56 protein-coding genes, 3 tRNA genes and 1 riboswitch (2 of these 60 running past the window's edge) are annotated in these 57,671 nt (G+C 39.3%); of the genes, 25 read left to right on the plus strand and 34 right to left on the minus strand.

Translation table 11 applies throughout. The features are described from left to right. On the minus strand, window positions 1–81 hold the 5' end (the start) of the coding sequence (gene lipB, locus ND812_RS14085; RefSeq protein ID WP_265376054.1) for a lipoyl(octanoyl) transferase LipB. The gene continues 576 nt to the left of window position 1, outside the view; only the first 81 of its 657 coding nucleotides appear in the window; its start codon is at window positions 79–81; its stop codon lies beyond the left edge, outside the window. Here lipB and ND812_RS14090 point away from each other — a divergent pair. From ND812_RS14090 to ND812_RS14100, 3 genes are all read left to right on the plus strand, one after another. After that, window positions 64–597 carry a type II toxin-antitoxin system antitoxin SocA domain-containing protein gene (locus ND812_RS14090; protein ID WP_135592517.1) on the plus strand — a complete coding sequence of 178 codons (534 nt, stop codon included), beginning with the start codon at window positions 64–66 and terminating at the stop codon, window positions 595–597. The two genes, lipB and ND812_RS14090, sit on opposite strands and share 18 nt — an antisense overlap. Next, window positions 594–950, plus strand: a complete 357-nt coding sequence (gene panD / locus ND812_RS14095; RefSeq protein ID WP_108958766.1) for an aspartate 1-decarboxylase — start codon at window positions 594–596, stop codon at window positions 948–950. Before ND812_RS14090 ends, panD begins: the two co-directional genes overlap by 4 nt. 65 nt (window positions 951–1,015) lie before the next feature. Beyond that, the gene (locus ND812_RS14100; protein WP_265376055.1) at window positions 1,016–1,870 is read left to right on the plus strand and encodes a hypothetical protein; all 855 of its coding nucleotides are present in this window, start codon (window positions 1,016–1,018) and stop codon (window positions 1,868–1,870) included. A 156-nt stretch (window positions 1,871–2,026) separates the two neighbouring features. Here the strand turns inward: ND812_RS14100 and ND812_RS14105 are convergent, their stop codons facing one another. After that, the gene (locus ND812_RS14105) at window positions 2,027–2,239 is read right to left on the minus strand and encodes a hypothetical protein (protein ID WP_100727515.1); all 213 of its coding nucleotides are present in this window, start codon (window positions 2,237–2,239) and stop codon (window positions 2,027–2,029) included. Between the two features lie 85 nt (window positions 2,240–2,324). Here ND812_RS14105 and ND812_RS14110 point away from each other — a divergent pair, with 85 nt between their 5' ends. The 4 genes from ND812_RS14110 to ND812_RS14125 all read left to right on the plus strand — a co-directional run bounded on the left by ND812_RS14110 (window position 2,325) and on the right by ND812_RS14125 (window position 6,872). Beyond that, window positions 2,325–3,134, plus strand: coding sequence for a hypothetical protein (locus tag ND812_RS14110; protein WP_265376214.1), 810 nt, complete (start codon window positions 2,325–2,327; stop codon window positions 3,132–3,134). A 72-nt stretch (window positions 3,135–3,206) separates the two neighbouring features. After that, window positions 3,207–3,518, plus strand: coding sequence for a thioredoxin (trxA, locus tag ND812_RS14115; protein WP_012389260.1), 312 nt, complete (start codon window positions 3,207–3,209; stop codon window positions 3,516–3,518). A gap of 18 nt (window positions 3,519–3,536) precedes the next feature. Beyond that, window positions 3,537–5,690, plus strand: coding sequence for a cAMP/cGMP-dependent 3',5'-cyclic-AMP/GMP phosphodiesterase (locus tag ND812_RS14120; RefSeq protein ID WP_265376056.1), 2,154 nt, complete (start codon window positions 3,537–3,539; stop codon window positions 5,688–5,690). A 51-nt stretch (window positions 5,691–5,741) separates the two neighbouring features. Next, window positions 5,742–6,872, plus strand: coding sequence for an acyl-CoA dehydrogenase family protein (locus ND812_RS14125; RefSeq protein ID WP_265376057.1), 1,131 nt, complete (start codon window positions 5,742–5,744; stop codon window positions 6,870–6,872). Between the two features lie 109 nt (window positions 6,873–6,981). Here the strand turns inward: ND812_RS14125 and thiC are convergent, their stop codons facing one another. The 3 genes from thiC to ND812_RS14140 form a co-directional block, all read right to left on the minus strand. After that, the gene (gene thiC / locus ND812_RS14130) at window positions 6,982–8,490 is read right to left on the minus strand and encodes a phosphomethylpyrimidine synthase ThiC (protein ID WP_265376058.1); all 1,509 of its coding nucleotides are present in this window, start codon (window positions 8,488–8,490) and stop codon (window positions 6,982–6,984) included. A 107-nt stretch (window positions 8,491–8,597) separates the two neighbouring features. Next, a riboswitch (TPP riboswitch) is annotated at window positions 8,598–8,710 on the minus strand. Window positions 8,711–8,761: 51 nt separating this feature from the next. Continuing rightward, window positions 8,762–10,291, minus strand: a complete 1,530-nt coding sequence (locus ND812_RS14135) for a hypothetical protein (RefSeq protein ID WP_265376059.1) — start codon at window positions 10,289–10,291, stop codon at window positions 8,762–8,764. A 207-nt stretch (window positions 10,292–10,498) separates the two neighbouring features. Further along, on the minus strand, window positions 10,499–10,870 hold the full coding sequence (locus ND812_RS14140; protein WP_265376060.1) for a PilZ domain-containing protein: 372 nt from the start codon (window positions 10,868–10,870) through the stop codon (window positions 10,499–10,501). A 109-nt stretch (window positions 10,871–10,979) separates the two neighbouring features. Here ND812_RS14140 and ND812_RS14145 point away from each other — a divergent pair, with 109 nt between their 5' ends. Together ND812_RS14145 and ND812_RS14150 are read left to right on the plus strand one after the other, a co-directional pair. Next, window positions 10,980–12,137, plus strand: a complete 1,158-nt coding sequence (locus tag ND812_RS14145; RefSeq protein WP_265376061.1) for an Lsa36 family surface (lipo)protein — start codon at window positions 10,980–10,982, stop codon at window positions 12,135–12,137. 121 nt (window positions 12,138–12,258) lie between these two features. Then, the gene (locus ND812_RS14150; protein WP_265376062.1) at window positions 12,259–12,882 is read left to right on the plus strand and encodes a hypothetical protein; all 624 of its coding nucleotides are present in this window, start codon (window positions 12,259–12,261) and stop codon (window positions 12,880–12,882) included. Here ND812_RS14150 and ND812_RS14155 read toward each other — a convergent pair. The 5 genes from ND812_RS14155 to ND812_RS14175 all read right to left on the minus strand — a co-directional run bounded on the left by ND812_RS14155 (window position 12,879) and on the right by ND812_RS14175 (window position 16,048). Further along, a complete protein-coding gene (locus ND812_RS14155; RefSeq protein ID WP_265376063.1) occupies window positions 12,879–14,159 on the minus strand; it encodes an MFS transporter in 1,281 nt (426 codons plus the stop codon). The genes ND812_RS14150 and ND812_RS14155 overlap by 4 nt on opposite strands. A gap of 83 nt (window positions 14,160–14,242) precedes the next feature. Then, window positions 14,243–14,608 (minus strand): phasin-related domain-containing protein, encoded by a 366-nt coding sequence (locus tag ND812_RS14160; protein ID WP_265376064.1) that lies wholly within the window; start codon window positions 14,606–14,608, stop codon window positions 14,243–14,245. A 184-nt stretch (window positions 14,609–14,792) separates the two neighbouring features. Beyond that, the gene (locus ND812_RS14165; RefSeq protein ID WP_100727504.1) at window positions 14,793–15,368 is read right to left on the minus strand and encodes a bifunctional nuclease family protein; all 576 of its coding nucleotides are present in this window, start codon (window positions 15,366–15,368) and stop codon (window positions 14,793–14,795) included. Between the two features lie 26 nt (window positions 15,369–15,394). Next, a tRNA-Ile gene (locus tag ND812_RS14170) sits at window positions 15,395–15,468 on the minus strand. A gap of 61 nt (window positions 15,469–15,529) precedes the next feature. Continuing rightward, window positions 15,530–16,048, minus strand: coding sequence for a hypothetical protein (locus ND812_RS14175; protein WP_265376065.1), 519 nt, complete (start codon window positions 16,046–16,048; stop codon window positions 15,530–15,532). Between ND812_RS14175 and hemW the strand changes: the two genes are divergently transcribed. The 4 genes from hemW (at window position 16,016) to ND812_RS14195 (ending at window position 17,932) form a co-directional block, all read left to right on the plus strand. Further along, window positions 16,016–17,188: a radical SAM family heme chaperone HemW gene (hemW, locus tag ND812_RS14180; RefSeq protein ID WP_265376066.1), complete on the plus strand. Its 1,173-nt coding sequence runs from the start codon at window positions 16,016–16,018 to the stop codon at window positions 17,186–17,188. The two genes, ND812_RS14175 and hemW, sit on opposite strands and share 33 nt — an antisense overlap. Window positions 17,189–17,267: 79 nt before the next feature. Next, window positions 17,268–17,341 (plus strand) — tRNA-Ile (locus ND812_RS14185). Window positions 17,342–17,352: 11 nt separating this feature from the next. Beyond that, window positions 17,353–17,425, plus strand: a tRNA-Ala gene (locus ND812_RS14190). Window positions 17,426–17,500: 75 nt separating this feature from the next. After that, complete coding sequence (locus tag ND812_RS14195) at window positions 17,501–17,932, plus strand: CBS domain-containing protein (protein ID WP_265357433.1); 432 nt, start codon at window positions 17,501–17,503, stop codon at window positions 17,930–17,932. On the opposite strand, the gene ND812_RS14200 is transcribed toward ND812_RS14195, so the two are convergent. Both ND812_RS14200 and ND812_RS14205 read right to left on the minus strand, forming a co-directional pair. Next, complete coding sequence (locus tag ND812_RS14200; protein ID WP_265376067.1) at window positions 17,929–18,687, minus strand: ribonuclease H-like domain-containing protein; 759 nt, start codon at window positions 18,685–18,687, stop codon at window positions 17,929–17,931. The genes ND812_RS14195 and ND812_RS14200 overlap by 4 nt on opposite strands. Then, complete coding sequence (locus ND812_RS14205; protein ID WP_265376068.1) at window positions 18,669–19,757, minus strand: pyridoxal phosphate-dependent aminotransferase; 1,089 nt, start codon at window positions 19,755–19,757, stop codon at window positions 18,669–18,671. Before ND812_RS14205 ends, ND812_RS14200 begins: the two co-directional genes overlap by 19 nt. 46 nt (window positions 19,758–19,803) lie before the next feature. Here ND812_RS14205 and ND812_RS14210 point away from each other — a divergent pair, with 46 nt between their 5' ends. The 4 genes from ND812_RS14210 to ND812_RS14225 are packed head-to-tail and all read left to right on the plus strand — an operon-like array spanning window position 19,804 to window position 24,274. After that, window positions 19,804–21,558 (plus strand): phospho-sugar mutase, encoded by a 1,755-nt coding sequence (locus ND812_RS14210; RefSeq protein WP_265376069.1) that lies wholly within the window; start codon window positions 19,804–19,806, stop codon window positions 21,556–21,558. Then, complete coding sequence (locus tag ND812_RS14215) at window positions 21,555–22,772, plus strand: aspartate aminotransferase family protein (RefSeq protein WP_265376070.1); 1,218 nt, start codon at window positions 21,555–21,557, stop codon at window positions 22,770–22,772. Before ND812_RS14210 ends, ND812_RS14215 begins: the two co-directional genes overlap by 4 nt. Next, window positions 22,769–23,848, plus strand: coding sequence for a 3-isopropylmalate dehydrogenase (leuB, locus tag ND812_RS14220; RefSeq protein ID WP_265376071.1), 1,080 nt, complete (start codon window positions 22,769–22,771; stop codon window positions 23,846–23,848). The genes ND812_RS14215 and leuB overlap by 4 nt, the downstream gene beginning before the upstream one ends. Window positions 23,849–23,863: 15 nt before the next feature. Next, window positions 23,864–24,274, plus strand: a complete 411-nt coding sequence (locus tag ND812_RS14225; protein WP_135640473.1) for a response regulator — start codon at window positions 23,864–23,866, stop codon at window positions 24,272–24,274. Here the strand turns inward: ND812_RS14225 and ND812_RS14230 are convergent. From ND812_RS14230 to ND812_RS14245, 4 genes are read right to left on the minus strand one after another with little or no spacing between them, the layout of a single operon-like run. Next, window positions 24,255–24,989, minus strand: a complete 735-nt coding sequence (locus ND812_RS14230; RefSeq protein WP_265376072.1) for a purine nucleoside phosphorylase YfiH/LACC1 family protein — start codon at window positions 24,987–24,989, stop codon at window positions 24,255–24,257. The two genes, ND812_RS14225 and ND812_RS14230, sit on opposite strands and share 20 nt — an antisense overlap. Next, a complete protein-coding gene (locus tag ND812_RS14235) occupies window positions 24,986–26,554 on the minus strand; it encodes a hypothetical protein (protein WP_265376073.1) in 1,569 nt (522 codons plus the stop codon). Before ND812_RS14235 ends, ND812_RS14230 begins: the two co-directional genes overlap by 4 nt. Window positions 26,555–26,557: 3 nt before the next feature. Continuing rightward, complete coding sequence (locus ND812_RS14240; protein ID WP_265376215.1) at window positions 26,558–27,619, minus strand: hypothetical protein; 1,062 nt, start codon at window positions 27,617–27,619, stop codon at window positions 26,558–26,560. A gap of 30 nt (window positions 27,620–27,649) precedes the next feature. Further along, the gene (locus tag ND812_RS14245; RefSeq protein WP_265376074.1) at window positions 27,650–29,497 is read right to left on the minus strand and encodes an extracellular solute-binding protein; all 1,848 of its coding nucleotides are present in this window, start codon (window positions 29,495–29,497) and stop codon (window positions 27,650–27,652) included. A 78-nt stretch (window positions 29,498–29,575) separates the two neighbouring features. Between ND812_RS14245 and ND812_RS14250 the strand changes: the two genes are divergently transcribed. Next, entirely contained in the window at window positions 29,576–30,895 is a 1,320-nt protein-coding gene (locus tag ND812_RS14250) for an alpha-amylase family protein (protein ID WP_322113696.1), read from the plus strand. Here ND812_RS14250 and ND812_RS14255 read toward each other — a convergent pair. From ND812_RS14255 to ND812_RS14285, 7 genes are all read right to left on the minus strand, one after another. After that, window positions 30,885–32,939, minus strand: coding sequence for a RelA/SpoT family protein (locus tag ND812_RS14255; protein ID WP_265376076.1), 2,055 nt, complete (start codon window positions 32,937–32,939; stop codon window positions 30,885–30,887). The genes ND812_RS14250 and ND812_RS14255 overlap by 11 nt on opposite strands. Next, entirely contained in the window at window positions 32,939–33,802 is an 864-nt protein-coding gene (gene nadC, locus ND812_RS14260) for a carboxylating nicotinate-nucleotide diphosphorylase (RefSeq protein ID WP_265376077.1), read from the minus strand. Before nadC ends, ND812_RS14255 begins: the two co-directional genes overlap by 1 nt. Before the next feature lie 71 nt (window positions 33,803–33,873). After that, window positions 33,874–35,274: a lipoprotein LipL71 gene (locus ND812_RS14265; RefSeq protein ID WP_265376078.1), complete on the minus strand. Its 1,401-nt coding sequence runs from the start codon at window positions 35,272–35,274 to the stop codon at window positions 33,874–33,876. A gap of 65 nt (window positions 35,275–35,339) precedes the next feature. Next, window positions 35,340–35,675, minus strand: a complete 336-nt coding sequence (locus ND812_RS14270) for an STAS domain-containing protein (RefSeq protein ID WP_002975418.1) — start codon at window positions 35,673–35,675, stop codon at window positions 35,340–35,342. 93 nt (window positions 35,676–35,768) lie between these two features. Beyond that, window positions 35,769–36,884, minus strand: a complete 1,116-nt coding sequence (gene tgt / locus ND812_RS14275; protein ID WP_265376079.1) for a tRNA guanosine(34) transglycosylase Tgt — start codon at window positions 36,882–36,884, stop codon at window positions 35,769–35,771. Continuing rightward, window positions 36,884–37,321 (minus strand): Fur family transcriptional regulator, encoded by a 438-nt coding sequence (locus ND812_RS14280; RefSeq protein WP_244242780.1) that lies wholly within the window; start codon window positions 37,319–37,321, stop codon window positions 36,884–36,886. The genes tgt and ND812_RS14280 overlap by 1 nt, the downstream gene beginning before the upstream one ends. A 67-nt stretch (window positions 37,322–37,388) precedes the next feature. After that, window positions 37,389–37,940 carry an LPS assembly lipoprotein LptE gene (locus tag ND812_RS14285; protein ID WP_265357420.1) on the minus strand — a complete coding sequence of 184 codons (552 nt, stop codon included), beginning with the start codon at window positions 37,938–37,940 and terminating at the stop codon, window positions 37,389–37,391. A 100-nt stretch (window positions 37,941–38,040) separates the two neighbouring features. Here ND812_RS14285 and ND812_RS14290 point away from each other — a divergent pair, with 100 nt between their 5' ends. Next, complete coding sequence (locus ND812_RS14290) at window positions 38,041–39,876, plus strand: M23 family metallopeptidase (RefSeq protein WP_265376080.1); 1,836 nt, start codon at window positions 38,041–38,043, stop codon at window positions 39,874–39,876. On the opposite strand, the gene greA is transcribed toward ND812_RS14290, so the two are convergent. The 5 genes from greA to ND812_RS14315 all read right to left on the minus strand — a co-directional run bounded on the left by greA (window position 39,849) and on the right by ND812_RS14315 (window position 45,413). Beyond that, window positions 39,849–42,614: a transcription elongation factor GreA gene (gene greA / locus ND812_RS14295; protein ID WP_265376081.1), complete on the minus strand. Its 2,766-nt coding sequence runs from the start codon at window positions 42,612–42,614 to the stop codon at window positions 39,849–39,851. The genes ND812_RS14290 and greA overlap by 28 nt on opposite strands. Before the next feature lie 204 nt (window positions 42,615–42,818). Then, window positions 42,819–43,805 (minus strand): flagellar filament outer layer protein FlaA1, encoded by a 987-nt coding sequence (flaA1, locus tag ND812_RS14300; RefSeq protein ID WP_265376082.1) that lies wholly within the window; start codon window positions 43,803–43,805, stop codon window positions 42,819–42,821. 17 nt (window positions 43,806–43,822) lie between these two features. After that, window positions 43,823–44,539, minus strand: a complete 717-nt coding sequence (gene flaA2, locus ND812_RS14305; RefSeq protein ID WP_100744622.1) for a flagellar filament outer layer protein FlaA2 — start codon at window positions 44,537–44,539, stop codon at window positions 43,823–43,825. Window positions 44,540–44,550: 11 nt separating this feature from the next. After that, window positions 44,551–44,787 (minus strand): PurA ssDNA and RNA-binding domain protein, encoded by a 237-nt coding sequence (locus tag ND812_RS14310; protein ID WP_015678642.1) that lies wholly within the window; start codon window positions 44,785–44,787, stop codon window positions 44,551–44,553. A gap of 155 nt (window positions 44,788–44,942) precedes the next feature. Next, a complete protein-coding gene (locus tag ND812_RS14315) occupies window positions 44,943–45,413 on the minus strand; it encodes a cyclic nucleotide-binding domain-containing protein (RefSeq protein ID WP_100744621.1) in 471 nt (156 codons plus the stop codon). A 190-nt stretch (window positions 45,414–45,603) separates the two neighbouring features. Here ND812_RS14315 and ND812_RS14320 point away from each other — a divergent pair, with 190 nt between their 5' ends. Then, window positions 45,604–46,224: a response regulator transcription factor gene (locus ND812_RS14320; protein ID WP_265376083.1), complete on the plus strand. Its 621-nt coding sequence runs from the start codon at window positions 45,604–45,606 to the stop codon at window positions 46,222–46,224. Between the two features lie 3 nt (window positions 46,225–46,227). Here the strand turns inward: ND812_RS14320 and ND812_RS14325 are convergent, their stop codons facing one another. After that, a complete protein-coding gene (locus tag ND812_RS14325; protein WP_322113701.1) occupies window positions 46,228–48,624 on the minus strand; it encodes a hybrid sensor histidine kinase/response regulator in 2,397 nt (798 codons plus the stop codon). Between the two features lie 178 nt (window positions 48,625–48,802). Between ND812_RS14325 and ND812_RS14330 the strand changes: the two genes are divergently transcribed. The 3 genes from ND812_RS14330 to groL all read left to right on the plus strand — a co-directional run bounded on the left by ND812_RS14330 (window position 48,803) and on the right by groL (window position 52,483). Then, window positions 48,803–50,386: a helicase HerA-like domain-containing protein gene (locus tag ND812_RS14330; protein ID WP_265376085.1), complete on the plus strand. Its 1,584-nt coding sequence runs from the start codon at window positions 48,803–48,805 to the stop codon at window positions 50,384–50,386. Between the two features lie 138 nt (window positions 50,387–50,524). Continuing rightward, the gene (groES, locus tag ND812_RS14335) at window positions 50,525–50,815 is read left to right on the plus strand and encodes a co-chaperone GroES (RefSeq protein WP_265376086.1); all 291 of its coding nucleotides are present in this window, start codon (window positions 50,525–50,527) and stop codon (window positions 50,813–50,815) included. Between the two features lie 18 nt (window positions 50,816–50,833). Continuing rightward, window positions 50,834–52,483 carry a chaperonin GroEL gene (gene groL / locus ND812_RS14340; RefSeq protein ID WP_265376087.1) on the plus strand — a complete coding sequence of 550 codons (1,650 nt, stop codon included), beginning with the start codon at window positions 50,834–50,836 and terminating at the stop codon, window positions 52,481–52,483. Between the two features lie 120 nt (window positions 52,484–52,603). Here the strand turns inward: groL and ND812_RS14345 are convergent, their stop codons facing one another. The 5 genes from ND812_RS14345 to ND812_RS14365 all read right to left on the minus strand — a co-directional run bounded on the left by ND812_RS14345 (window position 52,604) and on the right by ND812_RS14365 (window position 56,056). Continuing rightward, a complete protein-coding gene (locus ND812_RS14345; protein WP_265376088.1) occupies window positions 52,604–52,990 on the minus strand; it encodes a peptide chain release factor family protein in 387 nt (128 codons plus the stop codon). A 156-nt stretch (window positions 52,991–53,146) separates the two neighbouring features. Beyond that, a complete protein-coding gene (locus ND812_RS14350; protein ID WP_265376089.1) occupies window positions 53,147–53,842 on the minus strand; it encodes a hypothetical protein in 696 nt (231 codons plus the stop codon). A gap of 48 nt (window positions 53,843–53,890) precedes the next feature. Next, window positions 53,891–54,943, minus strand: a complete 1,053-nt coding sequence (locus ND812_RS14355; RefSeq protein WP_265376090.1) for an Mrp/NBP35 family ATP-binding protein — start codon at window positions 54,941–54,943, stop codon at window positions 53,891–53,893. 10 nt (window positions 54,944–54,953) lie between these two features. Continuing rightward, window positions 54,954–55,817, minus strand: coding sequence for a metallophosphoesterase family protein (locus ND812_RS14360; RefSeq protein ID WP_265357409.1), 864 nt, complete (start codon window positions 55,815–55,817; stop codon window positions 54,954–54,956). After that, window positions 55,814–56,056, minus strand: a complete 243-nt coding sequence (locus ND812_RS14365) for a biotin/lipoyl-containing protein (protein WP_100727473.1) — start codon at window positions 56,054–56,056, stop codon at window positions 55,814–55,816. Before ND812_RS14365 ends, ND812_RS14360 begins: the two co-directional genes overlap by 4 nt. Window positions 56,057–56,145: 89 nt before the next feature. On the opposite strand from ND812_RS14365, the gene ND812_RS14370 reads away from it, so the two are divergent. Together ND812_RS14370 and ND812_RS14375 are read left to right on the plus strand one after the other, a co-directional pair. Beyond that, complete coding sequence (locus tag ND812_RS14370; RefSeq protein ID WP_265376091.1) at window positions 56,146–56,982, plus strand: hypothetical protein; 837 nt, start codon at window positions 56,146–56,148, stop codon at window positions 56,980–56,982. 194 nt (window positions 56,983–57,176) lie between these two features. Then, window positions 57,177–57,671 carry the 5' portion of a bifunctional anthranilate synthase component I family protein/class IV aminotransferase gene (locus ND812_RS14375; protein ID WP_322113697.1) on the plus strand. Its footprint extends 1,173 nt past the window's final position, so only the first 495 of its 1,668 coding nucleotides appear in the window; its start codon is at window positions 57,177–57,179; its stop codon lies beyond the right edge, outside the window.

Consider the following 57,671-nt stretch of genomic DNA (forward strand, 5'->3'; position numbering starts at 1 on the left):
GAAATCCAAGTATCGTTGGTACGATACAATCGAAGGAAACAGATAGGAAGGTAGTCCTTTTTGATGGAGAAACTTTTGCATGCGATCCTTTGGATCCTCGAAAAATCACCGAATGGAAGAGCCCGCTTGGATTTGGCGAAGCTCCTCTACTATTCGGATGGTGTTCATTTCCAAAAACATGCGGAGATGATCACAAGAGGAGACTATATCCACTTAGAAGACTCTCCCTACCCCGTCAAACTGAACGAAGCCCTTTTGTATTTAAAAGAGAAAGGCCATATTGAAGTGGTTCCGAAAATTGAAGGGAACGGGATCCAAGGTTTTGCCTTACGTTTTCTAAAACCAATCGATGGACTCATCCTTTCTAAGGAAGAAAAACGAGTGATGATGAAAGTTGTGGAAGCCTTCCGGGGACGAGTGGTAGACGAAAACCGACATTATCCCAATTTATATGAAAATTATGTCGTTACACCCTTATTTGATTCCATTCCGTTTTCGGTCGCAAGGATCAATACGAAAATCCACGTCCTTGTACAAAAAAGCCTTTTGAATCTATCGGGCAAAATGTTTAGAGTTTTATTTGAGAGGTCAGAATGATCATCACTGTTTGCAAAGGCAAAATCCATAGAGCCGTCGTTACCGAGGCTGAACTCCACTACGAAGGTAGTCTCACTGTCGATCTAGACTTAATGGAATTGGCTGGAATGAAACCGTATGAACAAGTGAGTGTGGTGAACGTGAATAACGGTGCCAGGTTCGAAACCTACCTCATCGTGGGAGAAAGGGGTTCGGGGACCATTTGTTTGAATGGAGCTGCAGCACGGCTAGGGATGAAAGGGGACAAGGTCATCATCATCACCTATGGCCAAGTAGAAGAAAAGGACCTCCCAAGCGACTACAAACCAAAAGTTGTGTTCGTGGATGAGAACAATCGGCCGAAAAAAGCCTAAATTCCCTAATTTTTCTAGGGCATTTCTTCGATACTAACTGTATAAACCAAATTGGTAGTCGGAACATGAACAAAACAATATTCGCTCTTTCATTCACCCTCCTCACTTGTGCACTCCTTGCCCAAGAATCAGGGAATCCACAAGGGACACAAGTTTCCGCTGCGTCTTCCAAGGACAACAGGGACTTGTATCCTCTATCCATGTATGATGCAAGGATCCGTTTAAAGAACGTAAGTTTTGTTAGACGACATGCAGACACAGGGAAAGGCGAATTTTTAGATGTCCAAGTGGAATTGGAATCAAGAGTTCCTGAAGACAATGAATATTCGATTTTTGTATTAGCTGGTTTTGAAGGGGATCGAGTGAACCAAGATGAAAGAAGGCTTGTTCCTTATCCAGCTTGGCGAAAAGCAGACCCTGAAAAAGACGAAAGAACATTATACTTTTCTAATATCATGCCAACCCCTTTCACTGCGAAAGAAATTTGGGGTGAAGAAACATATGCTAAGAAAAAAGCAGAAATGGAAAAACGCCATTATGCTGGTTTTGAAGCAGAAATGCCAGAACCTACCTTCACTGAAGTAGTCGATTATCTTTGTAAAAACAATGCGAAGGCACTCCCCTTCACTCTGTTTGGTGAGACTGGACCTACAAAAGAAAAACAAGTGATTTATAACTACGTGGCCCAAACTGCTGATGAAAAAAAGCGACAAGTACACGAAACGTTACCCAAACACACGTATACGATTTACAATAACAAATACAAGACAACGATTACAAGCCACCACTACACTCAGTACAGACCAAATTTCCTCAGTTTTAACAAAGTAGCGGTTCTCGTGTTTGATACAAAAAAACCAACAAACAGTTTGTTATTCCGTAAGTTCATCGATATCTCTGATTTAAAGATTACCTACTAACCAAACATTTCCTTCTGTTCCAACCTCCAGGGCTAAACACGAGTCTTGGAGAGGACAACTGCCCTTCTCTTTTTCCTGTCATTCCATTTCCAAAGAATCCCAAAAACGAAATTGTTTCGATCGATTGATTGAATTGAGTCTTTAAAAAGAACGGATTTAGTGGTCTGTGCCTTCTGGGCGGATGGGGGGGAATTGTTCCGATGCACGAACCCTCCACTCGTCCTCAGGGTGGTTTAGGTGCAACCAACCATTGGCAAAATCCCAACGACCATCCAAATCCAAAAAATCCCAGAAAATTGCCTGGTTCATGTATTTGTAGGTGTCGAGTAAATCGAGCAGGTCCCTTCGTTTGCGGGGGGTATTGTCCATTCTATTCCAGTTTCGGCAAACTCTAGTCCAGGTCGACGTTTTTTATGGACAAAACCAGGTCTTTCTGCCGAAAATGAAACCAGACATGGCAATCACGAAGGAAAAAAAAGCTGACTTCAATGACAAATTGGTAGATTTCAAAAACTACCTCGAAGAGTTAAAAAAAGAAGCCAATATTTTCAAAGTACAAGCCAAAAAAAGTAAGGATATGGAACCTTATTTTAATATATCCCTTGCGATCAATTCCATCAAAACCATTAACACGTGTATTGTGATCAATGAACTTTCCACTGCCATTTTAGAGATCAATAATAATAACTACTTAGAAACTGCACGAAAAGAGATTTATAACTGCATTTCCTACATTGAAAAAACTGTAGGGAATAATGTGGATGGTTCTTTATCCGAAAACAAAGAACAACTTTCCAAAATAGAAAGGTTCACACCAACCCAACGGCTAAACCTCATCAAAGGTTTACTACAAGCGATGAAAAAAACAGTATCAGCCTTTGGTACAAACTCGAAATGGAAATGGTCTTGGCCTGATATCAATTTCCGTGTAGCCGCTTGTACAAAGAATTTATTTGATTTTATCGCGTATGAAAAAGAACAAGATTTAGAAAATCCTTATTATTATATCCGTAAGGAACATTTTAACCTCATCATCGAACTTGCCAACCAAGCCGCCCAGGACTATCGTTCCAAATTTGAAATGTCAACACAAGATTCCACAGATTTGAAACATTCTGTGGAAATGTTGGAGATGAACCGTAAAATATTCCAAATTACTGGTGAAACAGAGGATTTGGAAAAAACCAAAACACTCATTGAGTCCTTCCAACAAAAGATTGCCGACCTCGAATCCGACGATAAAAAGAAAAAAAAGAAACAATAATCGACGTTTTTCCCTAGAATATCCAGTCTAGTTTATAGAAAGGTTATACGTTTCAAAAGGAGATTTCGAAATATGGCACTTACAGAAATCAATGACGCCAATTTCAAAGCAGAAACTGCAAATGGCGTGGTTTTAGTAGATTGTTGGGCAGAATGGTGTGGACCATGTAGAATGGTGGCTCCTGTTCTTGACGAACTTTCGCAAGAAATGGCGGATATCAAAATTACAAAACTCAATGTTGATTTCAACCAAAAGACAGCGCAAGAGTTGGGAATCCAATCCATCCCTACCCTTCTACTCTATAAAGATGGAGTTTTAGTAGACAAAGCAATTGGTGCTTTACCAAAACCGCAAATTAAAAAATTTATAGAAAATCACAAGTAGGAAATAAATTATCCCCTAATGGTCAGTTCCGAACCGAATGGTTTTACAGCACTCCCTAGAGGGGGATATTTAGTCGATACATCAGAAGGGTACATCCAATTTGGATCCCCTCCTGAGACAATTAAGGACACCATGGGGCTCGAAAAAAAGACCCCTCTGGTGTTTGTCCTCCCAAACAAGTTCTTCCATGTGGAAAAAGGCATTTCGATTGCCGAACTTGAATTCCCCATTTACTTCAATTTTTTCTTTCGTGGTGGCAAAAAAACCTTCATCATCTGTTCCGCAGAACAAAAAGAACAGCTAACCATTGTTCTTGGGGAATCCCTGATGGGACCACAAGAAGTAAACTTATCTTCCGAGTTCATAGATGGTGCAGAAAGTTTTGGTTTTCCCGACATCAAAGCAGAAATGGCATACTTTCGTAGTTACAAAACGATGGAAGAGGTGGTAGAGTTTGTTTTATTTGATGACTCCCACAAAGCAAAGTTTGGTGGCATCACCATCGAACAACTGCCTTCAAACGAATTCCTAGTTGTGGATGGAGAGAAAAAAATCAAAATCCCTGGTGAAGTGGATTTCCATGTCAAATACGATATTGGTAAACGATTGGAAGAACCATTCCAGCCACCTCTTATTGGAATCACATGCCTTGGACCATCACATGGATTTGATCCTACAGACAACACATCTGGATTTATCATTTGGTTAAATGGACAAGGGATTATGGTCGATCCACCTGTAAACTCAACCGAGTGGTTACGCGAATCAAATGTCAATCCCAAGTTCATCAACTCCATCATTCTCACACACTGCCACGCAGACCATGATGCTGGAACCTTCCAAAAAATATTAGAAGAATCCAAAATCACTATTTATGCAACAGCAACCGTAATGGAATCTTTCCTCAAAAAATATTGCAGTCTAACAAAGATTCCACGAAAAGAAATCACTGATTTATTTGATTTTATCCCTGTAGTCATTGGTAGACCCACAATCATCAATGGTGGTGAGTTTTATTTTCATTATGCACTGCATTCCATTCCATCCGTTGGGTTCGAATTCTTTTTCCAAGACCAATCTTTTTATTATACTTCAGACCATTTAAACGACCCTGAAGCCTTTGAAGATATGTACAAAAAAGGTGTCTTGCCTGAAACAAGATACCAGTTCCTAAAAGACTTTCCATGGGATCGTAAAATCATTTACCACGAAGCAGGAGTCCCTCCCCTTCACACCAAAATCAGTTATTTGGCATCCCTTCCGGAAGAAGTACAAAAACGGATTACCGTATACCATATTGCAGCTAAGGATATGCCTGCCGGAAACCATCTAACACTTGCTAAGTTTGGTATAGAGAATACTTTGTATCCGGAGATCACTCCTCCCAAACACCAAGAGGCTTTCCAACTTTTGGAAATTTTATCACAGATTGATATCTTCTCTGGATTCCCTATCGAAAAAGCAAAAGAGTTCTTACAAATTGTCAAAGAAGAACGATTCCGACGTGGGGAACAAATCATCAAAAAAGGAACCCATGGAGATCGATTTTTTATCATCGCATCAGGGAACGTAAGGTTTGAAGGACTCTCCAGTGACCACTCTGCTGTCAAACGATACGGAACCTATGAATACTTTGGTGAAGCATCGCTTATCCTCGACACTGTGCGCCAGGCGGATGTGTATGCGGAAACCGACGTGCTTGCCCTCACCATTGAAAAAACACGTTTTTTTCAGTTCATCCGTGGATCCAAACTCCACGAAAACCTAATCAAACTAAACAGTATCCGCGAGACCAATACTTGGAAAACCCTCACGGAATCCCAAACCTTCCGAGGTCTCACCAGTTACCAAGTCACCCAACTGGAACTCATTTTGAAGCTTGAAACAGTGAAAAAGGAAGCAGTTCTCATTGAAGAGGGCCAAACCTTCCAAAATGCCTACATTGTTCGTTCGGGCACCGTTGTGGTGATGCAAAACCACAAAACGATCAGGGAACTTGGCGCAGGGGATTTTGTGGGAGAAATTTATTCTCTCACAAAAGGCCTTCCTTCACATTTCAGTTTCGTTGCTTGGCCAGGGACAGAACTCTATGTGCTTTCCCAAGAAGACGCCATCCAGTACATCAAGAAAAATCCTGGTGTCTACATGAAGCTGAACACTGTTTATAATTGACCTCATTTCGCCATTTCTGTAACATTTCCATATCAAGGAGTCACAAATTTTATGGAGCGTATCCTCCCCTTTACTGAAGAACACCACCAATTCCGCGAGATGGCTCGGAAATTTTTTGAAACAGAAGTAAAACCTCACCACGAAACATGGGAAAAAAACCATATCGTACCCAAAGAAGTATGGAGAAAGGCCGGTGAAAACGGACTTCTCTGCCCCGATGTACCTACAGAATACGGCGGCTCTGGAGCTGACTTTCTGTACAACATCATCATCATCGAAGAATCTTCTCGTGTTGGAAACAGTGGATTTTTTATCTCTTTGCACAATGATGTGATCGCTCCGTACATTTCGACCTATGCGAACGACGAACAAAAGAAACGTTGGTTGCCAAAATGTGCTTCAGGAGAATCCATCCTTGCGGTTGCGATGACTGAACCAGGTGCAGGATCTGATTTAAAATCCCTTCGTACCAGTGCTGTTGATAAGGGTGATCACTTTGTTGTGAATGGACAAAAAACGTTCATCTCGAACGGTCAACTTGCAGACCTCATCATCACTGCAGTGAAACATGATAACGGAACCATTTCCCTTGTCATGATTGAAGAAGGAATGAAAGGATTCGAACGTGGTCGTAATTTAGATAAAATTGGTCTCAAAGCACAAGACACATCTGAATTGTATTTTAATGATGTGATTGTTCCCAAAACAAACCTCATCGGCAAACAAGGACAAGGGTTTCGTTACCTCATGCAAAAACTTGCACAAGAACGTTTGGTTCTTGCAGTTGCTGCTGTGGAAGCAACAAGACTGGTTCAAACCATCACACTCCAATACATCAAAGAGAGAAAAGCATTCGGTCAAAAGATTGGGTCTTTCCAAAATACAAAATTCAAAATGGCTGAAATGGCAACTGAATTAGAAATGGCACAAGTTTTCTGTGACAAAGTGGTCATGGAACACATGAAAGGTGAAAACACTACTGCTGAAGCTTCTATGTGCAAATGGTATTCAACAGAAATGCAAAAACGCCATACTGATGAATGTTTACAATTCTTTGGAGGATATGGTTATATGATGGAGTATCCAATTGCAAGAGCTTACCTCGATGCAAGGATCCAAACCATTTATGCAGGAACCACTGAAATTATGAAAGAAATCATTGGTAGAAGTTTAGGTCTTTAGTTCCAACAAAGATTTATCAGTTTCAAACTGAAACCAAGCGAATGTCTTTTAGAGAACCCGGTCAAATGATCGGGTTTTTTTGTTTTGTAAAACAGACAATCTCTACAAATTAATCTTTCAATTCTTCCGCACCTACTCCCACCGAATCTTTCCGTAAATCGGATGTGAGTCGCATCGAACAAAAATGAGGTCCACACATCGAACAGAAATGAGCTTTTTTCATTCCATCTTGTGGTAAGGATTCATCATGATACGACCTAGCAAGTTCTGGATCAAGAGAAAGGGCAAACTGGTCTTCCCAACGAAATTCAAAACGAGCCTTGCTAAGTAAATCATCCCTTTCTTTAGCACCAGGGTGGCCTTTGGCAAGATCTGCGGCATGGGCAGCAATTTTATAAGCAATTACCCCATCTTTTACATCTTGTTTATTTGGAAGACCCAAATGTTCTTTTGGAGTCACATAACAAAGCATAGCTGTTCCATACCAAGCAATCATCGCCGCACCAATGGCTGAAGTGATATGATCATACCCAGGAGCGATGTCAGTCACGAGTGGCCCAAGTGTATAAAACGGAGCTTCCATACAAATCTCTTCTTGTAAACGTACGTTTTCCTGGATGAGGTGCATTGGAACATGGCCTGGTCCTTCCACCATCACTTGGATGTCATCTGCCCAGGCTCGTTTTGTCAGTTCCCCCAAAGTTTTTAATTCCGCAAATTGTGCTGCATCGTTTGCATCATTGATACAACCTGGCCGCAAACCATCACCTAACGAATAAGAGACTCCATATTTTTGCATCACTTTGGAAATGGCATCAAAATGTTCATACAGAAAGTTTTCCTTCTTATGGTGGTTACACCACTTCGCTAAAATGGAACCACCTCTGGAAACAATACCTGTGATACGTTTTTCAGTCAGTTTGACGTAATCACGTAAAACTCCAGCGTGGATGGTAAAATAATCAACACCTTGTTCTGCTTGTTCTTCCAGTGTTTCTAAAAATACATTGATGTTTAAATCTTCTACTTTTCCTTTTACCTTCTCTAAGGTTTGGTACAAAGGTACGGTTCCAATGGGAACAGGAGAATTGCGAATGATCCATTCTCTAGTTTCATGAATGTTTTTGCCTGTAGACAAATCCATCACAGTATCTGCTCCCCAATGTAAGGCCCAACGGAGTTTTTCCACTTCATCTTCTATGGAAGAAAGAATCGCAGAATTTCCAATATTGGCATTAATTTTCACTAAAAACTTTTTCCCAATGATCATGGGTTCGAGCTCTAAATGGCGTTTGTTTGATGGAATAATCGCTCTACCAATTTTTACTTCATTCATCACAAATTCTGGCGACATTCCTTCCCGTTTCGCCACGTATAACATCTCTTCTGTGATGATATCTCGTTTTGCATAATAGAGTTGGGAAAAATTTTGATCTCCCTTAGATTCACGAGCACTGATCCAAGATTTGCGTAATTTGGGAATCCCTTGTTTATAATCGTAAGTTTCTTCGTGGATACAAAACATACCTTCTGTGCGGTAACCTTTGTATTCGGTTCCATTCGATAAAGGAATGGTAGTTTCGGGGACTTTAATTTCTTCGATTTGGTTTGGATTCATGAGACTTCCTTGGCCGGAATCTCTGATGTTGGGTTTCAATAGAAAGAAATGGTTTGTAACTTTTGTGATTTGATCCTGGATCAATCTCCAAACGAATTTGGTTTTTGCAAAGTTACGTTCCGTTTCCCTTCGCAAGCATTACCAAGATCAGGTTCAAAAAGGGTATTTCTCAGCCGAATTTTTGGTAAACCAAAAACCTTAGGCACCCCTAACGGTTATCTCTTATCCTACGGGATTCAAATTTTTTGACAACAAAATATTCAATTGCCATTTACGGTTTCGCAACATTCCCTTTTGTTTTATTTTTTCTTGGTAAATACTTCGCTTTCATTTGGTTGTATTTCACTTTGGACAGAATGTTTTTTTCCCATTCCTTGGGGAATTCTTCCCCAACAAAAAACCGAAACAATCGATAAACAAAAGACATTTGTTTCCAATACACAAGGTTTTTTGCATCTCTGTAAAGATTTCTAAATCTTTGGTTTGTTAAGAAACTTTTTTTAACAATTGGGTACTTTTCAAGTAATGTTTCAAAGATAAATAATGTATGATCCCCTTCAAAATGGTGTTCGATGATTTTTTCCATCACCACATTTGCGGAACTGATATCCTTAGATAAAAATACCCAAAAAAACGTAGAGTTATAATAATATTCACAAAACATCACATCATCAGCATTTTGTAATTCGGAGATAACACGGTCATTCCCTGTGTACATCCCTTGATCAATGAGAAGGAACCGGCTGATAAAATTATCTCCCATCTTTAACATCGTATACAAAATCTCAAAATGTTGTTTGGCTTCTTTGATAGCCTTTTCTTCTGAAATTTTCTCTGCTTTTGTGGTTACAATCTGGTAAATTTTCACATATTCTAGTATAGGATAATCTTCATGGGATAAAGTAGATTGGATGGTTTCCAGAAATTCAATTTGAGGGAGATAAGATTTGTTTCTTAATTCATCAAATTTTGTTCCCAATACCTTTTCTTTCATTTCTAAAAAACCATTTCTTAATCCCGGCTCCAATTCAATTAACTTAGGAATGATTTTTTCTTCAAAAAAAGAAGAGTATTCTGATTCTTTTTCTATCGCTTCAGTTGTATCATAATAAACCCAACCAAGAGCTGGTAAAAAAAAGTAAATTTCCGAACTATCAAACCCATTTTCTATATAGTCCACCAATTCATCAATAAACACATGCTTGGTGAAAAAAGGGGTTTCGAATTCTTGTAACATTGTTTTGATAAAAGAGATGGGAGGAGAATTTAATTTTTCTATAGGAATTTGATGGAAGTCATTTGTTTCTTTTTTACAATTATCAACTAAAAAATTCTGTATGTTCACAAAAGACCGAGCAGCAATCGCATTATAAGCAAATGCATACTTTTCCTCAACTCGTTCACCTGAATACGAAACTATGGCGAGTTCTACTTGCAGTGGTTCGATTAAGTTTGGAAAAGAAGGCATTTCATTTGCGGCAGGTTCTTCCTCTTTACGAATGAAATAAAAAATAGGCATAGCCAAATCGTTATCCAAAAGATTTTGGATGAGTGAGACCATACCTTTTCCATATACTTTTAGTTCATTTTCTTTAATGGTATCGGAATTGAGTTGGAAGGCAAAATAACTTTGATTTAAATCAGGAACACATAACTTACGCAAGGTTGTTAATACCTTGGCCGCTTGGTCAGTTAACATCAGCTCTCGTTTATGCGAGTCAAACAAATGATCCAAAAAAATGGGTGTGTAAATTTTGAATTGGTCTAAGCGAGAAACTCCCGAAAGCCGGAATAACGTCATAAATCCACCTACAACCCTAGAATGACAGGGACTGTTATCTTTGAGATGGATTCAATTTATATAGAATTATTCTAGATTACAATTGGAATTTTCGAATATAAGTAAAAACGAATTTTCGAATCTTACCAACAAAAGATTTACATTGCGAAGAGTAGCTAAGGAGGGAAATTCGGAATTTTTCGGATCAGAACAATGTTTTTTTTATGGTCAATTCAAAACACGATTTTGCCTAACCATGCGGTTGATGTACACTTGTAAGTCTTGTTTGCCCTTTGGGCCCATAGCTGTAAATTGGACACCGTAAACTCCTGATTCTTTAGATTTTTTGCCAATTTGTTTGATCACACCTTTTGCCAAAAAATCTGCCAAATCTCCAGGAAGTGCCACAAGGATTTCCACAGTTTCGTTCATATCCCATTCATCAAAATGGTTAGGGGCCACAATCCCCACCCCACCCATACTAATGTCACTTGCATGTAACACATCCAATAAGGCCGTTCCCATCAAATGGATCTCAACTGGTTCGTTTTCTAGGGGTTTTACGCGGACATATTTCCGTTTTTCTTGGATAGGAGGCATATGAGAAATTTGGCACGGTTTTTCTTCCTTGTAAACTCGGAAATTCTAAGCTTCCCACTTGTTAAGAAAACGTAGACCGAACTCCGATATATGATAAAATAGGACCCTCATGAGAAATCGTACACTCACTCTCCTTCTAATTCTGGGAACATCCTTGTTTTCCCCAAGCCGAATGGACGCTGGTGTTACCTGTTCGGGAGATGCCTGTACGATTTTACCAGCCTCCATCCAATCCCAAATCAATAATTTAGACCAAGCCTTAAAATTACAGTACACAGACAAAGTTCTAGCAACGATGTCGGAAGCTGCGGTAGTCTCGAATATCAATTCCTCTATGATGGGGCCTGGCCTTGTGAACAGATTCCAAGTGGGACTTGGTGTATCACTCGCAGGCCAACAAAAAGAAGACATCAATGTGGTTTACCAAAATTTAAGTTTTCAAAAATTGCCTAATGTGGGTGCATCCCTTGCACCTAACTTTATTGTTGCGGTCAACTTAGGTTGGCTTATGGGAGGTGGTCCCTCTGATACGGAACCAGAACTCAAAACATTTTTACATCGATTTAACCTGTATTTACATGGTTTTAAATTTAACTTTGCCCAAGGTGACGTACAAAAAGCAATTGAAGCACAAAACAAAAATGTAGATTTAGGGGGAGACATCACATCAGGAGGATTTACCCTTCGTTACCACTTAATTGAAAACTATTCTGATGGAATTGGACTCTTCGAATTTTCGGGGATCTCTATGGGTCTTGGGTTACATTACCAAAGGCAAGTCATTGATGTCACTTACAACGACAACAAAACACAATCACTCACATTAGGTCCCGCAGTTGGTACTTGGGGAGGTTCCACTACCTTCAATTATTCGAGTACAGTCACAAGTGTACCCATTGACATCCGTACAGGGTTTCGCTTGTTTTACTTTTTTACTTTATTTGCAGGAGGGGGAACTTCCATGAATTTTGGTAGTTCCTCCCTGAACCTAACTCGTTCTGGACCACTTGTCCTTGCTCTTGATTCCAATGCGATCTCGGCTTCCCTCTCTCCAGAAATTGCAGCCCTCATCCCCGCATCTGCTCTTGGCCAAACAAAGACGGGAACGTTATCTATGGATATCAGCGGAAAGGCACAAGCACCTAACACCACAAACTTTCTCATTGCTGGTGTGGAAATCAATGCCCTCATCACCAAACTCACGGTAGAAGCGGTCGTGGCACAAAATGTCCAATCTGTCATGGTTGGGGCAAAATTTACCTTCTAAGAGATCCCTTGGCATTCTTTTTGCATCATTCAGATTGATTCCGTTTTAGAACCAGTGCTGGCGATTCCTGGCTCGGACTGTTTAAGTTCTAAGCAAAATGCAAAAGTTTTAGGAGAATGTTATGGCACAAGTCATACAAGAAATCAAAAAACCGATCCTACATATATCCTGTGTCCCAAGAAAGGACACAACTCTCCTAAAAATTTCCCTGTCCCAAGATGATTTGGGGATTTTATACCGAGTGACTTCGGTTCTTTTCAACCACCGCTGGGATATTTTGGAAGCCGTAGCAGAGACAGCAAGTGATGGGCATGTCCAAGATTTGTTTGTGATCCGCAGTTGGGATGGTGCTGAGATGACAGAAAGCCTACTTTCCCAAATTCGTTCCGATTTATTTGCTCTTTTTTATGAAGGCAAATCAGTAGCGATGTACCTTCGTGAAAATGCAAAAGAGGAAATTCTGGTACGCAAAATTGGAGACTCAGAAGCTTCCCTCAAACTTTACAATCCCATTTCTTCTGATTTTACAGTCATGGATTTACGGATGAAAGACACTCCTGGAATTTTATTCCAAATTACAGAAGCCTTGTATCATTTGGGAATTGATATCATTAGTTTTACAGCGAATAGTTTTGACGGAAAAATCCGTGATAGTTTTTTACTCCGCACTTCTCTCACAGGAGAGAAGTTAGATGAAAAACTCATGTTTCCCATGTTACGCGCTAAATTAGAATCCTTTCTTTAAGTAATTCGTTCTTTTTGTTTTCCGAGCAAAATCGTAAACCCACAAAGGAGAAGCAAGGAAACAAAAAAAGCAAAACTAGGGCCTTTCTGAAAGTATAACAGAGAGAATACAATGGGAGAAACAGCTCTTCCCAGGGATCCGAAACTGCGAAAGAGCCCAAGAGATCTTCCGAGATCTCCTTTTCCACTTTCTAAGGAAGCAAAAGAAGAAAGCCCTGGGTTTACTAGGGCACTTCCAAATGCTAAAAAGAAAAGGGAAACAAGTAACCCAACAAATTCAGATCCAAAAAGCACTAAGAGTGCCATTCCCAATACCACTAATACCCCACCATACAGTGAAATTTTCTTTTCTGATATTTTACCAGACAAACGTCTCACCACACCACCTTGCACCAGTATGATGATGATTCCAATGTATAAAAACGTAAATCCGATTTGTTTGGGGGAAAACTGAAAGGTATCGGAAAGAAAAAAATTCACAACAAATTCAAATCCAGAAAAACTTAACACAAATAAAAGGTTGAGTAAGGAAATCCGAACCAAATTCCTAGATTCGATTTTTTTTAAAGATAAAAATGGATGGAGCTCTTTTTCTTGTACCTTTTCTGGTTTGGTAGCAGGTAGAAACAAATACACAAGCACCATAGAAACAAGTGAAACTAAAATGGAAAAAAATGCAGACGCAGGGAAAATCACAAATGTCCCTTCCTGGTACAATGAATCCAAGAACGTCCATTGGGAACTAATGCCACCAAGAAGTGGGCCCATCACAAAACCAAGGCCAATCCCTGCTCCTAAAAATCCCATTCCAGCAGCCCTTGATTTTTCGTCCGTTTGGTCAGCCATAGCTGCAGATGCGACAGATAAATTTCCTCCCATCATCCCTGTGATGACTCGGCTCACCACAAACATCCAAAACTGGGAAGAAAACAACCATAACACATAGCCTAAGGTATTTCCAAACGTTGTGAAGAGTAATATGGCACGCCTTCCGGAGTGGTCTGAGAACCGACCCCAAACAGGTGCCGCCAAAAATTGTAAAAAACTATAAATACTTCCTAAAATTCCACCAAACAATACAAAGGTGTATTTGGATTCACCACCAAATGATAAGATGTTTGCGAATGAATAAAATGTTCGAAAGAATACATCATCGCCTTTCGATAGAAAAAACTCTAATGTCTTTGGGAACAGAGGAAACAAAAGGGAAAACCCCATCATATCGGTAAAAACAATCAAAAACAAAATGAATTGTATTTTTTTAGGAGACTGACTCATCATGGCTACTCTCTGAAAACAAATAAAAAAAGCCACAGAAAACTCTGTGGCCTTTGGTGATTTTCATCAATTTCTTGAAACAACTATTTTGATTTTGCTTTGTCGATGAGAACCTTTAGTTCATCTAACGTTTGTTTCAATTTCTCTTTCACTTGAGGAGGGATTGCAGTATCAATTTGTTGGTAAATTGATTGGTAGTTTGCTTGTAATTTTGCTACAATTTCATCATAACTTGCGTTAGTTTTTCCAAGTGCACCTTGTGCATCAGCAATGGTTTTGCTCAATAGATCACGGATTTTTTGAGTTTCCGCTGATTTATCAAGTTCCCCTTTTGATTTTAACTCATTGTAAACTTTTTCTAAATCCACAACTGCAGTTCTTAACTTTTCTTCACCGGAACGAAACAATGCGATTCCAGCGTTTACGACATCCATAACCAATTTTTCCATACAACATTCCTATCGAAGGGATTACACCCTAGATTTTGGATTCCAAGTGTATGAAGGAGAAACGGGGATTACAATAAAAAAATTCCAACTCTTCTGATTTCTATGAGACATAGTCAGATCTCATTAATGACCTGGTTGTTAGGATGGTGATGGCTCGGTAAATTCAGAATTCAGTTGGATCGGATCAACTGTTTTCGATGAGTTTTTTGATTTGGTCGCGGATTTTTGCTGCGGTTTCGTAATCTTCAGTTTTTAGAGCATTTTCCAAAGTCTCTTCTAAAATTTGAAGGTTGGATTTGGGAAGGGCTTGGATTTTTTTCTCAGAAGAGATGTTTTCGCCTTGGATTTCATCTTCTTTCATGATGATCCCTGTTTCATCTAACACAGATTTTGCGATAAAGATTGGTGCATTGGCACGTAGGGCAAGGGCAATTGAATCAGAAGGCCTTGCATCCAAAGTGATAATTTCCTCATCGCGGCGCAGCTGGATTTTTGCATAAAACGTACTGTCCACAATCTCTTCGATTGTAATTTTCAGAACAGTGGCACCAAGTGAAGTTAACATGTACAACATCAAATCATGAGTCATAGGTCGTGGTGGTTTTGTGCCATCAATGACTGTGGTGATGGAATGGGTTTCGAGAGGTCCAATGAAAATTGGAACCACACGTTTGTCTTCCGAATCCTTTGGGCGCAGGAAAACGGCAAAACCAACATTGGTCAGGCTGATATCAGAAATTTTTACTTCATAAAACTCCATACAATATCGTTCCCTTTCCTGTTTTGTGGGCCCAGAAGGGCTCGAACCTTCGACCCGCAGATTATGAGTCTGCTGCTCTAACCAACTGAGCTATAGGCCCCACTGACTTCCAATCTTTCGAGGAAATAAGGAGAGACAAGCACAAAACAAGTGACTGGTCATTAAAGCGAAAGAAAGCGGTTGGATTCAAAAAAATCGGTAAGGTCCTTACGATCTGATTTCCATTGGATCCAAATCCAAAGATAGGGTTTCGCATCCATCCGCACCCAAACTTGGTTCCGTAATGCATTTTGGTTACGAACTTGGCCTGCTTCATACACTTGGAAGGTTTTGCCAAGGATGACTCTCTCATATTGTTTTGGCTCAATGGGTGTATGAAAAACGGACCCAACCCAAAGGTTTTTGTCCGTGATGGGTTCACTCCAGGGTAAAATCCTTACCACCATAAAAAATCCATCTCGTTTGGCAGGATACACTGTGAGTTTTTTTTGGCTCGTGGACTCTGTTTTGACAACAACTTTTTCTGGAAATTGAAATGAAAACGATTCCCAGAAAAAGTTTTGGTTTGGTTCCACAAGAGTCTGGGAAAGAATCGTATTAGATAAGACCAATACAAAAAATAAAGGAATCGAAATACCTTTCATCACATGAAACAAACAACAAATGAAACCATCTGGCAAGTCAGAAATTCCTTTTTAGGGATCTATGTACATTTCCCCTATTGTTTCAAAAAATGTGATTATTGTGATTTTTATTCAGAAGGAATTGGAAGTGGACCAGCTAACGACGAATCATCGCTATTTACTTCCTACCAAAAAGAAGTTTTAGAACGAATTTCCCATTTTCCAAACCTAAAAAACAAAACCATTGATACTGTTTTTTTCGGTGGTGGTACTCCATCGAAGGCCACAACAAAACTTTGGGAAAACTTCCTCCACTTCCTTCGCTCCGAATTTGAGTTTGCCAAAGACACAGAAATCTCGATCGAAGTAAACCCAGAAGACCTTAGTCCAAACTTACTCGATGAGTATGCAAGGATTGGGATTAACCGTGTGAATGTAGGTGTACAAACACGAAATCCAATCGGTTTGGAATTTTTAGGAAGGCATTATGACAAAGAAAAATATGACTCTCTTCGTATTACATTAACAAATTCTCCCATCAAACGTGTGGGAATTGATTTGATGTATGGAATTCCTGGTTTACAAGAGTCTGATTTTTTTTCTGACTTAACGTATTTTTTGGAAGCGGGTTTACCCCATTTGAGTTTGTATTCTCTCACTTTGGAAAAAGGGACTCAGTATTCACGAGATGTAAAGGATCATAAAAAAACAGAACCCGAAGAAAGGATCCAATCGGAAATTTTACTCACCTTACCAGAGTTAATGGGTAAAAATGGGTACAGATGGTATGAAGTTTCCAATTATGCCAAACCAGGTTTTGAATCCAAACACAACGTTAAGTATTGGACCTATGAACCTTATCTTGGCATCGGACCTGGCGCCCATGGTTTCATCGAAGGTTCTCGTTATGGGAATCCAAGAAATGCAAACCTCTACCAAAATAAAACACCGAAAAATCAATACGAAGTGGCAACTCCCAATGCGGAACTTGCTCTCACCCTTTTTCGGTTATTTTCTCCGTTTCAGTATTTAGATTTTATACAAACTTATTTAGATGCCCCAAGCCAAATACATTACATCCAAACCATTCATAAATGGGAAAAACAAGGACTTTGTTCCCTCTCCGATGGTGTTTTCCAATGGGAAAAAGAAGCATTACTTTTGTTAGATGATCTAATCTTAGAAATCACCAATTGATTTTTCTCTTTGGATTGGCAAAATAATCCCAAAAAAAGATTGCCCATAGACCCCTCTCGAAAAATACTGTTCGTATCCCGGGCCTGTAGCTCAGTTGGTTAGAGCACTCGCTTGATAAGCGAGGGGTCACAAGTTCAAGTCTTGTCAGGCCCAAGAAAAGAAACGGGGCGTTAGCTCAGCTGGGAGAGCATCTGATTTGCATTCAGAAGGTCATCGGTTCGATCCCGATACGCTCCAAAAACCCGTTTTCTCTACCTCCCTCCTGTAAAAATTTCTTGCTATCTCCCCTAATTTCGGTACACCAAGTGTGTCATGTCCGTAAAAGAAATCCTCAAAGACAAAGCCTCCTCCGTTCTTTCCATCGAAGAAGATAGAAATGTATTGGAAGCCACTCAGATGATGGTGGGTGCCAAAGTGGGATCACTCATTGTGACCTTCCAAGGAAAACTTGTTGGTATCTTTACAGAGAGAGACCTAATGCGTGTGGTTGCGAAAGACCATGCCAATTTGGATAAAATCAAATTAAAAGATGTAATGACCACTCAACTCACGGTTGCAGGTCCCGACGAAGACGTGGATGATATTTTAAACAATATGATCACAAAACGATTCCGCCATATGCCAGTCCTTGACGGGGACAAAATTATAGGACTCATTTCCATTGGAGATGCGGTCAAAACCAAACTAAATAAAACACAAGCCGAGATGCATATCCTCAGAGAGTATATGTATGGACCACATTAAAACAATCGGTTTTCTGTTAACAAATCAATTGTTTTCTCTAACACAATTTTAAGATTTTTCGTATCTTCTCTGTTATACGCAATTAACTTATCAAGTGCTTCTGTGTTGTTTGTTTGTTGGTAGGAATACCAAAGGAGAGGTGCTTCCCTTCCATCCATGCCAGCAATGGCTTCGGGTCGCACAAGGCCTAGTTGGATTTCTGATTTTTTTAATCCTCCTTTGATCCCAATGGAATGTAAGAGGTTCATTAGATCTAGTTGCGGATTTTTCACACGGAAGTGGAATTCTCTTTCTAAAAAGGGAATATCAAATCGCCTGCCATTATAAGTAACGATGATGTCTTCAGGAAAAATAGAATCAAATAAAAACTCTAGGTCTTTTCCTCGTTCAAAAGTACGAATGGTTTCATTTTGAAACAAACTCACAACTGTTGTCACAGAAGATTCCGATATCCCTGTGGTCTCAATGTCTAAAAAACAAAATCGTTCCGGAAAGTTTTGCCATAACCTCCAATACTCAAGGCTTGGAAGTTCACTTGTAAAAAATGTAAAATTAGCTTCTTGAAATTCCATTTCCAATTGTTCCAAACGTTCTTCTAAAATGGAAACTGAGGGTAAAAGTGGATCGTTTGTTGTTTTTTGGAATTGGATGAGAGAAGGCCAATCATACACACCAACACCAAACAATTGTTTTTCTTTTTTTTCTCCAATGCCTGGAAACAGTTGGAGGCTTTGTCTTAAATGAGATCCGTACATGATTTCCACCGTTTCAGTCCTTCTAAAAACACATCTTCCTTAGCACCAAATCCAATCCGAAGGAAACCTTCCATTTCAAAATTGGATCCAGGTAAAACAAATACACCTGTGCGACCAAACAGTTTGTCTGCATAGTCCTCAGATCTGATGCCATTTTGGATTTGTAACCACCCGACAAGACCACCTTCTGGCGGGGAAAATGATCCTACCTTCGGCAAGTTCCGCCAAACAGAAGTAAAATGGTCTATATTATTTTGTACACGCGATTGAATCTTTGGGAGGAATGTTTCTTTTTCCTTTAGAAGTCCAAGTGCAATTCGTTCAGAAATGGGGTTTACCGTATGGGTCAAATAATCTTTAAAAGACCTGGCACGTTTGATGAACGCTTTGTCAGCGATGAGCCACCCTACCCTAAGCCCTGTTACACCAAAGCATTTCGTAAAGGAACCCGTCCCATAAAAACTCTGTTTGGGATCCACTCCTGTTTTCCCCATTCCGCCACCTTTAGGCAAAAATCGGTAGTGTTCATCGAAGACTACGGTTTTCCTTTTTCTTCGTAAGATAGTAAGGAGTGAGTCCCACTCACTCGTGTCAAATGTTCTACCTGACGGATTATGAGGGTGGTTGATCAAATAGAGATCAGCATCGACACCTTCCCAAGTGGATGCGGAAAATGCATTTGTATATGGGATTGAGATGATCTTTGCTCCTAACATTTTTGGGATTTCATACAAGGCTTGGAAGGCTGGCCAAACCAAAGCAAGGGACTCACTTGGTTTCACCAAAAGTTGGAAGGTAAGGTACAAGGCCTCCCCCGTTCCCGTTGTCACAAGCACCTCTTCTGGAGAAACACCTGGATACAAATTCGCGATTGCCTCACGGAGTTCGTATGAGCCTTGGTTTGGTGCATCATACATCGGAATTGGGGAAAGATCTTTCCAATGAAGACCTGCCAAGGAAAGCATTTCCTCCATCGTAAAGTGGGACAGTCCACTTTCCCCTAAATTACAAAATGCGGTCAGACGGAATCGTTCCAGTCGATCTTCTATGAAAAATTCTCTTGGTTCCAAAATTGATTTCCAGACAACTTAGCTTCAAAAGATTAGTATGTAAGCTATGTTGAAACCAGAAGACAATATCCTATCTTGGACGAAATCACCTTTTTCTACAGAAATCCAATCCGAAGCCAAAAAGGCATACGAAGATTGGCAAAAAGGAATCACCTCGGAACTCGTCGATTCATATGCACACCCTCTCAGTTTTGGTACAGGGGGGATCCGAGGGAAAATCGGAAATGGAATTGGCAAAATGAACCTATATACAGTGGGTCGTGCTGCTCTTGGTTTTCTTAGTTACTTACGAGACACAAAAGAAAAACCATCCATTGTCATCGCGTATGATTCCAGAAGGTTATCAAAAGAATTCGCGGAACTTTCAGCAGGCATTGGTGCTACCCTTGGAGTAACCGTTCATTTATTTCCGAAGGTAACACCTACCCCACTATTATCTTATGCCATTCGTTATTACAAAGCAAGTGGTGGAATTGTCATCACTGCTTCTCATAACCCACCAGAATACAATGGGTTCAAAGCTTATCTTTCCGATGGAGGTCAACTTGTCCCACCAGACGATGCCCTCATCATCAAACGAATTGGTGAGATTGAAGATTGGACTTCCATCCCTATGCTTTCAAAAACAGACAAAGTTTATAAAAAATATGTGAAGTCTGTAGGAACGGATTGTTTTAAAAGTTACTTAAAAGATTTAAAAAACGCGAAAATCCAATCCAAAGCTAAACCAAAAACTCGCAACAATTTAAAAATCGTATACTCTCCGTTACACGGGACTGGTGGAGAGTATATGAAAGAGATGTTATCCTATTTTGGATACAAATCTGTATTTTTAGTGCCAGAACAAAAAAAACCAGATGGTGAGTTTCCAACTGTCAAATACCCAAACCCGGAAGAAAAGGAAGCCCTCGCCTTATGTGAGTTTCACGCTAAAAAGAAAAAAGCGGAAGTGTTCATTGCCACAGACCCAGACGCTGACAGATTAGGTGTCGGTGTTCGAAAGTCCGATGGGGAATATGAATATCTGAATGGAAACCAAATTGGTTCCATCATGGCAGCTTACCTTTGTGAACAAAAAAAAGCAAAAGGCAAAGTATACCACTTAGTGAAAACCATTGTCACAACCGACTTACAAGAAGCCATTGCCAAAAAAAATGGAATCAAAATCAAAAATGTCCTCACTGGATTCAAATACATCGCAGAAGAAATGAAACAAATTGAAACAAAGAAAAACAATTTGTTTCTATTCGGTGGAGAAGAATCGTATGGATACCTTCCCGTACCATTTGTTCGCGACAAAGACTCCCTTTCCAGTGCACTTTTGTTTGTAGAGATCCTCGCAGAAAAAGGAGACCTACTCAGTTACCTGACAGAAATTTATTTGAAGTATGGACTTTACCGCGAAAGTTTATATTCACTAACATTAGAAGGTAGTTCGGGACAAACCAAAATCAAAGAATCCATTGAGGCCTTACGAAAAGAAAACCTCATTGGAAAAATGATTGGAGGAAGAAAGGTTGTGGGTGTCTTAGACTATGAAACACAAACTGCTTCTGGCAAAAGTAAAACCTCTGTATTCAAAGGGATGCCAAAGTCCAATGTGATCCAAGTAGAACTGGAAGGAAATGCAAAACTTACCATCCGTCCTTCGGGAACAGAACCAAAGGTAAAAGTATATTCTTCTTTTGCTTCCCAGAAAAAACCGAAAAAAACATCCGAGATCCCATCCCTATGGGAATCACTTGGATCTGAAATTTCACTCGCTGAAACCGAATTTTTAAAACTAGCAGGCCTATTATGAGTTCCGAAACCAAAACCAAATTTGAAAGTATCAAAACACTTTCTGATAAATACCTTCTCAATACCTACAACAGATACCCTGTTGCCTTTCAATATGGTGTTGGAGAAATGCTCTTTGACCAAGATAACAAAGGTTATATCGACTTTTTAGCTGGAATTGCTGTTTCCAATTTAGGTCATGGAGAAGCAGATCTTATTGAAGCCATCCGAAACCAAATGGATAAAATATTCCATTCGTCAAACTTGTATTATTCGGAAGAACAGGCAAAACTTGCGGAAGTCATCATTGAAAATAGTATCCCTGGAAAAGTGTTTTTATGCAATTCAGGAACTGAGGCAAACGAGGCTGCTTTCAAACTCATGCGTCGCCATGGGGTAAACCAAAACATAGACAAACCAGTCATTTTAGCCCTTCAATCTAGTTTTCACGGAAGAACTTTGTCTGCTATGTCCATGACGGGAAATGAATCGGTTCGAAATGGTTTTGGAGAACTCGCAGCTGACATTCATTTTGTGGAAGCCAATAACGAAGATTCCCTAATACAAGCATTTGAACAATACGGTGGATCCATTGCCGGGATCATCATGGAACTCATCATCGGTGAAGGTGGTGTAATCCCACTTTCCCAGTCGTTTGTAAACCTTGCTCGTAAACTAACTGAAGAAACCAATTCTCTACTAGTTTTTGATGAAATCCAAACAGGCATGGGTCGAACAGGAAAGATGTTTTGTTTTGAACATTACGGAATGTATCCAGATGCATTTACTCTCGCAAAAGCTCTTGGATCAGGATTTCCAATGGGTGCACTTGTTGTTTCGAAAGAATATGAATCTGTTTTGGAAAAAGGGATGCATGGTTCTACTTTCGGTGGAAACCACCTAGCTTGTGTAGCAGCATATGAAACATTTAAGATCATCCTATCACGTAATTTACTCGATCATGTCTCCACCATCTCGGAACAAATGTTCCTTCGTTTAAAACAAATGATGGAGTCCACAGGTAAAATCAAAGAAGTTCGTGGTAGAGGCCTTCATATTGGTGTAGAACTTTTTGCAGAATCAAGACCCGTTGTAGAAGAATGTTTAAAACGTGGCCTTGTGGTCAATAGCACAGCAGGAAAAGTCATTCGTATAATCCCTCCTCTCATCTTAAGCATAGAAAAAGCGACAGAAGGGTTGGATATTTTAGAATCAGTTTTAAAGGAAATGAAATGAAAAAAGTAGCAGTACTTGCCGGTGATGGAATCGGCCCAGAAGTAATGGAAGTGGCCCTACAAGTGGTAGGGAAAGCATTAGGAAACAAAGCAAGTGATTTTAGCTTTGAACACGCATTAGTTGGTGGAGCAGCGATTGATGCCACTGGATTTCCGCTACCGGAAGAAACTTTAAAACTTTGTGAATCATCCAGTGCTATTTTTTTTGGATCAGTAGGTGGACCAAAATGGGAAGGCCTTCCTCCCGACAGACAACCAGAACGTGGTGCCCTACTCCCACTTCGCAAACATTTTGATTTGTTTGCAAACCTTCGGCCTGCGATCATTTACCCAGAGCTAAAAAAAGCAAGTCCCATCCGAGGAGACATCATCGGTGATGGTCTCGACATACTTATCTTACGCGAGTTAACTTCTGGAATCTATTTTGGAAAACCAAAAGGCCGAGAAGGAAGTGGGCCTGAAGAATTTGCTTATGACACCATGCGTTATTCCAGAAGAGAAATTGAACGTATTGCACGCACCGCATTCGAAGCAGCAAAAAAACGAAATAAAAAAGTCACAAGCATTGATAAAGCAAACGTTCTCACCACTTCCGTATTGTGGAGAGAAGTTGTGGTGGAACTTCATAAAAAAGAATTCTCCGACTGTGTTTTGGAACACCTTTACGTGGACAACGCAGCCATGCAACTTATCGTCAAACCGAAACAATTTGATGTGATGCTTTGTGAGAATATGTTTGGAGATATCCTTTCTGACGAAGCCTCCATCATCACAGGTTCCATTGGTATGTTACCGTCTGCTTCCCTATCAGAATCTGGGTTTGGACTCTATGAACCATCGGGTGGGTCTGCACCTGATATCGCAGGGAAAGGAATCGCCAATCCGATTGCTCAAATTCTTTCTGGGGCTCTGATGTTACGATATTCTTTCTCTCTGGAAAAAGAAGCTGTGGCGATCGAAAACGCCATCCGCACAGTGCTCAAAAAAGGGCTTCGCACACGAGACATCGCCGAGGAAGGAACAACAGTCCTTGGAACGAAAGAAATTGGTGTTGAAATCGAAAAGGCACTTGGATAAGGTACGTAGAACATCATGCAAGCAGGCATAGGACCGACAGGCAGACCATATCAGATTCTCATTGCTGAGAATTCCAAATTCCAGTCGAAACAACTCCAACAGATTTTGGAATCGGAAGGTTTCAAAATCATAGGAATTGCTGAAACGGGAAAAGAACTTTTGAAGATGTACAAGGAAAATCGCCAACAAATAGACCTTGTCACTATTGAAATCTTTTTACCTGAAGTAGATGGTTATGCTGCATTTTGGGATATGAAAGAGATGGGAGTATTACCGAGGATTCTTTTTATCTCGGAAGAAAATACTCCATCTGTCATCAAAGCGTTATTAGAAAACGGTGCGATGGACTATATTGTAAAACCCATCAAAAGAGAAAAAATCTTAGAAAAAATCAAAGAAACTCTGATTAAGATTCCCAAAGTATAAAATTCAAATTCCGACCCTCTTCTTTGGTCCTATGACTAAAGTAAAGAGGGCTTTGGAAAACATCTGTATGCCGATTGACAATTCGAATGTTCTCACCAAATCGCTGTTCCACTCTCTTTGTAATCGAAAGTCCCACATCCAAAAGAAACTTACCACCACCAATAGGCATACAAACTTCATTTCCTAATTCGGTGAAAAAAACTGCTACATCTTCTCCCACTTCATAATGATTTCTTTGGATATAAGGCCCAAGTTCGAGAGATAATTCCTCAAGTGAATAACCTTCACTGATGAGTTTTTCGATCATTTTTTCAGTGATTCCTAATTGTGTACCTTTCCAACCTGAATGCAGTACAGAAACAAACGGTCGTTTCGTGGAATAAAGGAATACGGGCACACAATCAGCAGTTCGCACCACAAGAACTTGGTTTTTTTGAAAGGAAAAAAGTCCGTCTCCATCTTTCATTTCAATGTTTGGTATGTGATTTGTTTCAGACGGAAACTTTTCAATCTGATCACCATGAACTTGTCCTAAACTATGGATCTGATACATTGGCTTAGGATAGGATTCAGAAAAAACCTCCCTTGTATATGTGAGCCAATCCTTGGCTGATTTTGGAAACACTTGGTTTCCTTGAATCGTATTTGAGAGTTCCTCTTTCCCAAATACGCCATAGGTAATCTTTCCATACGGAACCAATACTGATTGTTTCATATGGAATCGTTTTTCCCAAAAAAGACTGTTTGTTTCAAATCCAAACTTTCCGACAAAAAACGTTTCGATAGATCATCACAGTTCCAATCCTTCCTTTGGCAAAGTGGATTCATTTTGATTGGATCATAATTCCAAAGGTAAAACCTAAGTGGCGAAGAGCGCCAAGTATAAGTGACAAAAGGAAGATCTAATTCAGGCAGACGATGATCGAGCAAAAGATCGATTTTACGAAAATTCAAATCTTCATAAGAGAGTTTTGTTTCGTGACCGACTCTCCCCCTAATATCAATTTGTTTTTTCGCAAAAAATTTATCAGTAAGCCCTGACTCTGCTTCAAACGCAAAATTGGGTTTTAAATAATAAATGAAATGAGCCTGCGCTCCAAAAAATGCCACTCGAAAATTCTCTAAAGCACCTTCATCATACCCACTCTGATCCATTAAGTGTTGTTCATAAAACATTCGTTCTTCCCCGATTCCATGCCATTCAGGAACACGTTTGCCATCGGATTTTAATGGGTCGGTATAAATCGCAGAAGAAAGGATAAAAAGTAAGGCAAACAAAATCGAATTTTTGGAATAGATCTGATAAAAACGATATTTTTGATTGGACTCAATTTGCGACTCGTTTGTCCAAAACTGGATCCTTAAGAATGCTAAATAAGAGATAAAAGGTAAAATCGGAATCCAAAACCGGTTCCCCATAAAATCACCACCAACATACAATACATAAATGATATAAAGTATGAGTGTATAGACAAGGAATCGATTTTCTTTTTTTGTTCGAAAGATATGAAAGATTTGAATACCAGTGAGTAGAATGACAAACGGAAACAATGGATAGGATCTTAACAGATACAAAAGATAATAGAACCCTTGTGAAAAATACATTCCTTTATTCCCTTTGGCATAAAAGGTATTCGGAAAAAAATCTTCGTAATAATAAAAACGTAACCCAGAAAAAAGTAAGAACAAAATTCCAAAAACAAAAGGTTCTTTATACTGTTTTTTTCGGATCCAATCCAGAGAAGCGAAAACCAAAAACAAAGCCCCTTCAGGGCGAATCAGGGCAGCGAGAAAAAAAACAACAAACACTCGTTTGTTTTGTTTTTCCCAAAGTAACAATCCCCAACTTAAAAAAAAGGTAAATACAGAAGTTTCCAAACCCGAACTTGCGAATATGTACAAATGAAATAAAAATGCCAAATGAACAATAAGAAGTGGGTATACATTTCCAAAGGAAATTTTATTTTCAGCCCTAAAAAACAAACACAACATTAGAATATAAAAAAAGATTCCTGTGAATACAGACAACAGTTGTGGATTGATACCAACAAAATAACCAAGGGATAAATAAAGAGTCCAAAGAAAATTTGTATACCCTTCCACTTTTTCCCCTAGATTAAATACCAAACCATTCCCTTCATAGAAATTTCTAGCATACACAAAACTTATGTATGCATCATCACAAATCCATCTCCAGTGGTACGCTTGGTAAATCGCATACAAAAACATCAGGGCCGCTAATAGATAATAAGAAACAAAATTACGTTTTAAATCAAACATGAACTAATCCAATTCAAATGATTTGATAAACTCTTCAATGATTAGGATGTGATCCATCTCGGGAGTAGGGTTTTCTAAAGAAGGTTCGTAGAGATAGTCGTCAAACACATGAAAATCAAAAATTTTTAATTCAAAATCAGGTAACGTGATGATGATGTTTTCTGCATGGATATCAAATATTAATTTTTCTTCTTCTGCCAAATACTTTGTGACTTCAATCACACGATTAAAATCCACTGCAATCTTTTTGAGTTTTGATTTGGAGATCACTCCAAACCTGTGAGAATCAAAATTCAATTTCCATTTTGGGAATAATTTATCTAAAATCGGATTTTGGTCTAATTTTTCGTTACGGATGGTAAATTCTTTTAAATGTTTCCCTGCCAAAAGGGGCTGTTGGTCACAGGGTGTGAGGGTGACGTTTGGAATACCAAATGGATTTTTCCTGATTCTTAATCCCATAAAAAAACGGGTGGGAACAACTAAATCTGGAATCAAAGATTTTAGTTTCCAGTAATGTAACCGTTCCAATCCTAATCGTTTGAACTTAAAATCAATTTCATCTTTTTTGGAATCTCGGAACGTTTGTCTTTTTAAGAAATCTCTAAGTTCAATCTCTTCAGGTTTTAAAAATCGGGTTAAATCTCTACCTACTTCTTTAAATAGGGAACCAAAAATCACATCTGAAGGTAGTTTTGATTTTCCTATTTTGACAACTTGGTTCCAAGGAAGTTTATAAACAAATTTATAAGAACCACGTCCTATATAATCATCTAAGGACAGAGGCATAAAATTATCTAAAAATTCACGATTGTAACGATAGGTCATTCGAAACACATGCGAAACAGGAAATAACCTCTCGTATAAATTTCGAATAAAACCAGATTTTCGAAGGACTTCATCCACTGGTAAGTCTTCCAGTGGAATGGGTTCTTCATTTTTATTCGGATCGACAAACAGCTCTTTGTCGAGGCCCTTCTCCAACAGTTCTAAAAATTGTGGGATTTTTCCCCAACTAGGATACTGATTCCAGAGTTGTGAGATCCGATCACGGATCCCCTTGATTGGACCTTTTTTATCTGCCACTAACTAAGATTACTTCCAACGAACAATGGCTTCGTAATCTAAAAACTTTTCTTTTTTAGAAAGGCTTTCCGTTAACTTTTTATCTTTTTCTTCATCATACCACCAATAGTCAGATGAAAAACTCTCATCTCCATATTTACCAAGTGGTAAACTAGGCATTCCGTATTTTTGCCAATACAAAAGTCTTGTGCTTGGCAAATGCCATAGCAATACATATGGATATTCTTTATAAACAATTCGATCAATTTGTTTGAGTATTTCATTTCGTTTGGATACTGAAAATTCTGTTTTTTGCTTTTCGATCAGTTTGTCCACTTCTGGTATTTTTAATCCAGGTAAATTGGGCTGCCCTTCTTCATCTGCATACTTTGATAACCATTGGGATCCAGGATCTTTAAAGATCCCGGACCCCCAAGCGGCCCAAGTCATATCAAAATCATATTTATCAACTCGTTCACTCCAAGCAGCCAAATCCAATGTATCAATCGATGCTCGGATACCCACTTCTTTGGCTTTCTCAAGAAACACAGTAAAATATTTCTCTGTTTTTTTATCTCGATCGAGGATGGAAAATTGGAATGGTTTTCCATCTTTTTCCAAAATCCCTTCCGAGTTAGGTTTCCAACCTGCTTCGGCTAATAATTTCCTCGCCTTTTCAATATTAAACTCTGTTGGAATGTTTGGATTTTTTTCACCACCTAGATAAAAATCTGGATAATAACTATTTGTTGGATCATATTCACCATACGCTAGTTTATCGATCATTAATTTACGATCCACAAGTAGGTTCATCGCTTCTCTCACTCGTTTATCAGCAAATATAGATCTTCGTGAGTTCATTGCCCAACCTTGGAATCCAATTGGTTTTAAGTTAAAAATCCTTTGTTTAGCGATCCAATTATGATCAAAAGCCTCCCCTTTTGCTTCTTCTACCCATACAAATGCAGAGTAAACAGGATAAATGTCTATATCACCTTTTTTGAATGCTTGTAAGGCTACTGCTTCTTCGTTATAAACTTTGTATACAATTTGATCAAAATTGTTTCGACCTTCGTTAAACGGATAAGCCCTTTGCCACCAATCCCCTCTTCTTTCCAATTTGATGTATCGGTTCTTTTTGACTTCAGTTATTTTATATGGACCAGAAACGATAGGAAATTCCATATTTTCTTTATTAAAATCTTTACCTTCAAAATGATGTTTTGGTAAAATGAAGATGGACGATGCGATATCATTAAAATTATTCCAATGAACTTCTTTTGCCTCAAAAACAACTGTTAGGTCATCGACTTTAACTGGTTTTAAAAAACGTGAAAGAGAAATCCTAAAAACTGCAGTTCCATTTTTGGGATTCATGATTGTATCATAAGTAAAAATGACATCATCTGCTGTAACAGGTTTCCCATCAGACCAACGTGCATTGGGATCCAAATAAAAAGTGAATTTCTTTTTGTCTGAAGATATTTTCCATTCCTTTGCAAGGTGTGGGATGGTTTCCAATGTAAGTGGATGGTAAGCAGTGAGAGGTTCGTATAAACTTGTGAAAATTCTTGCAGTTGTCGTGAACTGGTCTAAATAATAGTTCAATGATTTTGGAAATTGGTGAGAGTAGATCCGTATCCTACCTCCCTTTTTAGCCTTTGGGTCTGCGACAGGATTTTTCAGTTGTAAGGCTTTGGGTATGGAATTTGGATCACCTTCCCAAGCAAGGTCAACGACGCGGCTCAGACTTTCTTTATTGTCCTCTTCTGAACAATTTTGAAAAAAAAGAATTGGTAAAAGACAGGTAATCCCCACCAAAACTAACTTGATTACTTGGGAACGAACCATATGGTATTGAACTAATTTATGAAACATCCCTTCCATCAAATCCATTTGTACGAGATAGGCTCAAGGCTTTTTTGTGGAAAAAAGGGGGAACAACTTCCTGTAATTTTGAATGAATTTGAAAAAAAAACTCCCTTTGCTTGGGCAGATGAAATTTGGCTTATGGGAGTTTGGAAAAATAGTCCAAGCTCACAAAGAATCGCTCAAACAATGCCTGAACTAAAGACAGGCTACCATTCAGTCAGATCACAACTGGCAAACACAGATATATACGGATCTCCCTATTCCATTTATGAATACAAATTGGACCCTCTGATCGGTGGAGAGAAAGACTTAACAGTGATTTACGAATGGTTCCAATCCAAAAACAAAAAACTCATTCTCGATTTTGTGCCTAACCATATGGCAATTGACTCGCCTTTGGTTTCCGAATTTCCAAATTTATTTCTAAAATCATTCCTTACGGAAGAGGATAAAAATAGTTTTTTACATCCGAATGGAAATCGTTACAAACATGGTAAAGATCCATATTTTGATGGATGGACAGACACAATCCAATGGGATTTTTCAAACCCTGAAGTAGAAAATTACCACATTCAAATCTTAAAAAAGATCGCAAAACATTGTGATGGTGTTAGATGCGATATGGCAATGTTACCTTTACCTGATGTTTTTGAAAAAACTCATGGGAAACGATCCGTCTATCACTGGGAAAAAGTAATTCATTCCGTCAAAAGTGAATTCCCATATTTTCAATTTTATGCAGAAGTGTATTGGGGATTAGATGTTACATTACGTTCATTAGGATTTGATGCTACTTATGATAAATCACTTTATGACGAGTTGGTGCATCATAGATTCGAGCAGGTAGCAGAACTTATTTCAAATGAATCCGGACAAATTTTACAACCTAACCTAATTCGTTTTCTGGAAAATCACGACGAAAATAGAGCAAAACTGACATTTGGCGAACATTCCAAAACATACTTTAGTTTATTATCGTGTCTACCAGGCATTCTACTTCTCTTTGATGGCCAAGAAGTTGGTTCTCTCAAAAAAATTCCTGTACAATTGAAAAATGCAGATGACGAATCACCTGACAGAGACATAGAAGAATTTTACAGGAGAGCCTTCTTCACAATTTCCAATCGTTCCACTCAGATCGAATACCAAACGGTACGTTACTTAGAAATGAACCAATTGCCTGTTTTTATGAGGTTATTGATTTCAAACAATCAGACAGAACTTTTCCTTTGGAATTATCATCAAGTACCTTGTTCAGGATGGATTTCTTATGAGGAAAAAATACAATATCAAGAAACATTAATCAATATTGTTTCGAATCAGATTTATCCTCAAGGTAAACCTCAAAAAGAAGGAATGTATTTCAAATTAGAACCAAATGAGATACAATGGTTTATTTTTTAACCCTTTCGGCAAACACAACACCTTGGATCATTCTTAAATTTTCCAATATTTCTTTTAGTTGGTCTAAGTGATCAACCTCTAACATAAATTTGGCGGTAAGTGTACCATTTGGATGGGATGAAGCACCTGCCTCCAAAATATTTGTTTCTGTACTCGAAATGGACTCTACCATCGATAGATAAATCCCTTGTACGTCTTTGGCACGAACTTCAATTTGAATCGGGATTGGTTCCCCAGGTCCTTCCCAGCGAACTGGAATTGTTTTCATCCATTCTAACTGTTTGGTTGCAGTAGCGCAGTCTTTTTTGTGAACACTAACGCCTCTTCCGCGTGTGATAAATCCAATGATTTCATCCCCTGGAATTGGTGTACAACAAGAGGCAACTCGAACTGGTACATCATTCCAACCAGCAACAGAAATCCCAAACTCCTTTGATTCTTCTTGGTTTTGGTTCGGTTTTGTCGGTTTTTTAATTTTTACTTTTTTGATTTCTTTGATGGTATTTTCATCAAAGGTTGGATTGGAAGCTTCTAAGACAGAACCAATAGTTTCTTTTTGGGAATCTTCCTGCAGTTTTCGAAAATAAGCACGTAACTTTTGTCTGGCGCCAGAGGTTTTCACAATCCGAAGCCAAATAGGTGATGGTTTCGAATTTTTTTCCGTAATGATTTCCACTTGGTCACCAGACTTCAATTCCGTACGAAGTGTAACCATCCTGCCATTTACCTTACCTCCACGCGCGTGTAGGCCTACATCAGTGTGGATACGAAATGCATAGTCTAAAACAGTTGCACCTTTTGGCATTTCGATGATCTCACCTTTTGGTGTGAAAACAAAAACCTCATCTTCATGAAGGTCATATTGGAGTTCTTCCATAAACTCTTTTGAGTCTAAACTTGGATCTTGCCAAGATTTCAATATCTCCAACCATTTCATACGGAAGGCATTTTCCACACCATTTTGTAAGATTACAGAAGAACGTGAAAGGTTAGTCGATTCTTTGTATGCCCAGTGTGCCGCCACTCCATTCTCAGCAATTGCATTCATTTCTTTTGTACGAATTTGTACTTCCATGGGACGACCGTCAGGTCCAAACACTGTTGTATGCAAAGATTGGTAAAGGTTTGTTTTGGGAGTGGCAATATAATCTTTGAATCTTCCGGGGATTGGAGTCCATAAGGTATGTACAATTCCAAGCACACCGTAACAATCTTTAATTTCATTCGCAATGATTCGAACAGCGCGTAGGTCAAAGATTTCAGAAAAAGATTTTTCCTTAGTGACCATCTTGCGGTATATGGAATAAAAATGTTTGGCCCTTCCGTCTATCCTTGCATCGATATTGATCTCTGCTAATCGTTGTTTTAAGATAATTTTTATTTTTTCAATGTATTCATCACGTTCCGATTTTTTAGCCGAAACTCTTTTTTTGATTTCTTGGTATTCTTCTGGATGTAAAGACTGAAAGGCTAAATCTTCCAATTCAAATTTTACCTTATATACACCAAGCCTTCCCGCAATAGGAGCATACAGAGATAAAACTTCTTTAGCGATTCGTTTCTGTTTCTCTTCCGGTTGGAATTTTAACGTTCTGACATTATGTGTTTTATCTGCCAGTTTAATTAACATCACACGCACATCTTTAATCGTAGCAAGTAACATCTTTCGAATGTTTTCCGCAGCTTCTGTTTCTTTCGATTGCGATTTAATTTCTGAAATTTTTGTAACACCTTCTACAAGAGCGGCAATGTCCTCACCAAACTCTTTTGCCATATCTTCTTTAGTGTAATTTGTATCCTCAACAACATCATGTAATAATCCTGCAGCGATTGCCCTTTCATCTAGACCTAATTCATCCAATACAGAAGCAACATTCATCGGATGGATGATATATGGTTCGCCAGAAAGCCTTTTTTGTCCTTCATGCATTTTATCGGCAATGTGATATGCCTTTTCGATAAGTTGTGCTTTTTCGGGACCAAGTCTTTTTTGGACAGCATCAAATAACTCTTGTTTGTCCTTTATATCTTGATAGAGTCCCATTATTTGATATCCAAACTTATGTCTAAAAATTTCACAGTATGAGTTAAATATCCCATACTCACCCCGATTCCATCAAACTTAGATAAAAATTTTAATTTATCGGGTGTAATACCACCTGAACATTCGATGCGAATCTCTGGAGCTTTTTCTCTTAGGATATAAATTGCTTTTTCGGTATCCCCATCGGAAAAATTATCCAAAAGAAGGATATCTGGTTTGGATTCGATGGCATCTTCTAGTTGGGAGAGCCCATCAATTTCCAATTCAATTTTTTTCCCTGGATTTTTTTGCCGTACCATTTGAACGGCTGATTGAATCGAACCTGCTTTTGTTATGTGGTTATCTTTTAACATCGCCATATCAGATAAATTGATTCGATGATTGGCACCGCCACCAGTGTATACCGCATATTTTGCTAATTTTCGATAACCAGGTAAGGTTTTTCTTGTATCTAGGATGAGGAGATTTGGAAACTGTTTGGCAACCCGATTAGCATTTGTGGCAATACCCGAAAGGTATTGGATGAAATTGAGTAAAATTCGTTCCATTTTTAAGATGCCAACGAGAGATCCTTTTAACTCACCAATGATCGTTCCCTTGGACAAAGGGGCACCATCTTCCAAAATCTGATTCCAAGTTACGTTTGTTTTCGATTTTTGGATTAGGCAAGGAATCACGGAAAGTCCACATAATACACCTTCCTCTTTAGCAAGTAGGATAGCAGTACACGATTCATCAACAGAAAACAAAGTATCCGTTGTAATGTCTCCCGCAGGCAAATCTTCTTCCAAAGCCAATTCCACCAAGCTTTCAAAGTCTTTTTCTGTGATTGATGTTACCGGAGTTGTATATCCTCGATTCATATTCATCCTATAATTTAGACAAAAAAAAAGCTGTCTTTACGACAGCTTTTTTCACATCACCTAAACAATGTTTATTGTTTAGGAGCTTTTCCGATTTTTCCCGTTTTTGGTGGGATATTGAGTTTTTGTTTTGGATAGATTAGATTTTTATTACGAATGGATTTACGATTCGCTTCAAAAATTCGTGGCCAAAGTTTTGCATCACTGTAAATATCTTCACGATCCGCGATTCTCCAAAGGCAATCTGCAGGATTTGATTTTTCAACAGTGTATCGTTTCCAACCACCAGACAATTCTTCCACTTGAGAAGAAGATGCTTTTGTATCTTTTGTTTCAGTGGTTGTTGTCTCAGTTGTTTCTATCGTTTTGCGATCTTTTTTAGCAACGTTGTTTTTTCCTTTGAGAGTTTCGATTTGGTCGATAGAAATTTCCGCCAATCGAATTGCTTCTTCGGATTGAGCAATTGAATCTTCAAACTTATCTTGTTCTAATAAGTTCCCAGATGCTTGTAAAGATTCATTGGATGCTCCAAGGTTTTCTTGTGTGCTTGCATATGATTCTTTTGCATTTGATTTGAGATAGGTTTCTGCATTTAACTCACCAAATCGAACGTTTGCATCTTCAACCACTTCACGCGCTTGTGCATTTCGATTTTTAGCATGGTCTTTAATGGAATCTTGCAATAAAGAAGCAGATGCCAATCGAGCAGCCTTGATTTTTTCGTCCGCTGATTTTAGTTTACCTGCTTGGATGTCTTCTCTTGCAGAAGCCACTCTCGCTTTTTCTTCATCGATTGCTGGGTTTCCTGCTTTTGAATAAGATGCCGCTTTGTCGAGTAATGCGTCTACTTCATCTGCAGATTTGACAAGTGCCCCACCAGATTTCTCAAGTGCAACTTTCCTTGCATCTGAGCTGATTTTTGATGCTTCTTGGAATTGGTTATGAGCATCTTCATATTCTTGTAAAGCTACAGTTCTTTTTAATTCTTTTGCAGTTTCGTCTTTATCTTCACGTAAGTAAGAAGCAAGACTAGCATCAGCTTGTGCTAATTTGGTTTCACCTGCATCTCTTGCACTCACTGCTTTTTTATATTCTTCAGGAGTGTATTCAGAAGCGTAAGCTTCGTCTGCTGCGTCAATGGCAGCAACTGCTTCTTCTCTTGATTTTGCAGCTAACTTCGGTAATGTTTTTTCTAATGCATCATATGCTTTGGAAATTGCATAATCAGCACTCTTTTTGGAGTCCGATGCTTTTTCTTCAGCAGCAAATTCATTTGCAGAAACTAAACTTTTTTTCGCCTCAGTGTATTCTTCTGGTGCATATTCTTCTGCGGAAAGTCTTTCAGCTCTTTCAACTTGAGATTTTGCCAAAGCTAATTCTTTGAGAGGTAGTTCTTGGGAGCAGTTTACAAAACCTGCTGAGAACAATACCAAAGCGGAGAGAAAGACAGATGTCTTTTTCTTTCTTAACATAACAAACTCCTTAATGTTTGGTAGGGGGGTGAAAAAAAGAGAGAAGCGCATATACGCTTCCTCTTTTATTTGAAAGCTGTGACTGCTTCGTCTTCGCTATCGAAAATTTCAAAAAATGAAGTCAACTTTGTGAGTTCAAATACCTTACGGACAGAACCTGCCACGTTGATGATCTTTAATCCACCTTGGTATTTTTTCAGGTTGGACAAACTTGAAATTAAAGCTCCAATTCCGGAAGAGTCGATATAAGATACCTTCTCGAGATTGATGACGATGCAATACTTTTGTTCTTCGATCAATTTGGCAATTACATCCTTGATCTCAGGCGCGTTATAAAGGTCGATTTCCCCGTTAATATCGAGTACTACGATTTTATCTTTTTCCCTTCTGGTGATTTCCATGTGTGTCTAGAGACTCCTCAATGAAGCTACAATCAATGTAGAAATGACGGTACAATTGCATTCAAAAAAAATAGGTACGTCAACCTAATAATTTTAGCTACCAAACAAATTTTTCCAATGGTCATAAAATGGCCGAAAATTGCCTGTTTCTATGGACTTTCGCATCTTTTCCATGAAGCTTTGCATAAAAAATAAATTATGGTAGGTGGATAAGGAAAACGCGGTTAATTCCTTTACTTTATGTAAATGGCGAATGTAACCAAGACTATATGTTTTACATACTTTACATTCACATTCGGGATCAATGGGCAACTCACTCAATCGATGGGATTCATTTCGTAGGTTGATTTTGCCTCTAGATGTAAATACTTGGCCATTTCTTGCATTTCGTGTCGGCAAAACACAATCAAACATATCGATCCCGTTTTTGACTCCCTCTAAGATGTCCACAACCGTTCCAACACCCATCAGGTAATGTGGCCTTTGTTTGTCCAAATAGGGGGCCATACATTCCAATATGCGGATGTATTCCGGCCTTGGTTCCCCAACACTGAGTCCCCCAATGGCAATCCCAGGGAAATCTATGTTTTGAAGGGTTTCTAAACTCTTTAGCCGCAATGATTCGTTTACACCACCTTGGACAATCGGGAATACATTTTGCCCATTTGGATTTTCCATCCAATACTGATACGATTCCTTGGCCCAACGATGTGTCCTTTCTAGCGCCAGTTCCAATCGTTTGGTATCACTTCCATATGGAGCGCAGTCATCGAGAACCATCATGATATCGGAACCAATAGAGCGCTGCACATCAATGACAGAAGCAGGTGTGAATTTATGATAACTCCCGTCAATATGGGATTGGAAACGAACACCGTCGTCTTCAAATTTAAACAGACTTGCAAGGCTAAAAACTTGGAACCCACCAGAGTCAGTGAGTAATGCTTTTTTGTAAGACATGAAATTTTTGAGACCAGCAAAATGGTCCAAAACTTCTTTCCCTGGTTTTAAATACAGATGGTAAGTATTGGCAAGGATGAGTTCATAACCCAGTTCGTTGATATCTTCCGATGTAAGTGACTTGATGCTTCCCCGAGTACCCACCGGCATAAAAATAGGTGTTGGGATTTGAATCCCATCTAGTGTTAATGTACCAGTCCTCGCATACGATCCTGGATCGTAGACGCCTTCTTTAAATATAGATGTCACTACTTTTTGTTCTTATGTTCGCAGGTTGCAAAGTTCAAACAATTCCCAAAAATATTCAAACTATGTCCCGTGATGGTAAACCCATTTTCAGAAGCAGCTTTGTTCTGTAATTCTTCAATACGTTCGTCGATGAACTCAACAATTCGACCACATTGCATACAAATGATATGGTCATGGTGTTCGTGACCTATGATGTGTTCGTAATATTTATAATCTTTACCGAAGTCATGTTCTTCGAGAAGCCCAGCTTCTACCATAATCGCAAGGATTCGATAGATGGTAGCCTTTGAAATTCGGTCTTTATTGTCTTTCAGTTCGTCGAGCAAACCTTCCGCTGTAAAGTGATTATGAGAAGAAAAAATCTTTTGCGCAACTAACAAACGTTGGTTTGTAATTTTTAAACCTTTTTCTTTGAGATATTCTTCAAAGGCGAGCATCTCTTTTTTTGTGTCTTCATTGGAAATAGGATCGTTTTGCAAGGGTTAGATCTCCTAAATAAATAAATTAATTCAATACACCAGAGAGAGAATAATACCAAGCTCTTTCTGCTTCTTCTGCAATTCGAAGGGCCATCACACGTAACAATCGATTTTGAGCTTCCAATTCTGATTCGCGGTACCCAATTTGGGTGGAAAAATGCACTCTTCCCGGAATTTCACTTCGTTCCATTGGAATTTTGACTCCAGTTTCAGCTTCAATGATTTCCACTCGAGTGACCACAAATAATTCAGAGGTGATTTGTTGGTCAGCCAAATCCATGAGATCCCCCACTTTTTGGTAGTGGACAATTTCCGCATACAATCGGTATTTCGCGAGAGTTTTTTCACGAGTTGTGATGAACCTACCTCTGCGATCAATCTCTTCCATGATCATTTGTGTGAGTCTAGTGTGCATCCCAGGTGAGTAGGTATTGTTTCTTACATTTTGAATGTACAAAAGTCGTTTGGAATCTGGAACGGGAACTCCATCGATTTTTGGTGGTCTACCTGGTTCTTTAAATAGAAAAGAACAACCAGAGACGGTAAGAAAGAGTAAAATGATGACACCTTGTTTCATGGGAATTTGTTCCCTGTCATACTAGGTCTCAAGTCTAGTTTGTCAAGGGAATCGAAACCGAAGAGAATTTCCTTTTCTTCAAGGAAAGGCATGACAAAGTATGCGGTTGGTTTCTACTTTTCCCATGCGGCCTAGAGAGATTTTTACGTTTGGACTATCCTTAGTTTTTTTGGCACCCACCATATTTGCGGAAACAAAAATACCAGAAATCCCTCATTCGGAGGTTGGATTTCCGTTACCCTATTATTCTCCTGTTTCTGGAACTTTTGCTGAAATCAGAAACCATAACCTACATTTAGGTTCAGACTTTAAATCCTATGGCTTAAACGGCCACAATATCCTAGCCACTTTTGACGGTTATGTGGAAGAAATCAGTTATTCCAAAACAGGTTATGGACTTTCATTGAATTTATACAATCCTAAGTACAAAATCAAATCAAAGTATGCCCACTTACACTCCTTTGGTGGAACCTTGTATGAATTAGAACTCTTAAGAAGAGCCCTACTCCTTATGGGAGACCCAACAGGATTCCAACTCAAACTTCCACCGGGAATGTTTGTTACTAAAAAAGGCAATGCGATTGGAAAAACAGGAGAAACTGGATCTGGCCCTCCTCACCTTCATTTAGAATTTAGATCCGAAAAAGGAAATATCAATCCGCTATACTTTGCTGAAATCCACCAAAAGGATGTCACTCCCCCCACTATCATATCTATGTTTTTAGAAGGAGACGGATTAGAAAAACCTCTCCTCCTCACTGCAAAAGAAATTGGGAAAGGGAAGTTTGAATTGTATACAGAACAAGGAGATAAATTCACTTCGATCCAACTAACAGGCAAAATTCGAATCCGTTTAAGCGGTTATGACAAAATTCGATCTAGAAACAAAAACAATGTGTATGGAATGGATCTTTTTGTGAACGGGAAATCCGTTTTCTCAAGAAACTTTGATTTTTTGTCCTTTGAAGATAAATCACAAAAACACCAATTTTACGATATCAATCGGTCTTCGTTGTCACCGCCTGTTTATTTTTATCATATGTATGAACAACCAAAACTCTTCAAAGAGGAAGGTTATTCAATTAATCTTAGTTCGTTTCCGAAAAAAGATAAGGTCCAAGTCCAGGCCTCCTTACGGGATGCTACAGGAAATGTATCTTCTGTATTTTTTGATCTCATCCATGAAGAACAAACACCAGATCTCAGCACAAAACCAATTAGCAAAAAAACAGGAAACAAATACAAATCATTGGATGGTGTTATCTCCATTGATCTAACAAAAGCTGAAATTTCTGGTGAAGGAAGTTTACTCATTACAGAGATACTCGAAAAGGAAATTCCGTTTAAAATTCCCAAAGGACTTCCATTAAAAGGCAAAATTTACCAAGTTGATACCAAACGAATGAGTTGGAAAGGCGAAGGCCAAGGAGAGATGAATTTAGGATTTACTCCTTCTATCAAAGATTCTTTATATTTTTTTGATTCTTCCATCGGTAAATTCCAAGGCATACAACCAAAACGAAAACCCAACGGTTTTAGTTTCAAATTAACAAAAGTTGGTTTTCTCATGGTTCTATCAGACGAAACACCACCTAACGTTTTTCCTATGACATCAATTGCAAGATACATTGAACTACCAGAAGTACGAAACCATTGTCTGGAAGAAAAATACTATGGATTATCTGACGTGGGGAGTGGATTTCGAACCAATGTAGAACTACTGGTAGATGGGCAAAGTTTTCCGTATGAATACGATCCTGATAGGAGTGCCATCAGGGTTTTGATTCCCAAGAGTTTACAAAAAGAAAGGCCTTATCTTCTTTTGGAAGTTAAGGCCTCTGATTTTGCCGGAAACAATTCCGAACCGTTTTTGGATCTAATTTCTACAAATGGTTGGAGGGAAGACCTTCAGGCTTCCTGTCCAGTCATTGAGTAACGAGCGATATCCAATACCTCGTATACAGTTTCTGTTGCACCGAAAACAAGAGTCGCTTCGTTGCCAGTGTGTTTACCTAGTAAAGACTTCGCAAGTGGTGATTGGTAAGAAATGATATTCTTTTCAGTATCAGCATCCCATGCACCTAAGATAGAGTAAGTGACAACTTCACCAGTTTGTTTGTTTTTCAAACGAACTGTGGTTCCAATTCCTACTTTTTCTGTTTTCACATCACTTAAATCTAAGATACGAGCACTTTTTAGTTCTGCTTCTAAACGTTTAATTGCTGCTTGGAGTTGTGCTTGTTTTTCCATCGCTGCTTTGTATTCTGCGTTCTCACGTAAGTCCCCTTTTTCTTGGGCCTCACCGATATCACGAGAGTTCTCAGCCATCTCAACATTTACAAGGTGTTCAAATTCAAGTTTTTTTCCATTAAATGCGCGTCTTGTTACAAGAACCACATCGTTCGGAAGGTTTGCTAACGGATCATCATCTGCATCTTCTTCTGAATCATACTCATCCCATACAATGTTTGGTTTGAGTTCGTTAATGAGTGCATACAACTGGTCTTTTTCTAAATCAGTCACATAAGGAACTTCTTTGAATAGAGCAAACAATTTACGAACATACTCATCATCAGCATTGGTTAAGATGTCACGAAGAAGGCTATTGTCTTTTCCGAACAAAATGTCCATCGCTTGGTTTTTGAGTTTTGTTCCCTTGTCCTCAATTTTGGCAAGAGGTTTTAAGATACGGAATACACGAAGTACTAGGTCTTCTTCACTTACCTTTAACCAATCAAATTTCCAAGTATGAGATAAAATCGATTTTGCTACCCAAAGGAAAACTTCTGGGTTTTCTTTTGATTTGTTCGATACAGTTTCTACAAACAAATTGAGTTCTGCATACTTTTCATCAGCTACCAAGTTTTGGAATACAGATCTGTTTACCTTCACTGGAACTTCGAAAAGTAATCCAATTAGGATATTGATTGCTTCTGGGTGGTGAGCTCGGATGAGATCTTTAAACCCTTTTTTGATATCTGTATTTTCTAAAGACTTAGAAATTTTCAGAGCATCTTCTTTTGTCAAAGTTTGTATGAGAGTTTTTAATTCTGGTTCACGGATTTTATGTGAAAATTCTTCCGTAGGCCATGCCTTTCCAGCTTCTTCCAAATAAAGGTAAGCAGAAATTTTGCGAATGATATCTCTTGCTGATTCTTCTTCCACATAATGGGAGATAAAAAATTCACCAGCTTCGGCAGCTTCATCAGAATCTCGCACTGCTTCCATTGCGATTTCCAATTTTTTATTCACATCATTGGTAGCTTGGAATTTTTGAGTGAGAGTTTCGGAATGAGTGATCGGTTTTTCATGGTAAACCACTTCATCCTTTTTCTTAGGATTCATTCCGATATTGGCTTCTTTTTTGAGAACGGTTTTGACTTTTGCCCACCATTTTGACCACTCATCTGCTTTCAAAAAAGTTCCGATGAGTTCATTCTTCATATCAGAAATGAGCATTCGGTTTTCGTAAGAAGTGAGGAGTTGTTTGAGGAATTCAGCCAAGTTCTCTTGGAACATGGTAGTGATGCTTTTTTTATCTTCGTAGTGTTGTACCCAAATATGATCTTTCTTCAAAGGTTTGAGAGAAGTGATCGCCATTTGGATCGAAAGTTTGTGGTCTTTCTTTTCTTCAAAATCAACAAAGATAGAATCTCCCGTTTGAGAGATGGATGTAATTTTACCAACACCCCAGTTTCTATGCATTACATAGTTTCCAGTATCGAATACAATGTTACGTTCGAAATTTGTGATACAAAGTTTAACAGGCTTACGGTTGTTACCAAGTTCACTCATCTTGAGGAAATCTTCGAGTAACGAGTGCGCTGCATACTTTTGTTTGTAAGAACGAATGAGCTCGTTTCTTGCTTTTTGTGAAGCAGGTTCGTGTTCTAAAATTTTCTTTAAGAAGTAAATGACATGATCCCAATCTTCCATTGCCTTAAAGGGTTCAACGATTGGGTAAAGTAGACCAACTAACCGAGTTTTTTCTCTTTGGCCGAGAAGGATCCTTTCAATTTTGTCAAAAAAAGCTACGTCTTCATAATTGTTTTGAACGATGGTAGGCCAAATTTCTTCCATCGGAACGTATTCTTTGTTTTTTGCATACATCTCAACCGCAAGTTTGAGATAAGACATCGCTTTCGGTTTGTCTTCTTCCATAATGGAGAATCCATACTTCTTTGCGATCTCAGGGTTTTTGCGGTCTTGTTTTGCTAATTTTTCTAAAACTACTTTGAGTTCTTTATTTTTTTTAAGTTTATCGAGTGCTTCTGCTTTCACACGGAGAGCAAGTCTATGGTCTCCAAAACGTAAAATAGAATCAGTAATGTATTCAATGATGGTCCATTTTGCATGTGCTTTAAAAGAATCCAAAATGTTCTTCACCAAATTCGCATCACCCATGGAATCTTCCATGAAAGATATGATCATTAACATGTATTTGGCGGAGATTGATTCAGGGTGTTCTTTGAAATGGTCTTCAATTTTTTGTTTAGCTTCCGCTAAACGATTTTCTGCCTTATATGCATCAATGACATCGTCAAAGATTTTGAATTTAGAAACGGGCACCGTTCCTGCATCAGCACGAACATAAATTTCCTCATTAAATAGAGGTGTTAGTTTGTCGTTATCGGCAATTTTGTTTGATTTGTCTTCGGTAATAGTCTCAGGCATGAAAAGAATCTCCCTCTTCGTATTTCCAATAAAGGGTGTTCATAGTTCCTATAAAGTTGTTACGGTAAATTTAGCGATGAATCCGCGAAAAGAACAGTCCTAGGGTTCATTTTCCAGGTCCGTTCGATTCTGTAAAGCCAAAAAACCCAGCCGATTGGCTGGGTTTTCCTGGTCCAAGTAGATTCCCTTGGAGTGAAAAGGGATCTATTTGTTTTGGGAAGAACCGTTACTTCCCCCACAATCACGCACTTTTGCGCCAGTGGAGATCGCTCCCGATTTTTGGAGCATTTGCTCCAACTTCACTTTGTTTTTACAATCCTCTTCGTCAAAGTCAAGGTTTGCTCCATCAAAGTGAACTTCGAATGTATCCGCAAGGACACGTAGTTCATCAAAGAAAAGATACACAGTTTCAGGTCCTGTATTGTGTCTGGAACGAATTTTGAACTGTTTAAAGATCAAGTTTCTCGTTGCAGGGAACGCATTTGCTTCCTGTGGGATCCCTGGAGGGATGATGATGTGGAGTGGTCTCCATCCAACAAAGTCAAGAGAACCGAATGGGAAAATATGGCTATTTCCATTATGGTCTTCTAACCAACCTTCCAAGTCGTATTCATTTCCACGGCCAAGAACCCAAACAGAAATGGCTTTTACGTTACCAGGTGCTTCAATTCCGTACACCTTTTCCAATTTCTTTTTGTTGTCTGCGTCAATATAAGGTCGAGATCTAGTGATTTCATACTCAGGAGCACGAGGAGGACGTACTGTAACAACGTTGTTGCCTGGAAAGGTAAATTGGAATTTTACTGCCAATACCTTCGCATTCCCAGCATCTACGTTTTTCACGTCACCAGGTTTTCCCGGCACCAATTTCACTTCTCTCATGACGAGTGGAGACTTCACTGAGTCATTGAGTACGGGTGAATACTTATTGTTTTCATCGTACTTCATGTCTCCCGATCCATCTTTGTTCACACCGTCTTTATCGGTGAAAACTTCCCAACCGTAAGGTGCGGAAGCGACTGGATTGTCCCAAGATTCAATGGTAATTGCTTTAAGTTCTAAAGCTCCAATATCGTTTCCAACTGGTGTTGCCACTCCATTGGATACTTTGTATTGTGCTTGCGCAAAACCAATGAGTGCAACCGAGGTTAGCGCTAATAAAGTTAGGATTTTGGTATTTTTGTGTTTCATTGTTCCCTTCTCCCCGCTTACCAATTGTCCTTAATTTCAGATCCAGGGTATTTTGCTTCGGATCTGTCTGTTCTCACTTGCAAGTCATCTACATAAAAGTAAAAGTCCCCTGCTACTTCGTGAACATCGGATGTCACAAAAAGTGAAACAAAATGAAGGTTTTTATCTAAAAGAGCAAATCTAGAACTTTGTGGGATGAAACCAGGAACAGTTGCTGTCAACTTTCTCCATCCAAAAAAATCCAATCGACCCAAACGGATATTATGTGTTACGTCTTTATAATCTCTGAATTTAGCAAATAAGGTATGTCTGTATTTTCTTCCAAGAACCCATACAGAAATTTGTCTTACTTTCCCTTTGATGATGTATTCATGCGGAGGGTAAAGTTCCACACGATCCAACCCTTTAGCAGCAAAATGAGTTTTGACTCCTAAAATATGGTTTTTTTCGAGTTTGTCACCGCCATCTTCTGGAACGGTTTTTTCATCGAATACATCTTTGATGAGCCCGCGTTGAACGAGTTTCAAAGTTCTTGTTTCTCCGAGTGGAGTGGTTGCTTTGACTCTCCAATCCTCAGCCTCTTCGAAATCATCTAAAACGATTTTTCTAAGAGGGCTATCCTCATCATTTGCAGTGTTAGCTGTATTTTGTCCGCCAGTATCTGCCTGCGCGTACAACATTCCTATTGAAAGGAAGAGGCCTAACAACAGTTTGGTCATTCCTAATTTCCCCATGAAACTCACTCCTAAAAGGCTCCTAACTCCGGGTCTTTCGTATTCTCATTATCGGCTATCCGGCTTTTAAATTGATGCAAGATTTCGATCATTCGATCGATTCCTTCCGCCGGAAGAAAGATCGAGGATTTTTTGCTATTCGACCATTCCGATACTTTCAGGTAAAATCCAGCCTGGTTTTTCTTCAAATCCACCAAGAAAGTCTTATTTTGTGTTACGATCTTCTCGGTTAGGATTTCGGGGTCCACCATGCATTCCTTCTCCCTGCCTACGGTAATAGTATCGGTTTGCGAAACCCATTCCTTAGCTGTAATAGGAAGAAACTGAGGAATGGAAAAGGTTTTTTCGAATGTGCGCAATAAAAAATACTAATTTAGTATCATTTTGTCTCTAAGACAAGGTTTTACGCAAATCGTTTGCGTAGTTCCCTTGCGTACGCCAAATCGTGCGTTAGTTTTCGCAGCCTTCGGATGTAGTAATGGGTGACTTCTTTGTAAAATTTAAGTTCCATTTCCTTATTTTTGGAAAACATATCATGTAAATCAGCGTAACGAAGTTCGTAAAGTTCGGAATTTTCTTTGGCTTCGACTTTGGCAGACCGTTTTTCATCATCAAAAAATGGCAATTCTCCAAAGTGATCCCCTTCTCCGAGAGTGATGAGGTTCACATCGTCCCCATGGCTTGTAGAAGTAGAGATTTGTAAAGTTCCATACTTCACAATGTACATAGATTCAGCATCTTCGCCCATGTCGTACAAAACATTTCTAGGAGGTAGGTGGACTTCCCGAATCTTTTCAGCGATATGTAATAGTTCATCTTGGTTTAACTTTTGGAAGAGATATATTTTTTTGAGACTCTCTACTTTAGTATTCATTCATTCTCCTAGGATCTTTCTGAACATGGGGGAAACTTCCTGTTTTTGCAAGAGAAAATTAAGTAGAAAGACCCATGATTTTTTCTGGACAAATGAGACGGAATAGTACTAATATTTCCAGTTCTCCTCGTCTACTAGGGGGAAACGCTAGGAAGAAAACAGAATCCTAGATCCAGATAAAGGGAAATTTATGACATCTAAAAAGAAGGTATTACTCGTTGAAGACCATGCTGTGACCCGGGTTGGAGTTAAACATGTAGTGAATGCTTCGAACGATTTTGAAGTGGTTGGCGAAGCGGAACATTCGTCGCAAATAATTGGCCTGCTTTCGGAAACCAAACCGGATTTTGTCTTACTCGACCTTCGCATTCCTGGAGAAAATGTTCTCAATATGGTGAAGGATTGGAAAAAAGATTTACCACAATTAAAAGTTGTCACCCTTACCATGCTCGATGAACAACCCATTGTCCATTCGGCCATTGAAGCTGGGGTAGATGGATACCTTTTAAAAAGTGATGATTTGAGTAGCCTTACCAAAAACCTGAATGAAATCGCGGCTGGAAAAACAGTTTATAGCAAAAACTTAAAACTCAGTTTCAATCGCAAACCTCAAGACGGGAAGGTAGCCAATAAAAAGGAAAAACAAATCTTAACCCTTCTTGGGCATGGTAAAACCTACCAAGAAATTGGAACGGAAATTGGCCTTTCCAAACGAACCGTGGAATACCATGTAGGACGCCTCAAAGATCGTTTTAACGCAAAAACCGTTGCCGAACTCATTGGACGTGCCAAAGAACAGATGTTAATCTAGCCATCAAAGGTCGAGGAGTCGTTTGACGATCTCGACCAATTTTGCATCAGGAGATGTTTTGGTTAAAAAAGCATCTCCCCCTAGTGCAATCACTTCAGCTTCTAATTTAGTACCTGTATTTGGATCTGTGTGGGAACTCGATACAAGTAAGGATCTAATTTCTTCCATCTCAGGATTCGAATACAAATCTCTTAAAAAATCGATCCCCGTTTTTTCTGGCATCGAAAAATCCACAATGATGAGATCAGGTTTGAGTCGTGAGACCGAATACAAAGCATGATCAGGGTATTCTTCTTCCCATACAATACATGGCAGGTCTTTTAAAACCTTTCTGATTTGTTTTCTGTAACCTGGATTGTCATCTAAGATGAGGACAATTTTTTCAAAATTAGGAAGTAAGAGTTCGACAGAAGTGCCTTTCTCTTCTTCTGATTGGACAACCAAACGAGCACCATGGCGATCAGCCACTTCCCGACAAAATGCAAGACCAACCCCTGCTCCCATTTCGTCAGCAGTTCCTTTACGAACAAATAGAAACCCTTCATCTAACACATGTTCGGTCCAATAATTTGGCATTCCGATGCCTGTGTCTGTAACTTTTAAACTCCAATGTTTATTGGATTCGGTAAGGGAAACTTCTACCGATCCTGATTCTTTTGTGAATTTGACTGCATTGGTGAGAAGGTTCCAAATCAAATGTTCAATCAGGTTCGGATCCCCTATCCCTATCGAGGAATCTTCCATATGAGTGATGACAGAGATGTTTTTGGGTTTTGCCATTTCTTGGACACGTTCAATGAGTTGGTCTGTGATTTGGCGGAAGTCAAACAGTTGGTAATCTGGGAAAACAGCAGCATTTTGGAACCTTGAGTATTTGATGAGTTCTTCCACCATACTCAAGATATTTTTAAGACCGGTTGATGCCTCACCTAATACCTGCTTTGCTCTCTCTGGAGAAAGGGATGGTGGTGATTCGGTGAGTAAATTGACGACAGAAGAGATTCCAAAAAGAGGAGACCGGATGTCGTGAGAAACAATGGAGATAAATTTATCCTTTAATTCTCCTGTTTTTTCAGCTTTTTCCTTTTCTTTTTTAAGTTCGAGGGTTTTCCACTCCACTTCTTTTCGTAAATTAAGAGTGAGGTATTCTGCTGTTTCCCAAGTATGTGCATTTTGTTTGGAAATCACAATGGAAAGACACACACAAAAAAAGCCAAAACCAAGATCTGTGACAAGAGGTAGGTCCCATCGTTTGAAAAACACAATGGAATCATAAATGGTAGCAGCTAAGATCACCAATGTTCCCACGGTGATATAAATGCCTATATAACGTGATTCACGCTCCAATGTAGAACGAATCGCCGCAACCAACGCAAAAATCAAGATAATCGTCATATAAACTTGACTAAACACAAGTAATTTTGTGTACACAGCGTACGGTGTTGTTAAGATGACAAGGATTTGAATGACGATGGGAAAGAGTAAATACCGTTTGAATTTTTCAGGAACAAAATGAAGTTGGATTTGGTAAAAAAAGAGTAAACTGAATATTTGGATTCCACAGAAAGCCAAATATTCCAATCGAATTTGTAACATCTCAAGAAAGTCACTTCCAATAAACCAATCCCTAGATACTCGTTCAAAGAGTAGGATTCGAATCATCCAAGAGAAACAAAGTAGAGAAAACCAAAGTGTAGACTTATTTTTACTTCGATGGATGTATAAAAACAAATGACTTACAAATAGAATTAAAAAGACACCAAAGAAAAAAGATTTTTTTCTTTCTTTGAACCGAAGGTATAAATTTGTTTTTCCCACTTCTCCTAGGATGGGAGAATAATAAGGTCCCCCTCGGGAATATAAATAATTCGAGATTTGTAAATACAATACAGTAGAAGGTGTCGCTCGAAAGGATCGACTCGTTTCCAAATAATAACCAATCGATTCCTCTTTTGATTTGGCAACTTTGCCAGCAGAACCTAACAAAACAAGGCCACGTTCCTGGTTGTAATAGTACAATTTGTACGCAGAAGAAGCTTCTCGTAAATATACCATTAAGTTCATTGGCTCTTTTACTTGTAATTTGAGTCGATAGGTAACAACTCCATGAGCAGGAAGGTTTTGGTTCACCCAATACCCAGGGACTGCTAGTGTTAGGGGTGATTTTTGGTCGAGTGCCTTAAACTCGGCTTCTGATTCTGGCAATTCACCAGGATAGGCATGCCACTCACCTGCCAGAGGAAAAGGATCCAAGGCATTCAGATCTTCTTTCGTGAGATCCAAAACTCCATTTTGGATGGTTTTGGCCGACGCTAGAGAGGGAATTCCACGGTTACATTGGACAAAAGGTAATAAAAGAAAAAATACGAAAAGTACATTAACTCGTTTGGTTGTGAGAATCCGTTCCACATCCAAAGAGTAGAAAGATTTTGGAAAAACTCAAATCATATTAGGATTACTACGAGAAATTTGTGGCAACGAACCAAGTTCCCCACGGACAACTACCTCGATTTCCTAAACTAGAAAACATTGACTTCGGTGGGAAACCAGTTGAACTAGTGGATTTTCGAGGGAACAAATGGCCAAACAATCTGATGCATTTACAAAAAAAATCGAGGAAGGATACCCAAGTGACGGATCCTTGTTCCTTGGTTGTGGGAAATATGATGGGGACACCTTCCCTCTGGCCAAAGTACAAATCCCCCTTTCGACTTTAAACCGCCATGGTCTGATCGCTGGTGCAACAGGTACAGGGAAAACAAAAACCTTACAACTCCTGACGGAATCACTTTCGGATGTGGGTGTGCCAGTGGTGCTTATGGACATCAAAGGTGACCTTTCTGGTCTTGGAGCCGAAGGGGAAGAAAATGATAAAATCAAAGAACGTACAAAATTATTAGGCGTGGATTGGAAACCGAGTGCTTACCCAGTAGAATTTTTGTCCATCTCCAAAGAACCAGGGGTGAGACTACGAGCAACTGTTGCTGAATTTGGTCCCATTTTACTCTCTCGGATTTTAGAACTCAACGAAACACAAAGTAGTGTTGTCTCGTTAGTGTTTAAATACTGTGATGATTTGGGATTACCAATCCTTGACCTCAAAGATTTTAAAAAAGCCCTTCAATACATCAACGACGAAGGGAAAGAAGAATTAGAAAAAGAATATGGAACTGTTTCTTCTCAAAGTGTCTCCATCATCTTACGTAAGTTAATGGACTTGGAAAGCCAAGGTGGAGAGGATTTTTTTGGTGAACCTTCTTTTGATGTAGAAGACCTATTAAAAACTGAATCAAAAAAAGGAAAAATTTCGATTGTCCGCCTGACAGACATCCAAACAAAACCCCGACTTTTTTCGACGTTTATGTTATCTCTTCTCACTGAGATTTATGCAAACTTTCCAGAAGAAGGAGATTTAGAGAAACCGAAACTAGTTTTATTTATCGATGAAGCACATTTGGTTTTTGATGAAGCTTCGAGTGATCTTCTGAAACAACTCGAAACCATGGTACGACTCATCCGTTCCAAGGGAGTTGGGATTATCTTTTGTACACAGTCACCAACTGATTTACCAAAAGAAATTTTAGGGCAACTTGGACTTAAAATACAACATGCTCTCCGTGCGTTCACAGCAAACGACCGCAAGGCGATCAAAACTGCCGCAGAAAATTATCCCGAAACCGACTTTTATGATACCAAAGAAGTGATCACGGAACTTGGAATTGGTGAAGCTTTTATCACCGCTCTCAGTACAAAAGGCTCCCCCACACCTCTGGTTCACACATTGCTTTCACCACCGAAATCTCGGATGGGGACTTTAACCCCCAAGGAACTAGAAAAATTGATTGGGGAATCCGATTTGGTCAAAAAATACGAAACCTCTCTCGACCGCGAAAGTGCCCTCGAGATCCTCACGAAAAAAATGGAAACCATTGCTTCTGAAACAGAAACAGCGGAAGAAGAAGCAGGAACGAAAAAACCCAAGTCCAAACGTGCCCAGGAAAAGGAAGACCCAAGTTTTGTGGAAACCCTCTCCAAAAACCCACTTGCCAGAGAAGTGGGAAGGACAGTGGCAAAAGAAGTCACAAGGGGTCTTCTCGGAATGCTTGGGGTCACACCCAAACGGGGTTCCAAACGGAAAAAAACTGGGTTATTTGGATTCTAATCCTTTTTTAGCACTCTTCACTTGAAAGTGCTTGACCTCTTTTTCCTATAAACATTCTATGGTACTGGAGTTTAGCACTCTTTTTCGAAAGGTGCTAAACTTAGTATTAATAAGTAGATTGCATACAAGGAGTTACTCATGGCATCAATCAAACCTTTAGGCGACCGAGTAGTCGTAGAGCCAAAGAATGAGTCGGAAGAAAAAATCGGATCCATCATCGTACCAGACACAGCCAAAGAAAAACCACAAGAAGGCAAAGTCATCGCTGTGGGACAAGGCCGTTACGAAGACGGTAAACTCGTTCCTTTAGAAGTAAAGGTAGGAGACACAGTTCTTTACGGAAAGTATTCAGGAACTGAAATCAAACAAGGCGGAAAAGAATTACTCATCATCCGTGAAAGCGACATCCTCGCTGTAGTGACAAACTAAATCTAAAAGGAAAGAATCATGGCTAAAACAATAGAATTTGATGAAACAGCACGTAGAAAACTTCTTAGCGGAGTAAACAAACTCGCTAACGCAGTAAAGGTGACTCTTGGACCAAAAGGCCGTAACGTAGTCATCGACAAAAAATTTGGATCTCCTACCATCACGAAAGACGGTGTAACGGTTGCAAAAGAAATCGAATTAGAAGATGCAATTGAAAACATGGGCGCTCAAATGGTGAAAGAAGTATCCACCAAAACGAACGACATTGCTGGAGACGGAACAACAACTGCAACTATCCTTGCACAAGCCATCATCAATGAAGGTTTGAAAAACGTGACTGCGGGTGCAAACCCAATGGCTCTTAAACACGGGATTGACAAAGCAGTTCTTGCCGCTGTAGAAGAAATTAAAAAACACGCAATTAAAATCAATAGCAAAGCAGAATACGCAAACGTTGCAACTATCTCTGCAAACAATGATCCAGAAATCGGTAACCTCATTGCACAAGCGTTTGACAAAGTGGGTAAAGAAGGTGTGATCACTGTTGATGAAGCAAAATCAATTGAAACCACTCTTGATATCGTAGAAGGTATGCAATTTGATCGTGGATATGTGTCTCCATATATGGTGACAGATCCAGAAGCAATGATCGCTACTTTTAACGATCCATTCATCTTAATTTACGACAAAAAAATTGCTTCGATGAAAGACCTTCTCCCAGTGCTTGAAAAAATTGCACAAGCGGGAAGACCACTCGTTATCATCGCTGAAGAAGTAGAAGGTGAAGCTCTTGCAACAATCGTTGTCAACACACTTCGTAAAACCATCCAATGTGTGGCTGTAAAAGCTCCAGGGTTTGGTGACAGAAGAAAAGCTATGCTTGAAGACATCGCAATCCTCACTGGTGGACAAGTAATTTCTGAAGACCTTGGAATGAAACTTGAAAATGCTGATGTGAAGATGTTAGGTCGCGCTAAAAAAGTGGTAGTGGACAAAGAAAACACAACCATTATAGAAGGTGCTGGTGCTTCTAAAGACATCCAAGGCCGAGTGAACCAAATTAAAAAACAAATCGAAGACACAACTTCAGATTACGATCGTGAAAAACTCCAAGAACGCCTTGCAAAACTTGCTGGTGGTGTTGCAGTGATCCACGTTGGTGCTGCAACTGAAGTAGAAATGAAAGAGAAAAAAGCTCGTGTAGAAGATGCTCTTTCTGCAACTCGTGCTGCTGTGGAAGAAGGAATTGTTCCTGGTGGTGGACTCACACTACTACGTGCACAAGACGCAGTGAAAGGATTAAAACTTTCTGGCGACGAACAAACAGGTGCAAACATCATCTTACGTGCATTAGAAGAGCCTATTCGTATGATCACTTCCAATGCAGGTCTTGAAGGATCTGTGATTGTGGAACAAGCTCGTGCGAAAAAAGGAAACGAAGGATTTAACGCACTCACTATGGTTTGGGAAGACCTTATCAAAGCTGGTGTTGTTGACCCTGCGAAAGTAGTTCGTTCTGCCCTTCAAAATGCAGCTTCGATTGGTGCGATGATTCTCACCACTGAAGTGACCATTACAGACAAACCGGAGCCGAAAGATGCTGCTGGTGCTGGAATGGGCGGCATGGGAGGAATGGGTGGTATGGGAGGAATGGGCGGCATGATGTAAATCTTTCGCACATTTCAACTTTGGTCTCGTCGGTGATCCGAAGAGGCCAATACCCGAAGAAGGCCTTGGGATACATATCCAAGGCCTTTTTTTATGAGCAGGTAGCCGACAAATTCCAGTTCAATCTTCGGTTTCGCTATTTTCTGAACTGTTATGTTTATACTTTTCCGCTGCTCGTTTCTTTTGTTTTTCTTTTTGTTTGCGGATGGCACCAAGTTTCTCACGAAATTTTTCTGGAGTACGTTCTTTTTCGACTTCCAAACAAAGTAGGTCACGTGCTTTATAACGATTGAGTCCTTGGGTGCGGTAGATCGAACACTTTACTTGTTTCCTTGTAGGGATATGAAGTAACACAACGGCGGTTGCCACCTTATTGACGTTTTGCCCCCCTTTTCCACTCGCCTTTACAAATTGTTCTTTTAAATCAGATTCGCTGATTCCAAGTGCCTCCATTCGTTTTTTAAGCGAAACATTCTTTTCAGGGGAAACTGGGAAGGTAAGTGCCATGACAGTGTTACTCTTAGCTTGGAAATTGGAATGGTTTTCGGCCGATGCCTTAGAGATTTGTGAAAGATATCAGTTAAAGACAGTATCCTAAGAAATAAACCCTCCTATGAAAGAAGAGTTTGAATCTTTCTGCTGAATCGGAACCTAACGACTGTCTTACGTAGCCGTAGATTCTTCGATCTCTAAAATGCGTTTTCTCAGATCAGAAGCCGTTTCATAATTTTCAATTTGGATTGCATTGAATTTTTGGATGTAAAGGCCAACGAGTTCATCCCCTACCTTTCCTGGAACCGACAAAGCTTTTTTAAAATTATCAATGTCGAGTGTTGGATGGTTGGTATGGAAGTAATCCACGATTCGTTCCATTTTAAGCCTTGTTGCTTCTCTGGCAATTCCCGATGTATTTCGAAACTCAATCGAAAGATTGGCTAAGGTTTCGAGTGGTTCGCTCGCAGGATCCAACTGGTCACTAAGATTTGTGGTCTGGGTTTTCTTTTCTTTTGCCTTACAGAATTCCACATACCTCATCACCATGGAATTGAATTGTTCCATTCGTTCTTGGATGTATTGGTTTGCCATTTCTTTGTTTTCTGGCATTTGGAAATCTGGAAGTTGTACCACATCATACAAATGGATATTGTCCGAGAGGATCTTCATGAGCTCCTCTTTGGATGGCAGTGCTACAGGTGGAAAGGTCACCACAGGGTAGTTGTCTCCTATTTTTAAGAAACTCACCACCACATTGGAGGCTATGATTTTTCCACCTGGTGCAATCGGATTTTCTCCGAATACATGGCAGTATGCGATTAAATTCCCGGTTGGATTTGGTTTGGAACCGCGTTCAAAATTCATAGTGTATCCTTTAGACTAAGAAATGTGCAGGAAGACACAAGTGATTTTTTAATCTTCCCAATTGGCAATTTGTTCTTCTAAATTCTTTGCAATCTTAAAATACGCCTGTTGTAAAGGTGAGTCTTTTGCGTCAAGTAAGGCAGGTTTCCCGGCTTCTCCCGAACTCATGACATCAAGTGTGAGAGGGACTGCACCAAGTTCCGGAACTCCGACTTGTTTGGAAAGTTTTTCCCCTCCTCCTTTGGAAAATACATCGGTCACATGGCCACATTTTGGACAAGCAAACCCAGACATGTTTTCCACGATCCCAAGGATTGGTACTTTTACCTGTTTGAACATGGCGGCAGCACGACCTGCGTCTAACACTGCTACTTCTTGTGGAGTGGTGACAATGACAGCGCCATCCAGGTCAATGAGTTGGGCAAGGGATAACTGAACATCCCCAGTGCCTGGAGGTAAATCTATAAAGAGGTAATCTAACTCCCCCCATACAACATCGTATAAGAACTGTTCAATGGCCTTTCCAAGCATTGGTCCACGCCAAACCACTGGTTGGTCTTCTGTGACAAGGAAGGAAAAGGAAATCAGTTTAATTCCATGTTTTTCAATTGGGTAAATTTTATCTTCTTCGGATTTTAATGCCACTCGGCCATTGATTCCAAACATCTTACCTAGGGATGGACCATAGATGTCGGCATCCAAAATCCCCACCTTCTTTCCGTTACGTGCTAAAGTACTCGCTAAGTTTGCAGTGACAGTAGATTTCCCCACTCCCCCTTTTCCAGATCCAACAGCGATGACTTTTTTTACACCGAAGATTCTGTTTCCGTCTTCCATCTTTAAGTTTTGGTCGACTTCAAACTTAATCTTTACTTTACCAGCACCTTCAATTTTGGAAATCAACTGTCTTGTTTGTGCTTCGAGTCCAATTTGCAATCGGCGGTCAGCATTCGGAGTTTTGATGAGGATTTCAATTCCATCATCAGTGGGAGTGACTTTAGCCACCATTCCGAGACTCACAATGTCTTTTTTGAGTTCGGGGTGTTTCACTTGCATGAGTTGTCGTTGGATGGTTGTTAAATCAATTTTAGAATTTGCCATGGTATGTCCTTTAGACGACTCCCTCTGTCTCTTCGTAAAGAATGGGATTTGTCTCTGTAAATTTATTATCTGAATAGATGAAACGACGGTAATGAGTTTGTTTTCCCAGTTCGATCAAATGGAATCCACACTCATGTTTGGAATCGGAAAGCCGTGTACTGGATGCTGAGTTCACAATGGTGAAGGGAGTTTCTTTCCCAGGAAGTTTCACCCAATTGGTATGAGTATGGCCATGTAAGTACAATTCGGGAGGATTGGTTTGTAATCCATCCACCACATCCTTTCGGTTGGACATTCGGTGGGAAGCAGATTCCACTTCTGTTTTGGGATTCCAAAGTGGGTGGTGTCCTACAAGTACATATGGTCCTTCAGAGAGTTTCACTGTTTGTTCGACCACTTCTTTAGCCACATATCCGTTTGCTGTGATCCTAGGAATGGCTAAATTGGAATCCCAACCTACAAATAATTTTCCTGCAATCCGTTTGGTGCGTAAATAATGATTGGGGCTAACTGACTCACCCATCCATTCTGCAAATGCCTTCTCAAATAAAGGATTTGGTCCCATGGCTCTTTTTTGGTAACGGTCATGGTTTCCTGGAATCAAGAACGTTTTGTCCGTTAAGATCGGTTTTAAGATGTCTTTTGCGTTTTGGAATTCACTTGGATGTGAAACGTTTGTTAGGTCACCAGAGATAACAAGTGCATCATATTCTAAACTTTTGATGGTGTCCACCATGGCTGCAATTAGAACTACCGGGTGTTTTGACCTTCTCCTCACATGGTAATTGAGGTATCCGACAATGGCTTTCCCACGAAGTGAAAACAATGAGAGTTTTTTCGGGAAATGTAAATCGGAGATATGAAGGATTTTCATTCGTTAATATCCATGATTCCAAGGATATCTCCTTTTTTCACCACCGATCCTTGTTCCATGATGATTTTTTTCAATGTACCAGAATAAGGGGATTCGACAGGAAATGCGGCTTTATCTGTCACAAGTTCGATCACTTCGTCCCCTTCCTTCACAGATTGGCCTTCTTTGCATAACCAACGGACGAGTTCGATTTTTTCAGTGTCACCTAAATCAGGAGTTTTAAGAAGGAATTCTTTCATATACAAACAAACCTGCTCCCTCGGTCGGAAAACTGGTTTACAAAACCTTGTTTTCCCGTTTTTTATACATAAAAGTTTAGCGAACCTCAATGGCAAACGAGAAAATCAAATACAAAGGCACAGAAATCCTTGAAAACTTAGACCACCTCATCCAAAAGGATTATTTCCATTTTGAATTAAAAGGTCTAACCAAATCGACACGTGATATCGTAAACGAAGTGGTCCAAGGAATTTTAAACCGCGTGGGTGCAAACCCTCTCACCTCTTTTCACCTCTTTAGTGGACTCATGGAAGCCCTACTCAATGCGGTAAAAGCAAATACAAGATTTGTCATTTTCCAAGATGAACTCTTAAACAAACTGAAAGCCCAAGGCCAAACTCCGGAAGAAGAAGCAGAGGAGTTACTTGATATCATTTTAGAAACGGAACCACTCAGAGATGCAATGCAACGTTACATTGTGCCCGATAAAATCAAAAAAGTGGTTCAAAAAATTCTAACGCTTTCTGACAAAAAGAGAACGAAAAAACATAATCTTAACGAGGATGAAAAAAACTTCCTAACAATTGTTAAAGAAAAAGTAAAGAAGTATGATCTAAAGATTTCAATGAAAATCGAAATCCGTCCCAACTCAGTTTACATTCGAATTCGTAACGATTCTCCGATTATGGGTATGGACTTAAACAGGATTCGAAAAAGTAGAGAACGTCACGCAGAACTTGCAAAACAAGGCAATAGTGCTGAGTTTTTTCGCCCTGACTTTTTAGATGAAAAAGAAAGTGCCGGTTTTGGAATTGCAATGATTGATGAAGGTTTTTACAACTTGGGACTTGATCCTTTAGAGTGTTTTGATATCCAAACGAGTAAAAAAACTACAACAGTCTATTTGAATTATCCACTCGAAGCACTCCAAAAAATGGAGTTTTAATCCTTATCGAATCCATTCCTTGGATACAATTCGAAGAGAACTACCGAAACTTAGGTGGCCTTCTCTTCGAAGATTGTGTAACAGAACCTGGTTATACAATATCCGATCATTACTTTGATCCCATTGAAGAGATTCAAGTTAAATTATATCGAAACCAAAACCTAAAAGGACAAATCCAATCTGTATTCGATCGATTGGATTTAGAAAGAAAAAAAGGAAATTACCCTTGTGGGATCCTCAATTATGAACTTGGGTATCACTTCATAGAAGGATTGGATTTAGAATCTTCTCCCTTAAAGGAAGGAACTTCTCTCCTTCATATCACCATCTTCCAAAACAAAAAAAGATTTAAATATAAAAATCCGCATCCGAAGGTTGAAACATCAGTTTCCATTTCAAATCCCAAACCGAAATGGACAAAAGACGAATATACAAAACAATGGAACAAAACTTTAGAATATCTGAAACTTGGGGAAAGTTATGAATTAAATTTGTGTTTTCCCGTCGAACTTCAGATAAACGGTGATTTGTTTTCATTCTACCAAAACCTGAAGGCAAAACAAAAAACAAAATTTTCAGTATTCTATCCTTACGAAAGGAAAAACAAAACCATTGTTTCCCTCTCACCCGAACTTTTTTTTGAAGTTCAAGGTGAAATCATCACCACCGAACCCATGAAAGGAACCATT

The sequence above is a fragment of the Leptospira limi genome (genome assembly GCF_026151395.1).
GTDB classification, from domain to species: Bacteria; Spirochaetota; Leptospiria; order Leptospirales; family Leptospiraceae; genus Leptospira_A; species Leptospira_A limi.

What these genes read in the sequence shown, in the direction of transcription:
- ND812_RS14155 (WP_265376063.1), bottom strand. Translation starts at nt 14,159, where the DNA reads ATGAGTCAGTCTCCTAAAAAAATACAATTCATTTTGTTTTTGATTGTT.
- flaA1 (WP_265376082.1), bottom strand. Translation starts at nt 43,805, where the DNA reads ATGAAACACAAAAATACCAAAATCCTAACTTTATTAGCGCTAACCTCG.
- ND812_RS14100 (WP_265376055.1), top strand. Translation starts at nt 1,016, where the DNA reads ATGAACAAAACAATATTCGCTCTTTCATTCACCCTCCTCACTTGTGCA.
- ND812_RS14230 (WP_265376072.1), bottom strand. Translation starts at nt 24,989, where the DNA reads ATGAAACAATCAGTATTGGTTCCGTATGGAAAGATTACCTATGGCGTA.
- ND812_RS14110 (WP_265376214.1), top strand. Translation starts at nt 2,325, where the DNA reads ATGGCAATCACGAAGGAAAAAAAAGCTGACTTCAATGACAAATTGGTA.
- hemW (WP_265376066.1), top strand. Translation starts at nt 16,016, where the DNA reads ATGAAACAAACAACAAATGAAACCATCTGGCAAGTCAGAAATTCCTTT.
- ND812_RS14160 (WP_265376064.1), bottom strand. Translation starts at nt 14,608, where the DNA reads ATGGAAAAATTGGTTATGGATGTCGTAAACGCTGGAATCGCATTGTTT.
- ND812_RS14355 (WP_265376090.1), bottom strand. Translation starts at nt 54,943, where the DNA reads ATGGCAAATTCTAAAATTGATTTAACAACCATCCAACGACAACTCATG.
- ND812_RS14255 (WP_265376076.1), bottom strand. Translation starts at nt 32,939, where the DNA reads ATGGGACTCTATCAAGATATAAAGGACAAACAAGAGTTATTTGATGCT.
- ND812_RS14125 (WP_265376057.1), top strand. Translation starts at nt 5,742, where the DNA reads ATGGAGCGTATCCTCCCCTTTACTGAAGAACACCACCAATTCCGCGAG.
- ND812_RS14265 (WP_265376078.1), bottom strand. Translation starts at nt 35,274, where the DNA reads ATGTTAAGAAAGAAAAAGACATCTGTCTTTCTCTCCGCTTTGGTATTG.
- ND812_RS14280 (WP_244242780.1), bottom strand. Translation starts at nt 37,321, where the DNA reads ATGCTCGCCTTTGAAGAATATCTCAAAGAAAAAGGTTTAAAAATTACA.
- ND812_RS14120 (WP_265376056.1), top strand. Translation starts at nt 3,537, where the DNA reads ATGGTCAGTTCCGAACCGAATGGTTTTACAGCACTCCCTAGAGGGGGA.
- ND812_RS14105 (WP_100727515.1), bottom strand. Translation starts at nt 2,239, where the DNA reads ATGGACAATACCCCCCGCAAACGAAGGGACCTGCTCGATTTACTCGAC.
- ND812_RS14165 (WP_100727504.1), bottom strand. Translation starts at nt 15,368, where the DNA reads ATGGAGTTTTATGAAGTAAAAATTTCTGATATCAGCCTGACCAATGTT.
- thiC (WP_265376058.1), bottom strand. Translation starts at nt 8,490, where the DNA reads ATGAATCCAAACCAAATCGAAGAAATTAAAGTCCCCGAAACTACCATT.
- ND812_RS14350 (WP_265376089.1), bottom strand. Translation starts at nt 53,842, where the DNA reads ATGAATTTTGAACGCGGTTCCAAACCAAATCCAACCGGGAATTTAATC.
- ND812_RS14195 (WP_265357433.1), top strand. Translation starts at nt 17,501, where the DNA reads ATGTCCGTAAAAGAAATCCTCAAAGACAAAGCCTCCTCCGTTCTTTCC.
- ND812_RS14285 (WP_265357420.1), bottom strand. Translation starts at nt 37,940, where the DNA reads ATGAAACAAGGTGTCATCATTTTACTCTTTCTTACCGTCTCTGGTTGT.
- leuB (WP_265376071.1), top strand. Translation starts at nt 22,769, where the DNA reads ATGAAAAAAGTAGCAGTACTTGCCGGTGATGGAATCGGCCCAGAAGTA.
- ND812_RS14245 (WP_265376074.1), bottom strand. Translation starts at nt 29,497, where the DNA reads ATGTTTCATAAATTAGTTCAATACCATATGGTTCGTTCCCAAGTAATC.
- ND812_RS14200 (WP_265376067.1), bottom strand. Translation starts at nt 18,687, where the DNA reads ATGTACGGATCTCATTTAAGACAAAGCCTCCAACTGTTTCCAGGCATT.
- greA (WP_265376081.1), bottom strand. Translation starts at nt 42,614, where the DNA reads ATGCCTGAGACTATTACCGAAGACAAATCAAACAAAATTGCCGATAAC.
- ND812_RS14135 (WP_265376059.1), bottom strand. Translation starts at nt 10,291, where the DNA reads ATGACGTTATTCCGGCTTTCGGGAGTTTCTCGCTTAGACCAATTCAAA.
- ND812_RS14315 (WP_100744621.1), bottom strand. Translation starts at nt 45,413, where the DNA reads ATGAATACTAAAGTAGAGAGTCTCAAAAAAATATATCTCTTCCAAAAG.
- ND812_RS14215 (WP_265376070.1), top strand. Translation starts at nt 21,555, where the DNA reads ATGAGTTCCGAAACCAAAACCAAATTTGAAAGTATCAAAACACTTTCT.
- ND812_RS14270 (WP_002975418.1), bottom strand. Translation starts at nt 35,675, where the DNA reads ATGGAAATCACCAGAAGGGAAAAAGATAAAATCGTAGTACTCGATATT.
- ND812_RS14345 (WP_265376088.1), bottom strand. Translation starts at nt 52,990, where the DNA reads ATGGCACTTACCTTCCCAGTTTCCCCTGAAAAGAATGTTTCGCTTAAA.
- ND812_RS14360 (WP_265357409.1), bottom strand. Translation starts at nt 55,817, where the DNA reads ATGAAAATCCTTCATATCTCCGATTTACATTTCCCGAAAAAACTCTCA.
- ND812_RS14225 (WP_135640473.1), top strand. Translation starts at nt 23,864, where the DNA reads ATGCAAGCAGGCATAGGACCGACAGGCAGACCATATCAGATTCTCATT.
- nadC (WP_265376077.1), bottom strand. Translation starts at nt 33,802, where the DNA reads ATGAATCGAGGATATACAACTCCGGTAACATCAATCACAGAAAAAGAC.
- ND812_RS14365 (WP_100727473.1), bottom strand. Translation starts at nt 56,056, where the DNA reads ATGAAAGAATTCCTTCTTAAAACTCCTGATTTAGGTGACACTGAAAAA.
- groES (WP_265376086.1), top strand. Translation starts at nt 50,525, where the DNA reads ATGGCATCAATCAAACCTTTAGGCGACCGAGTAGTCGTAGAGCCAAAG.
- panD (WP_108958766.1), top strand. Translation starts at nt 594, where the DNA reads ATGATCATCACTGTTTGCAAAGGCAAAATCCATAGAGCCGTCGTTACC.
- ND812_RS14090 (WP_135592517.1), top strand. Translation starts at nt 64, where the DNA reads ATGGAGAAACTTTTGCATGCGATCCTTTGGATCCTCGAAAAATCACCG.
- ND812_RS14330 (WP_265376085.1), top strand. Translation starts at nt 48,803, where the DNA reads ATGGCCAAACAATCTGATGCATTTACAAAAAAAATCGAGGAAGGATAC.
- flaA2 (WP_100744622.1), bottom strand. Translation starts at nt 44,539, where the DNA reads ATGGGGAAATTAGGAATGACCAAACTGTTGTTAGGCCTCTTCCTTTCA.
- ND812_RS14235 (WP_265376073.1), bottom strand. Translation starts at nt 26,554, where the DNA reads ATGTTTGATTTAAAACGTAATTTTGTTTCTTATTATCTATTAGCGGCC.
- ND812_RS14140 (WP_265376060.1), bottom strand. Translation starts at nt 10,870, where the DNA reads ATGCCTCCTATCCAAGAAAAACGGAAATATGTCCGCGTAAAACCCCTA.
- ND812_RS14320 (WP_265376083.1), top strand. Translation starts at nt 45,604, where the DNA reads ATGACATCTAAAAAGAAGGTATTACTCGTTGAAGACCATGCTGTGACC.
- ND812_RS14370 (WP_265376091.1), top strand. Translation starts at nt 56,146, where the DNA reads ATGGCAAACGAGAAAATCAAATACAAAGGCACAGAAATCCTTGAAAAC.
- ND812_RS14145 (WP_265376061.1), top strand. Translation starts at nt 10,980, where the DNA reads ATGAGAAATCGTACACTCACTCTCCTTCTAATTCTGGGAACATCCTTG.
- ND812_RS14210 (WP_265376069.1), top strand. Translation starts at nt 19,804, where the DNA reads ATGTTGAAACCAGAAGACAATATCCTATCTTGGACGAAATCACCTTTT.
- trxA (WP_012389260.1), top strand. Translation starts at nt 3,207, where the DNA reads ATGGCACTTACAGAAATCAATGACGCCAATTTCAAAGCAGAAACTGCA.
- ND812_RS14150 (WP_265376062.1), top strand. Translation starts at nt 12,259, where the DNA reads ATGGCACAAGTCATACAAGAAATCAAAAAACCGATCCTACATATATCC.
- ND812_RS14290 (WP_265376080.1), top strand. Translation starts at nt 38,041, where the DNA reads ATGCGGTTGGTTTCTACTTTTCCCATGCGGCCTAGAGAGATTTTTACG.
- groL (WP_265376087.1), top strand. Translation starts at nt 50,834, where the DNA reads ATGGCTAAAACAATAGAATTTGATGAAACAGCACGTAGAAAACTTCTT.